We start from the raw sequence: 57,671 nt of genomic DNA on the forward strand, positions 1-57,671 counted from the left end.
CAAAAATAAATTAAGCGAATTGACTTCGCAAATGTTTTGCCTCGATCATTAAGATCAAGGACCCTACACATTTGATTCGTCGAAACTTTATTCAGTTTTCAAAGGTCTACCGAATTGCTTGGAAAGTTAATTCCTAGCGCTTAGTTATTATATCATCTGGTTTAGAAGATGTCAAGAACTTTTTTAAATCATTTTTTGAAGCTCTTGATTACTAAGCTCATCAGCAACTCTTACATGTTATCAAACTATCAACTCTTTGTCAACCACTTTTTTAATTAACTTTTGTTGATCAGCAGTGAATTTAATTAACTGCCGTGACAACGATATCTAATATACCGGGTTCTTTAAGGAATGTCAAAGGTTTTCTGTAAATTTATTTAACTATTTCTTTTATCCTTACAATTATCGAATTAGTTGGCGAAAAAGTTTCGCATTAGCGGATCGTTATCGCTTTTTAGCTCTTGCTAGTTCGTCTTTTTGTTTTGATAAATCTAATCGTAAATAAACCTTTAAAGTCCTCACATCATCTTTCTTTTTATCCATAGGACTGATAGAATTTACCGGTAACATACTATATTGAATAAAAGGAGTACTCATGTCGACACTGATTGATTTTATTCTCCACATTGATGTGCACATTGTTCAAATTGTTAATGCCTTTGGTGATTGGAGCTATTTGATCTTATTCTTGGTTATCTTTATTGAAACCGGGGCAGTAATTATGCCGTTTTTACCTGGTGACTCTCTCCTCTTTGCCGCGAGTGCGCTGGCTGCTGATCCTCGTTATGGCTTAAACATCTGGATCTTTGCAGTCGTCTTCTTGATCGCTTGCCTTAGTGGTGACTCACTAAACTTCTTGATTGGACATCGAATTGGTCGTTCTTTATCAAGCCACTCGTGGTTTGGGCGATTAATTGATAAGAAAAGTCTCGAAAGAGCTGAGCAATTCTTTGAAAAACATGGCGCCCCAGCAATCATTCTGGCGCGCTTTATGCCGATCATCCGGACCTTTGCTCCATTCGCAGCGGCTGGGTCTGGATTCCCGTACTACAAATTTTGCCGTTTTAGTATCATTGGATGCATCTCTTGGGTGCTCCTTTGTTGTGGCGGGGGGTATTTCTTTGGTAACTTACCTTTCGTCCAAAAGCACTTCTCATTAATCATCCTTGCAATTATCGTTGTTACCTTGATTCCGGCAATTGTTGGCGGGATCAAGGCGCGGTTTGGCAAGGAGACTAACTAACCACCGATTAATTAGCGATTGAGTAAGCTTAACTAAACCTAAGTTGATTAATACCCAACAAATCAAATACCGTAAAAAGAAACCTGTTGTTAGGAGCCGGATGATCGGCTCTTTTTTTGTTGTAAAAATCCAATCTTGGTTATGGAAAATCACTCGATGAAAAGTGATGAACCAATTATCAAAGTTCATTACCCCAAAGATCAAACCGGCCATCCAAAGCCAAAGTAAAAACTGCAAGCCTGGAACTAAGCGCCATAGTTGGTAATTTACCTTTAACCACTTCAAGGTCCAAGCAAACACGATCCCCGCAATTAGCGTAATCACTCCGCCCCACCAAATAAGTCCGCGGACTTCAGCGAAATGTCGCTGACCAGCAACTGCTAAGGGGAGCCATTTAAAGGTTAGCCATGGTTGCCAACTAGCAAAATAATGAATGATCCGCCAGTACTCCTGAAATTCTTGATAATAAGTAAGGCCGTAGAAATGACTTGAATAAGATAAAAGAACCGGCGAAAGTAGCAAGGTTAGCAAAAAAGCGACGCCTAACATTGTCAGTCCGCCGCTAATAACTGCTAATCCGCTAATACTAATTGCCTTAATTGACTTGCCACTCATCTAAAGTCCTCACAGTATAGGTTGGTTGTTGAGTTTGCTTTTCAACTTGTTCAGGAGTAGAAACCCCTGTGTACACTAGGAGCGTATCAATTTGACTCCGGATACCCGCTAAAATATCGGTGCGATAGTTATCCCCTACCATCACTACTTGATTTCGTTTGAGGCCACTCCGCTTAAGCGCTAATTCCATAATCAAAGTTTCTGGTTTCCCAATCATAATTGGTTTAACACCACCAACCGTGGTGGCATATTCCACCAGTTTAATTAAAGAACCCGCTCCAGGTGTTAACCCTTTTTCATTTGGTAAGTTACTGTCGGCATTGGTTCCGACAAAGGTTGCTCCCGCTAAAATATCGAGGACCGCCGTTTCTAATTTTTGGTAAGTAACTTGAGTATCCAAGCCAACTACAACATATGATGGCTTCGTCGGGGTTAAGGTAAAATCAGCCGCTTGAATTGCAATTTTCAAACCCTCTTCGCCAACGACATAAGCGGTTTTCGGACGCTCCTTAATGTTAGCCTTTAAATAATCGGCCGTTGCCAAGGCCGTGGTATAAACCTCTTCTGGATAGGCTTCAATCCCGTGGTTAGTTTGTAAATTCCTTGCTACTTCAGCCGGAGTCCTCGTGCTATTATTCGTCAAGAACATGATTTGCTTCCCAGCTTTACGTAACCGTTGAATAAAGCCGGGGGCTGCCGGAATCTTCTGCTTTCCCTTATACATGGTGCCATCAAGATCGATAAAATAACCTTGATAATTTGTCTTCATATTTGATAACTCCTAATTACATTTTTTGACTGCGGTGACCACTCTTAAGGCGACGAACCCGGGGATGGTGATTATTGCGCGAGTTAAAGCGCCGTTCATTAATGTTTGCTCCCCGGCGCTTACTTAAGTACCGCGGAATTTGGACATCTTGATTTTGGACAATAAAATAAGCACAACCAAAGTTACATGCTTCAAAAAGATAATCCTCAATCGTTTCAACACCCCGTTCTGGTGTATACAAGCGATTTTGAGGATCATAAAACCCCCGCAATCGTAATTGATCAAAACCCCAGTCACCAACAATATAATCATACTTGCTCAAAACCGTACTAAAACGATCCGCCATCGCATCCGCTTGGAAAGCGGCTTTGTGATTGACTAAGAGTTCATACGGATGATGGTTTAAGGTAAAATGCGTTTCATCTTGCCGTTCAATCATAAATACACCCGCTCGTTCATCTCGACGGCGTTCACTATATTCGGCAAACTTAGTCCGATTCATTAGCCTTGTCCTCCCTGCTTCGCTAACCAAGCTGTTTTAGCCGCAATCATTGTCTCGACTTCTTTAAATGACAGCGGGGTACCAAATGGTGGCTTTTGCGGCAAAAATGCTAATTCAGGAGCATCAACCCCGACATTTAAATTTGTCTTGTACGGAAGTTGGTAATGATGGATATGCCCGTGTAAATTAACAATCTGCGGCGCGATTCCAAGCAGCATTGGATAATGTGTCATATAGAATTGTCGGTGGTCATACTTAATTAGCTTGCCGACATCATGAAATTCAAACTTTGGTTGGCCACTCACATCGTAGTTATGAGCTGCCAGATACTTAAAGAGACTCCGCCGATCATGATTGCCCTTAATTAAAACCAATCGTCCATTTAGCGACTGTAAGAGGGTAAAGATCGCTGAATTAACCTCCTTATCTGACCGGGTGATGTCAACTGCCAGATCACCAAGGTGATAAATCGTATCAGTTTCCTTGATCCGCTCGTTCCAATGATCAATAATTGCCTGATCCATCGCCTGAACAGTTTCAAATGGTCGCGGAGCAAAATCATCAATCCCCAACATATTCGCATCTAAAAAGTGCGTATCTGAAATTACATATTGCATTTAAATTTCGCCCCCCGTATGTATTGAGAAAGCTAGCCACTTTCTCATTTATGCCGGCTTAGGTAACTAGTTTATGTAACAACAAAGAGGCTGAGTTAATTTCCAGCCTCTCGATTAATTGATCTTGGTTTATTAAGCCTTCCGCAAACGTTCGATATCCCGAACAATCATTAATTCTTCGTCAGTTGGAATTAACAAAGTCTTAACCGTTGCGTCAGCCGTTGAAATATCGCGTTCAACACCCCGGACATTGTTCTTTTCTGGATCAACCCCGAGACCAAAGCCTTGCAATTGATCAGTAACAGCTTGCCGGAATTCAATGTCGTTTTCCCCGACCCCAGCGGTAAAGACAATGGCATCCGTGTGACCTAATTCGGCCATGTAAGAACCAATGTAGCGAACAATCCGGTTCTCAAAGATGTCCAAAGCTAATTGAGCTTGGTCGTTTCCCTTTTCGGCAGCGGCTTGAACATCCCGCATATCACTAGAAATACCGGATAAACCGAGCAACCCGGACTTGTGGTTTAACATATCAACCATTTCATCGCTAGAAATGTTGAGCTTGTGCTCCAAGAAGTTAACTAAGGATGGATCAACATCCCCTGAACGAGTTGCCATGGTAATCCCGGCTAACGGCGTAAAGCCCATGGAAGTATCATAAGACTTCCCCTTCTTGATGGCCGTGATTGAAGCGCCGGCCCCGATGTGGCACGTAATCAAATTGAGTTGATCTAATGGCTTACCCAACATGTCAGCGGCCCGCATTGCAACATAACGGTGACTTGTCCCGTGAGCCCCGTACTTCCGGGCACCATACTTTTCATACCAGTCGTATGGCAAACTGTACAAGGCGTTCATCTTTGGCATAGTCGTGTGGAAGGAAGTGTCAAAGACCGCGATTGCAAAGGCATCAGGAAGAACCTCCTTGAAGGCCTTAATTCCCATTAATTCTGCTGGGTTGTGTAATGGTGCATATTCAGATAATTCGTCAATCTTTGCCATCACATCATCATCGATCACTGCAGAATCCTTGAAGAATTCGCCCCCAGCAACAACCCGGTGACCAACCGCTGTAATTTCATTGTATTCCTTAACGATCCCAAGGTTGGTTAATTGCTTCAAAAGGTATTCAACAGCAACCCCATGGTCCTTAAATGGAGTTTCTTCATCGTGAACTTGGCCATCGCCGTACTTAATCTTGGCGTGACCCATCTCAAGCCCGATCCGTTCGATTAGCCCTTCAGCGACAACCTTTTCGCTTGGCATATCAAATAACTTAAACTTAACTGTTGAACTACCGGCATTAACCGCAATTGACTTTGACATATTAACTCTCCTTTGATTTACCGTGCTAAGTTACTTACCATCCATTGGTCAACTTCAGCCATAAAGCGCTTGAAGCCTACTTGATCTTTGAAAGATGGGAAAGTCCCTAATAACACTTTTCCTGCCTGATGACTATCAGCTCCGTGGCGTTGCAATAACAAAATTGACTTTTCGGCCGCTGGGTTAGCGAATAACTCATGAGGCAAATTAATCAATCCTTGTAAATAAGCAACCGACTGAATCCACTCCACAAAACCTTTAGTTTCCTTCGTCTTAAACAAATCACTTGGAATTAAGAACAGTCCAAATCCACCCGGTTGTAAGTAATTCGTTGCCTGTTCAATCAACAAGTGGTGAACATAAGAATGGCCTTCTTTGGCCCGGGTTTTATAATTGGTCGTATTATCATCCAAGGGATAATAACCAACAGGTAAGTCACTAACCACGAGGTTGACTAAGGGAACATCTAAAGCTTGAACGGCATCTTGGTGGTAAAGTTGCACCTTTTGCTTTTGTAATTCACCACTCACACTAGCTACTGCCAAGAGTGAATCATCATTATCAATTCCATACCCTTGCAAGGTTTGTTGTTCATCCCTTTGCAATTGGTTCATTACCGTATAAAGTAAGTTTCCGGTCCCGACGGTTAAGTCAAGAATTGACTTTGGTAAATGGTGTTGTGCCAGGCGCTCAACTAAGGCCGCCATGAGTAAGCCAATCGTATCGGGCGTCATTTGATGATTTGCTTGGATCATGTCCTTGCGGATCACTTTAAGCAACGACAATTGGAGTAATTTCCGGATTGTTTCGCGATCGGCATGCTCGAGATCAAGTTTTTGATACTGAGCTGCTATCTTCTCGGTCGTGGCTTTATCCGGAATGCCATCTTCAATCCGAACTTTTCCACCATCAACCAAGTTTTCCGCATTTTCAAGAAAAGCATCCAAATACGAGCTCTTCAAGGCAGCTTGTAAGAGGGTCGTTGCTTCATCAAACGGCTCAAATAATTGTTCTGGAGTTTGTTGTACCAGTCTGGGTCGCTCCCTTCTGCATGTTTTTGCAACATCCCTAGTTTACTGATTTTTGTCCTTAAATTCAAGCGCTTTAAATTAGGATTTAAGCTTAATTATTCGTCCCTCCTGCCGGTTTTGCTTGATTTGCTTGTGCCTTGTTAAGATTTTGCCGAGTTTGGTGTTGATATTCATGCACTAGTTGCTGGTTAATCTCTCTTTGCCGAGCCAAATATGTCAAATTGAAAAGAGTTACACTCGTGACTGACGTTAGGATTAGAATCACCATCAGTAGTGCATTGGCGCGGTGCTTTAAGCTGAACAATTGCTTCGTGCCTCCTGTGATCATTTGTAGTAACCGTTAAATAGATTTCGTGGTCATTCAACTTCCGCCACTGGAAACTATCGTGTTGCACGTGAAACACTAAGGGAAGATAACCACCATCGACGCCGCGTAAAGCCAAGGGCGCTTGGCTATCTTTTTCGCGTTGCAGATAAAATCTTCGGCCCGCTTTATCAACGAAATGCACCCGATAGGTTGAAATCATCCCCAATTCAAAATCATAGCGGTCACTTTCCAACAGATTGATTGCCTGGTACCAAGTTGTTTCTGATCCCAGGCTAAGATTAGTTTGTCGGTTTAAAAGGTTAACGGCTAATTGAATTAAAAGGACCGTAACCGCTAAAACTCCGAGTCCTAAAATAGCATCTGCCAAGGTAAAAGCTGGTCGTTGCTTCATGGCCTAACCTCCAAAATTACTTTTGCCCCTTGTTTGACTTGCACACCGGCTTTAGTTCCCAGCGCAGTATAATCAGCTCGGGTGAGGATTACTTGGTTTTGACCGTCCCTAATTTCTTGACTAGCCTCTTTGGCAAGGCGATTAACAATTACCGCTTGCTCCATCTGGTAACGTTGGGTTTTAAGGGCCTGAACATTAACGGCTAAAAAGGCGAGGGCAACACTAATGATTCCTAAGGCTAATAATTGGTTAGCGGCCATCATCCCCGGTTGCCTTAATCGTTGCCGGTGGCAGATGGACCAATTTAAAGGCTCCCCCCATTTGAATCCGCATCTCATAGCGTTCCTCCGTTCGTCGGTCATAGAATGTAATCGTTCCTGGACTGGTTATCCCATCTTGGGTAATCTGCCAATCCTTTTCACCTTCATTGCCAATTCCCATGCGTAGCGAATGGGGTAATTTTAGGTTTGTATAAGCTTGACCATTGTTTTTGGTCTGAAAACTCACTACCTGCCTTGTTGGAATAAACTGAACAAATACCCGATGGTCAATTGCTCTTGCATAAGTCAAAGAACCATTCCACTCCTGCTCTAACCGCTTAAAAAACCGTTGTTGTTCCCAGTGTTCATAAGAGCGAACCATCTTGGGCGTCGTCAGCAAAAGGGTTAAGGCCAGGATCCCTAAAACTAATATCATTTCCGCCAGGGTAAAGGCCGACCGTCTCATTCTCTAACCGCCTTACCACCTTGAATTTTGATGTTTTCTTTCTGCGCTTTTTTAACTTGGGCTTCAGTTAAATAATCGTTCGTCTGTAAATCATCAAAACCGGTGACGTCCTTTCCCGTATTGTTTTCATAGAGATCAATTTGCGTTTGAACGACATTTACCATTGCATCTTGATGAACATGGTTAGCGTGCTTTCGCTGACTCGCTAAGTTTGGCAAAATAATCAAAACTAAGAGGGCAATAATAAACAAGACAATTGACATTTCAATCAAAGTAAATCCAGATCGCTTCTTCAATATTTTTTTCATTTTACTTCACCACCGTAATTGATTGATAAATTGGTAATAAAAGACTTAAATACATGCCTAAAATTCCTAGGGTAACGACTAAAAACAAAATTGGCTGCAACATCACAATCAAGCTCTCCGTTTGTCGTTGTAGGCGTTCAAACTGTAAGCGGGCAAACAGGGAAAATTCCTCACCGAGACGTTCATTCGTTAATCCCCGCCCAATAAAGGAAATTAGTTCATTGGGCAAACATGGTTGATTTTTAACGAAGATATTTAAATCCGCCCCGCTTTGTCCTTGGTGAGCTAACTGATGCCCCAACTGATATAACAGTGAGGCCGGGTCAAATTCACTAAATAAGGCACAAATTTCTTTCAGGGAAAGTCCACGGCGTACTAAAATTGCCAAGTTACTCGTGAGATAGTAACCAAAATACAGTCGGACTAGGCGCCCGACAATGGGCAAACGGCAAAGATAATTTACCTGGGCAAGTCGCGGTTGTTTTCGCCAGGCTAGGTAACGTAAGAGTCCGAGCGTTAAGCCGGCCCCACTTGCGCCTAACAAAGCGGCTTTTAAACTCGTAACCCAACCTGGTAACTGCCAAGTTTGCCAGTCATTTAACTCTGGGTAGATATATAAGCGCATCACCACTCCCAAGCCAACTAGCATCCCAAAGAGTAAGAGCGGATACTGGGCCAGCGCCCGCAACTGTTGCCGTTCCTTTTCCCGCAGTGCTAAATACTTACTCATTTCACCTAAAGCAACAGTTAGTTCGCCATGATGTTCGGCTAACTGTAGCTGGTAATAAAGATCCGCGGTTAGCCACGGGCGCATTGCATCGGCAAAACTCATCCCCCGTTCCAGTTGTTTTTCAACGTATGCAATCACCGGCTCCTGTTTGGGCATCATGGTTATCGTAAACTCCAAGGTTTGACGAATTGAAAAACCGACTTGTAACATGTCCACCATCAAACCAAACCACTGGGCTAGATGCTCCCGTTTAACCTTAACCCGCCGAATATTGCGTGGCAGTTTTGGCACTAATGGTTCCCTGCCTTTGCGCCGTTTGAAGCGTAGTTTGCCATTCATCTGACATCCCCCTTGATGGTTCTTTTCCAGTCGACTAACCAAATCAGTCCCGCTTAAAAGATCAAACAAGACGGCTTGTTGACCATCTGCTAACGGAAGCAACCGTTGATAACAAATCGTATTTAAGGTTTGTTCAAGATAGTGCTCCGCAACCCCCAATTCTTTTAACCGACTCACTACCCCCCAAGCAGAACGCGCATGAACAGTCGCCAAGACTAAGTGCCCACTTAGGGCGGCCCGGACTGCGATTTGGGCGGTTTCCGGATCCCGGATTTCCCCAATAATAAAGATATCTGGCCGGTGCCGTAAGCCAACTCGTAATAGGTCTTGGTACCCCATTTGGGCGAGTTCATTAACCTGCAGTTGAATGAAGCCGGGCTCATCAATTTCAACTGGATCTTCAATGGTCATTATGACGTGCTGATCTTTTAGTTGCCGAGCTAAGCGGTACATCGTTGTTGTCTTCCCTGAACCCATCGGCCCGGAAAACAACATCAACCCCCGTTGGAGGCAGGCTTGACTAAGCTTTTCCCATTGATCAGGTAACATCAGCTGATATTGGTCAGTTAAGCGGTAAATAAAGCGAATGACTAAAGATTCACAACCCCGGTAATCACCAACCGTTGACAAACGAAAATCAATCGGTGCTTGGCCCGGAACTGGCCATCGGAGTGCTCCCGTTTGTGGTCGCCGATGTTCACTAACCGCCATATCAGCTTGATATTTTAAATACGAAATCAACTGTTGCCCCGCTGCCAATGAATATTGGGCAGCCAACTCCAATTTACCCGCCTTTAAAAGGCATAACTGATATTCCCTATCCCGCGGTAACAAATACAAATCCGAAACCCGCTCACCAATCGCAGCGGTCAAGGTTTTGGTAAAATTTCGTTCTAAGTCCAAAAAAATTCCCCCTTTACTTATATAGATACGTAAAGGGGGGGTGAAAATTTTTATTTATTTAAAAATATTTTAAACGTTAATTTAACAAGGATTATCGGATTTTAAACCTAAAATAATTAATGGACATTAAACCAAAATGTGTACATTAAACCTAGCTTGATCCAAAATCATTCCCCTCCTTTAGCCTAAAATTTGCCATCGTTGACTTAACTACGTTTTTGGCCAACGCTCGATCACAATTTTTACAATTTCAATCGCTTGCTCATCATTTGCCTGCGATTGAGCCGCAATTCTTTTCGCTAAATAGTCACTCGCGGGGCTAGGTAAGTTTAATTACAACTCATTTCTCCACTCTGCACTGATTAGACTACCGCAAACGAACGGTCGTCCTTCATAAAGTTACTTAAAATAAAAAAGAGGCTAAGCTAAAAGCTTAACCTCTTTCACCACTAGTCCGGACTTGCCCAACTAACGTTATCATTCAATTATTCTTCGATGTATGCGGCTTCGTATACGTCAGCCACGTCATCGTTGTTTTCAAGTTCATCAATCAAGTGTTGGTATTGGCCAACCTTGTCATCAGGAACCTTAGTCTTGTTTTCCGGAATCATGGTTACTTCAGCAGTATCAAGTTCGTAACCCTTTTCTTGTAGGGCGTCCCGGACGGATGGCATTGCACTTGGATCAGTGAAGATTTGGAACTTGTCATCTGAAGCCTTCATATCATCAGCCCCAGCGTCCAAAGCATCCATCAAGACTTCATCTTCATCCTTGTCCAAACCGTCACGGAGGATTTCAATTAACCCCATCCGATTGAACATGTAGGAAACTGAACCGTTAGCCCCCAGGGAGCCCCCAGAGTGGGTGAAGGCCGAACGAATCGCAGCCGCCGTCCGGTTCTTGTTGTCAGTAAGGCAGAAGACCATTACCGCAACCCCACCTGGACCGTAACCTTCGTAAGTAATTTCTTCGAAGTTGGCACCACCAGCACCAGTCGCCTTGTCGATGGCCCGTTGGATGTTTTGCTTAGGCATGTTAGCTGCCCGCGCCTTTTCCATCACCAGCCGAAGTTGAGGATTGTTGTCGGGATCCGGGTCACCTGCTTTAGCGGCTTGGTACAAGTCACGTGAAATCTTTTGAAAAATCTTACCACGCTTAGCATCTTGGGCGTTTTTCCGCCCTTGGATGTTATGCCATTTTGAATGTCCTGACATTACTAACTCCTCTTTTCTTTTTAATTGATAACAAACATTTGAATTCTAACAGTTTCCACCGTTAATTTCAACCCTCAGACGAGCTTTCCTCCTTATGATCGCTGGCGCCGGCGAAAGATGAAGCTTAAAACCAGGAAGCCAAGGCCGATAATCACCGCAATTAAGGCAATCAATTGGCCGGTATGCGTCACTGTATTGGTGGTAGCGGTAAGGATGCTATTTGCAATCGCATTACTAAAGTTTAGCGTTTTGAGATAGCCGTTAACCCCGGCCACCAAAATAAACATTAAAATACCGCTCAGCAGGCTTACCACACTGATATATCGCCTTAAGGAATGATTTTTTAACTCACGAATTGCTAATAGCCCTAACCATAATCCAGTAAAAATCATGATCGCCCAGTCAACAATCTTTGCCACTTGAATCCCTTGCTCGAAGCTTTGCAATTGACTCGTATTTAATTGGTTGTTAATTGCCGTATTAACAGTTCCGGCAACGCCATTCGTTAACTGACTCGGAATTTGGACCCCGTAAACCGAAAGACTGGAATTAGCTTCGTTGCTAACCCGATCCGTAATTGAGGACAAGTCAAGGGATAACTTCTGATTTCCATACACCTCAGAAACTAGCTGATGCAAAATTGATTTCGTATCACTCGTCGTCACTAAATCTGATAGGCCATACTGCGTTAGGCCACTATTCAATTCACTTTGGACCGTTGATAAAATCGTCGTATTCGTAAGGGTTGCTTCGGCCTTCGATTCGTTTAAAACCGTCTGATGCGCCCACACCCCAACCATGAAGAAAAGGGCGACCAAGATCGCCACCAGGTATCTCCAAAGATGCCAAGGATGTTTTTCAACCGTTGCCGTTGTCTTTGGAGGCGTATTAGCTTCTCGTTGTCGCCTTAATTCTTCCCGGGTTAATTTTGTTTCTGCCATCTTGCTTAACGCGTGGTTTGCCGTTCGACAAAGCCATGGTTGAGGATCACACTTGAGCCTTCGATCTTCGTTGGTTGATCGCTTTCTTCTTGATCCCCATTCATCAACTTAGTCAATAACCGCATGGAAACCGCTCCAAGATCATAAAGCGGTTGAGTAATCGAGGTTAACATCGGCCGCGTGACCTCCGCCAACTTAGTATCATTCCCCGTAATGATTTGGAATTCAGCTGGTACCTTAACGCCTAAATCCGTCAGACCGTTCAATAAGCCAGCCGCAATCCCATCATCACTAGCGAAGATGGCATCAACGCCAGCATCCTTGACCTTTTCTGCCAGGGCATAACCTTCACTATAAGAATCGTGACCTTCAAAAATTAAGCTTTCATCCAAGCTTTGCCCAGCAGCTTCCAAAGCGGCTTGATATCCAGGAATCCGGAAGTCCTTGTTAACCGTAGTTTCCTTGGAGCCAATTGCCAACGCCGTCTTTTTGGCGCCGTGTTCCAAGAGGTAAGTCGTGGCTTCTTGAGTGGCCTTCCGATAGTCAATCCGCACCGTTGGTAATTCAGGATCATTAGTCATTGAGCCTGCGACAACCACTGGAATCGTTGAATTTTCAAATTCAGTTTGTAAGTCCGGGGTAATGTCATGCCCCATGAAAATAATCCCATCAACTTGCTTGGCCATCATACTCCGCACCACTTGCAGGGCTTTGCCATCATCGGCGTCGGAATTAGTTAAAATCATATTGTACTTGTACATCGAAGCGATATCGTCGATTCCAAGGGCTAGCCGCGCAAAATAATCATTGGTAATTGAAGGAATGACAACCCCGACCGTCGTGGTCTTCTTACTTGCCAAGCCACGAGCAACCGCATTGGGCCGGTAGTTCAATTCCTTAATTACTTCGAGGACCTTTTTCCGGGTTTCGGGTTTAACGTTTGGGTTCCCATTAACGACCCGGGAAACCGTCGCCATTGAAACCCGTGCTTCCCGTGCAACTGTGTAAATAGTTACTGATTGTTTCTTCATCACTAAATACTCCCCTTCCTGCTAAGTCTGGTATGCTTTCACATATGTTTTCATTGGCACTCAACAATATAGCAAAGTTCACATGAAAGCGCAAATCATTCACCCGATCGTGATATAATTGTTACCAAATGTTCATTGTTTTTTAATCAAACTAGCTAGGAGGCCTTTTTAAATGGACAAATTAAGCCAATTACGTAAATTAATTAGTCAACTGGGGCTCGATGTCGCTTACATTAGTGACCCCATGACCATTAAATACTTAACTGGGTTTTACAGTGACCCGGTTGAACGGGTGTTAGCCCTCCTGGTCTTTCCTGACCAAGACCCATTCTTGTTTGCTCCCGCCCTTGAAGTCGAAGCCATCAAGGAAACCGGTTGGGCAAACCCCGTTTATGGTTACCTAGACCACGAACATCCTTATGAAATGATTGCCCAACAAGTTAAAAAGCGGGTCCCCAACCCGACTAAGTGGGGAGCAGAGCTTGGTTTCTTAACCGTGGCCCGCTTACGTGCTTTGCAAGATAACTTCCCAAAGGCAAAATTCGAAACTGACTTAACCCCAGTCATCGAAAAGATGCGTCTCATCAAATCACCAGATGAGATTGCGAAGCTAAACGAAGCGGGAAAATGGGCTGACTTTGCCTTCGAAGTTGGTTTCAAGGCCGCTCACCCTGGCGTTAAGGAACAAGCGGTCGCGGCCGAACTTGAATACGCCTTAAAGCAAAAAGGAATTATGCAAATGAGTTTCGACACCCTCGTTCAAACTGGGGCGCACGCTGCGGAACCGCATGGTGCCACTTCTGACCGCGTAATCCAAGACCATGACATGGTTCTCTTTGACCTTGGGACCGTCTTTGATGGCTACATTAGTGACGCTTCCCGGACGATTGCCATTGGCGACATTTCTGATCGGCAACGGGAAATCTTTGATGTTTGCCTAGAAGCCCAATTAACCGCGCAAGCAGCTGCTAAACCTGGAATAACTGCCGCCAAACTAGACAAAATCGCGCGGAATATCATCACCAAGGCTGGCTACGGTGAATACTTTATTCACCGGCTTGGCCACGGGATGGGGATGAGTGAACACGAATTTCCTTCAATCATGGAAGGCAACGACCTTGTCCTTGAACCCGGCATGTGTTTCTCCATTGAACCGGGGATTTACATTCCTGGCTTTGCCGGCGTAAGAATCGAAGACTGTGTTCATATCACTGAAGATGGGTGTGAACCATTTACCCACACCTCGAAAGAGTTTATGGCAGTCAAGTAAGCAACCTGATGGATTGTCACAGTCGGTTGGGTAGCTATCTCTACTTAATAACTGCTTTGACCGTAGATTCGGAGATGAAAGAGAGAGGTTGGGAAAAAAGCTCCTTGACGGCCTGGTTGGGATAAGAAGAACGAAGGTTGATTCATTAGAATCGTCCTTTCGTTCGCACTTATCCGCTAAGGCCGTGCTTTTTGACCTTAGTTACTGAGTAACATTCGGAGATGAAAGAGAGGCTGAGAAGAAACTCGTGTTTCTTCTCAGCCTCTCTTAGCTTTGGTAGCTTAAATATTTGCTTCTCCGCCTATTTTTCACTACTTAATGATGCATCCTTGTTATCTACTGAAGCATCCCCAGCTTCTTCATTAGTTTCTTCAGCCGTCGCCGTTTGATCAATTACAATGTCATCAGCTTTTTCGACTTCCTTAGCAGCTTTTAATTCATCGCGCAGATCAGCGGTCTTTTCGTCAAACCCCTTTGGCATAACGGCCTTAGCCAACTTTTCAGATTGAGCTTGGGCTTGTTCTTTAACCGCCATGAAGCGACCACCAAACCGATCAGAGTAATCCGCAATCAAACCATCAGTAATATCTAAAACTTCTAGAACGTAATCAGTGGTTACATCTAAAGCGTTGTCGACATACTTTCGGGTTTGCGCCTTAACCGCAGCTTTCTTTTCACTATTCATGAAGTGCCAACCGGTGGCCGCTGCCGCTCCACCAAGCACTAAGGTCGTTAATAAACGTTTTGCCATTTTACTTCTCCTTCTTTCGGTTCTTCAAACGATTAAATAAACTAACCGCTACTGCTTCACCTAATTTGGTAGTCCATTTGTTGCGACGAGCCCGCCGTTGAGCAAGGTGGTCCATGAAATCCCGTGAAGCATCGTTTAAGTCACTAACGCTTTGGCCAACTTCACCGACCGCAACGAAAGCTGGATCGACTTTATCAGCTTTATCGTTAATATCTTCCAATAATTCATTTGTATTTTTCAGGATGCCATCAGCCTGGTGGCTCAGCTCAGTGGCTTCTTTGGTTAAGTCTGCAAGGTTAGCAGTTGCTTGCTGAATTGCCTTAACGACTTGAACCAAGAACCAAACCAATGCGATTACCAAGACTACGAAGGCTACGGCCGCAATCATTCCTGCTAATTGTCCAACTGTCATCATTGATGCCCCCTTTGATTTTAATTTAGCATAGCATGGAACCACTTTCGTCGCAATTAGATTTGCATTCTTTCCTTGCTTTCGCTACATTTATAGTTGTTTAAAAAAATTTCCTTTAAAGGAGTAATCAAAATGGCAGCGGCGATGACCCCGCAGGTAAAAAACCAAATCAACGAAATTAGTTCCTCCCTCGCAAAATTACGGTGGCAAAACCTGGTTAGCAATTTTATTGATAAGTTGGCCAGTTTAATCTTAGCGACCATCATTTTCTTTTTAATCTTATGGATTGGGAAAATTATCATTAATTCGCTGTTTAAACAAACTAAACGGATTGAAATCTTGGGAGGTAATCGGCGAGCCGCCACCTTCCACATGTTGACGCTAAATATTTTTCGTTATACTTGCTACCTCTTCTATCTCTACGCAGTACTTTCGATGATCGGCGTACCAGTGGGAACCTTGATTGCCGGTGCGGGGATCTTCTCCATCGCCTTAGGGCTTGGGGCACAAGGGTTTGTTTCCGATATGGTTAATGGGCTCTTCCTCTTACTAGAACAACAACTCGACGTTGGCGATGTCGTCGAAATTGGCCAAATCAAAGGTACGATCACTGCCCTAGGCTTACGGACGACCAAGATTTTAAGTGCTGACGGGACCTTAAATTTCATCCCCAATCGGAATATCACGACGGTTAAAAATTATTCTCGCCACCAATTAACCCAGACCATTGATCTTCCATTAGCCCCAGCGGCCCCCCTTGATCAAGTCAACCAAATCATCAGCCAAGAAATTACTAACCATCTTGCAAGGAAAGAATGGCAAGGGGCAAGCGCTACAATCCTTGGACCAGTAACCGTGAAGGGCCAACTTTTCTATCAGCTGAGTGTCAAAGCTAATACCGCCGTGGTGGCTACGTTAGCGAGCGAACTTTTAAATGACGCCCTAAAGGCCCTCAATACGGCAGGAATTGCCTTTGCCCCAACTTTTAATCAACCAAGCACGAATTAGGAAGTGAAAAAATGACCGTTAAAATGATTGTTACCGACATGGATGGAACCTTTTTGAATGATCAACATTCCTATAATCACCATCTCTTCAAAAAAGTCCTCCGGCAAATGCAAAAGTACGATGTCAAATTTGCCTTAGCCTCAGGGTCATCCTTTCCCCGACTTGCCCGGGAGTTTAAGGGGTTTGAAGAGCAACTCGACTTCATCTCCCAAAACGGGTCGGTCATTCATGAAGGTACTCAATTAGCTGACTACACCCCAATTGATCCGCAGGATATTAATTATATTCTCCATGAAGTCACCAAAGCTTTTCCCGCTGAACACATTAGTGAGTTAATCGTTGCCGGAATTGATACTGCCTATGTTGACCAAAGTATGAGTCCCGCTAGCCTGGCGGAAACCAAAATCTTTTACGAAAACGTCACGGTGGTCAATGATCTAACTAAGGTCACACAACTTTTTCCGGATGAGCATTTTACCAAGATTGCGATTTGTTTTGCCCCCGAAGTTTCACCAACCCAATTCAAACGGATCTTGGATGGCATCTTACCTGACAATCTCTTAATGGAAGTTTCCGGTTTTAACACCGAACTAATTGGTCAAGCCGGCGCTACCAAAGCTAATGCCCTGATCAAACTACTTGACCGGGATGGGATTAATCCTGAACACGTAGTCACCTTTGGCGATAACGAAAATGATCTAGGGATGTTAACCATGACCCGACAAAGTTATGCCATGAAAAATGCGGCCCCACTGATCCAAATGCAAGCTGCGAACATCACTGATTTTGATAATAACCACGATGGCGTGTTAAAACAAATTAACCAATTACTGAAAGAAATGCGGTAGGTTGCTAAGCGTCAAGCCGATTTTGAATAAATAAGACCCGACAGATCCACAAATCTGCGCAATTACTTTTTTAATTGCACCAGATCTCGATCGGTCGGGTCTTTGATTTTACTTATTTTTTAGGGATGGTTTCCGCCAATTGTTCCTTAGCTTTTTGCTTAGGATTGATACTCATTTTTTGCTATTTAAAAAAGGAATATTCAAATATTACATTTAGACTTTTTTTAACAGTTAGATTGTGCTACTTTGAACGTAGTAAATTATTTGGAGTAAGTTAATATGAGTATCGTTAACGTTTTCAAAATTAAAGCACACCGTTTTTGGGATAGTATTAATGTCATCCGGGCTAGTATCTTAGGAGCTAATGACGGGATTATTTCGATTTCAGGAATTGTGCTCGGAGCAACCGGGGCTAACCTTAACAGCAAAGCCCTTTTCATCAGTGGCCTCATGGGGACTATCTCTGGGGCTTGTTCAATGGCTGGTGGGGAATGGATTTCAGTCAGTGCCCAACGCGACATCCAACTCAAAACGATGGAAAGCCATCCCCAAACCCTCAAGCAATCCGACCTGTTAATGCCAATCCATGCCGCGATCAGCTCCTTTTTATCCTTCTTCGTTGGCGCTTTGATTCCCCTTTTAGCCATGACTTTAGCCGACCGATCCTTGCGGGTAATTACCACTTTAGGCGCGATGTTACTAGCATTGGCCTTAAATGCCACGATTAGTACGTATCAAGCAAATGTGTCAACTCCCAGGATGGTCATCCGGAACCTGGTGGTCGGTTTGGTAACAACGCTGATTGCTTACTTACTCGGCGCTTCAATTTAATAATTTAGCCATTTTTGAAACCGGTTACTAAGGCAAGCCGGCTAAAGGGTGATCAGATGGTAACCCCAAAGAAAAAGGTTGGGAAAAAAGCTCCTTGACGGCCTGGTTGGGATAAGAAGGACGAAGGTTGATTCATTAGAATCGGCCTTTCGTTCGCACTTATCCGCTAAGGCCGTGCTTTTTGACCTTAGTTACTGAGTAACATTCGGAGATGAAAGAAAGAATGGAAAAAACTAATATTTCTTCCCATCCTCAGCCTCTTTCGCTTTTTTTCCAGTCTCACAAGTTTTTTTTGATTGATAGCTTTTGGCTCATTTAACCAACCTTATAATTGTTCAATTGTTAACATCTGATTGATCTTAAACTGCTTAATAATCCCCTTTGCCGCAAAGGTGGTCCAAATTTGCCGCATTGGCCGCCCAGCTTCAACGACTTGAGCTTGGGTGTACCCCATCGCAACCGGCAATCCTTCAGCTTGACCAAGTCCAAAAAGCGGTGCCAGGTCCGCAATATGCATTGCGCCCAACGTCTTTTGATCGTCCAACCAGGAGAAGGCATAATGATAAACTGTTCCCCCGGCTTGGGCATACTGCTGGGCAAACTCAAGGCTTGGATCAATGAAGATCGCGTGGCTCATCTTCTTGATGAAGCGTTCGGTAATCCTTTTCGTTAAGCGCTTTTCATGGAGCCCCGCTAATTTTTCACTGGTGCCAAGCACGATGGCGGCTTCTCTGGTCGTCGCCCCAATTAATAGTTTGTGATCCGCGGCCACTGCTTTTAAACGAGTGGGAATCTCATTTTCGGCTGGTAATGGGTAAGCCCCATAGTGCGGCGCAAAAATCAGAAACTTGTCCAAACCCTTTTCAGTAATATTGTCCTGAATTTCAAGTTGAATCTTTAATAATTCGCTAGTTGGGGCATCAATTGGATACTGATTGATTAGCTCTAAGACCTGAGCGTCTAACTTTTCTCGGTTTTTCATCGAACCAATCGGGTCACTTTGCATAATTGCCCGGTGATAGAGATTGGCCGTTCCGCTCGCCAAAATGATTCCCCGCACCATATCAGCCCCGGCAGATTGTCCAAAGATCGTAACGTTATCGGGATCACCCCCAAAGGCCGCGATATTTTCCTGGAGCCACTTTAAGCTAGTAATGGCGTCGAGCAAACCATTGTTGGCATAGTTACCTTCCCGATCGCGCGAGAAACCGAGAAGCCCTAACCGATAGTTAACACCCACCACGATCACGCCATTTTCCTTAACTAGGAGTTTTCGATCATAGCTTGGCCCATCAGCCCCACCATTCCGGTATGACCCTCCATGGAACCAGACCATCACAGGAAGTTTTTCATCAATTTGCTGATTTAGGGGCCGGGTAATGGAAAGATACTGGTCGTTTTCAACTTGCGGAAAATCTTCATACCGGGTTCCTTGGAGGTCGTATTCGGCTACCGAATGGGCTTGAATCCCAAAGGGAGCATTGGCCATCATGAGGTGATTTCCAGATCCATAATGATAAAGTACTGGTCGATCATAGCGAACGGAATCAGCATAGCGAATTCCTTTAATTTGAATTGTTCCTTCGTCTTCATACCCAACAAAGGTCCCGGCAGGGGCTTTAAAAGTTAAATCTTTCCGCATTCTTTTTCCTCCTAGCTCATTAAGTAACGCTTCACTAAATCATCGATCGTTAAGGTCGCATGGCCTAAGATTTCACTTAGGGTATGGTCGTCGGTATATAGGGCGCCTGAGGCCGTAACCTTTTCCAACTGATCCATGACCGCTAAGTCATGTTTAGGAAAACCCGCTTGCTTCATCATTTGATGACTTTGCGCTAAGGTAATTGGTTGGTACGTAACTGGTGTTTTCCGGTAGGTTTGGGCAAGCTGGGCCAAATCCTTAAAGGTAAAGGCTTGATCCCCGGCTAATTCTAAGGTTTGACCGTAGTATTCAGGATGGGTAAGGACAATTGCTGCCGCCTCAGCAATATCAAAGCGACTCACCCCCGCGATCTTAGCGTCGCCGGCTGAAGAAACTAATTGACCAGTTTGTATGGCCTGCATAACATTACTAAGATACATTTCCAAATAGGCATTGTCCCGCAAAAAAACGTGCGGAATGCCCAGAGCTTCGATCTTTTCTTCGGCCGCTTTCATAATTGGCGCGAGTGGCAAATCGCTTTCTTTGGCCCGAAAAATACTGGTAAAGACTAAAACTTCCAGGTTTGCCTTAGCAGCCGCTTCGATTACTAAATCATGTTGATGCACGGGGGTATCATTTTGCGAAACGGAGATCATCATGAAGTGGGTAATTCCCTTTAAGCCAGCTTCTAATGTTGCTGGCTGGTCGTAATCAAACGGAATTACCTTAATTCCCTGTGCTTCAAGATCCCCTGCCCGATTGGTGTGCCGCGCACCGGCGACAATTTGTTCCTTTGAAACTCCACGCTCTAAAAGGTTCCGAATAATTAGATGACCTAAGTGACCGCTTGCTCCACTCACTAAAATCTTCATTATGCTTCCTCCTTTAAATGAATATTCATTCTTTTTAACTGAAAATAAAAAGCGGGTTAGGATTCCGCTCGTAATATGGCCCGTTGGACCATTTGAATTAATTCTTCCAATTGGGCCGCGTTGCCTTCGCCCGCTGGAGTTTGGGTAGCAACCGCGCGTAAGGGATAGAAAATTAAATCAAGCATGGTACCAAGGTGATAATCCCGGAGCTTCTGGTCCGCCTTCATCTGCGCCAAAATCTTTTCCACCGCAAACCCCGTTTTGGCTTCTGGGAGTTGACTCATTAACGGCGGAAAATTGGCAAACTGATCTAAAAATAAATACGTTGCCGGATACGCCTTGATGTATTCATAATAAGACGTCATCAACTGGCGAAGTTCGGTCGACCCCGTTTCCGTTTGATCAACGCGCTCGGTCAAATAGTCATTGACCTTTTGGGAATACTCCCGGTACAACTGCTTTAACATTTCATCCTTATTGGGATAGTAAATATAAACCGTTGCTGGAGAAACCCCCGCCCGCTTGGCTAGCTTTGCGATGCTCCAACCTAAAAGGCCTTCTTGACTCGTCAAATCTAAGACCGCTTGCTTAATCTTATCAACCTTAGTCTGATCACGTGTCCGCAAGTCACCACCTCCTAACGCTTTTAATAGTAAATGATCGTTCACTTTTAGTCAATAAAAATTAACTGCGAATGGGGCTTTTCCCATCCGCAGTCGCGATGCTTTTCAGTTTATTCAGGCCACCGCAAAGGGTGGCTCCCGGCCGCTTCATTAAAAATAAAACTAAGCATTAACACCAAATCCACCCATCCAGGTGATTTGTTTGCGATTAGCTAAGGTTATTTGCAAAAAGCCCATTGCTTCCAATTCACGCGCGCGCTTTAGCAGTCCGGCATCCTTTACCCGGAGTGGACTACCATCAAGGGCTTTCATGAAAGTTTGCTTGGCTTCCTCGTCATCCCCAGCGACCAAAACCGTCGTCGGGGTGGCCCCCACCTTGCCAGCAGTTAACGTTCCCGCGAAGGTCGTGTTGAAGGCCTTCAAAACCTTGGCAGCTGGCAATTCCTTTTGGAGCAAAGCAGCGGCTGATGAATTACTCGGAACTTCGAGTTCATCCCAAGTGGTAAAGTTCAACGGATTGGAAATGTCGACCACAATCTTCCCGGCCAACAAATGCTTATACTGATCTGCTAACCCGGCTTCCGCCTCAAACGGAACGGCAAAGACCACCAGCTCACCGAATTCTTTGACAACTTGGTCATGGCCGATCGTCGTGACTTCATTACCTGCTGCCTTAAAATTCTTGGCAATGGCGGTTCCCATATTACCAGTACCAATAATTGAGATTTGCATTTAATTGCCTCCATTTTATGTTAACGCTTACATTGTAGACCAATTAGCGTCCGCATGAAAATAATTTGGCTTATTTAACGCCTATCCTTGGCGATTGATCATAGATTAATGAAACCTTCTTGCCGGCTTGTAAGTGCCAAACCTTCCGGATTTGGGACTTATAAAGCCCCCAAAAACAAGCCTGAACCATTTCGCCATTCTGGTCCCTGCCTAGTCGTGGGGTAATATCAAAAATCTTTTGCCAGGAAGTTTCCTTCAGTTCTGGCCGTTCAAGCGGCGGAATTTTGGCTAACCACAAATCATCTTGGTGCAATTGTTCTTTTCCCGTCATTGCTGAGTAGTACCAATTGTTCAAGACAAAGTGCCAGCCTTCATAATCACTTAGCAAAACGGCCTTATCCGGCAACTCAAGTTCGATACAAACTTCATTGGCATAATCCCGAATCCAGCGAAAATCCGGCCGCTGATGGCGGAAATCCCGGCTCCGGTACCAGGCCCAGATTGGGTAAGCCCCAGCTTTTGGCGGCTCCCCAATCCGTTGTCGCATTTCCTTAATCATCCATTGATAGGCCTGTAAAAAGTTCTCCCCATCATCCGTTAATTTACGTGATTTCTGCGGATCACAAAAGAAAGCCCCGGCAGTCATTACCTTTTCGAAGACCGCATACGGCTGAATAGTCCAAATAATCATCTTAATCACTTACTCCCCGTTCGACGATTAAAAACTGGTATCTTCGCTTCAATTATATTCCCATTATTACTGTCAGCGTACCCTTTTGACCCAATGATAAGAAATTCATATGTACGCTTAACAGAAAAATTGTAAGTTAATTTTTTTAATAATATTTGTAAAGAGGGTGGGAAGAAACTCAAGTTTCTTCCCACCCTCTTTGTCATCTCCGAATGTTACTCAGTAACTAAGGTCAAAGCAGTAGCTGAATGGCAGTTGCTTCCCTACGGTCGCACCAACCTATTCAGCCTTGCATGGGCTCACAAACGCCAAACCAGTTGACTGGTTCGCTCCAAATCACGACCTTAGCGGATAAGTGTGAACGAAAGGTCGATTCTAATGAATCAACCTTCGTCCTTCTTATCCCAACCAGGCCGTCAAGGAGCTTTTTTCCCAACCTGTTGTTTGCTGGAGAGCTACATAGGCTATAGCTACTACACGGGGGTAATTTTGGTCCTCTGGTTTTCCGGAAATCCCCGGAGATTGGAACGAGTTGCCATTAATAATGACTTGCCGATTTTGAGCTTGGCCTGGCACTTAAGGAATTAACATTTTTGCTTGCTGTTAATCTTTTATGTCCACCTTGATCGCCAAGCTTCAATTAGCGGGGCTACTCGTTTGGCATCAACCTTCAAGTAGTTAACGTAAAAGTCCATGTGTGCACTTTGATCCTGAATTGGAATTGGTACCCGATCCCCCAATTTAATAATCCGTTGGCGGTCAAAGTGGCTTAAATTTGTGGTAAAAAAAGGAAAAATCGAATTATTCACGATCGCCAAAAAATTATCCTGGTTTTGGTAGATAAATTTGGCATCGGGGATCGCCTTTTTAATTAATTTAGCCCAGACCCCAATCTGATCAATCACGATAAAGCTGAGCCCCGCGAGTTGCTTAAAAGTCACTTGCTTTTGGCTAGCTAAGGGGGAAAACCGATTAAGATTTACTAGCAAATTTTCCGTGCCTAAAAATTCCGCTTTGACCTGGGGATTTTGGATTGGTTTTTGGGTGACCACACAGGCGACTTGTCCCTTTTGTAACGCCATTAAAGCCTGATCTTCAGTAAAAAAATCCGGCTTAATTTCAACAGGAAAAGCCGTGATTTGGCGTAAAACAATCAACGGACCTGGGGCAACCGCGCCCACGGTAATCGTCGCCTGACTTTGGGCAAAGTGCTGGATGTCAGTCACTAACGCTTGGTTGGCCGCTAACACCTTGGCAGCTTGCTTGGCCGCAAACTCCCCGGTCGGGTTTAAAGTTAGTTTATTGGGTTGCCGAATAAAGAGGGGAACCCCCAGCTCCGCTTCAATTTTATGTAGTCCCCGGGTGATTGCTGGTTGGGAAACCCCCAGGTGATCGGCAGCTTGGGCAATCGTCCCGGTATGGGCAAAGGCTACCAATTCTGCTAAGAGATAATTATCAAGCATTTTTTCACCACCTTACGCTAAGCGTATCCTAGCATGATTATGTTTGAATTTTCAACCCCCATTAAATCAACTACACTAAGATTAGGAAAACTTGTTAGGAGGCATTTTTATGACTAAGATACCAACTTTTAAACTTAACGATGGTAACGAAATCCCCGCCCTTGGCTTTGGGACCTTCCAAATTCCAGCCGATGGGTCGACTTACCAAGCCGTTAAAACCGCGCTCAAACTCGGCTACCGCCACCTCGATACGGCCCAGGCGTACTTTAACGAAGCCGAAGTCGGCCAAGCGATTAAGGATAGTGGCATTCCTCGCGATCAAATTTGGGTTACTTCTAAGCTCTGGCTCCAAGACTACGCTTACGCAACGGCTAAACAAACCATTGACGCAACCTTAGAAAAAATGGGACTTGACTACCTTGATCTCTATCTTCTCCACCAACCTTATGATCAAGTTGACGAAGCTTGGCAAGCCTTAAGCGAAGCCCAAACCGCTGGCAAGCTTCGTTCAATCGGAATCTCCAACTTCACGCCACACCTTTGGCAAAAGTGGGCATCGGCCTTTGCCAACCACGTCCCCGCCGTTAACCAGGTTGAATTCAACCCCTATTTCCAGCAACGTGAACTTCGCCAGCTCATGGCCGATCACCACATTGCCTTAGAAGCCTGGTCGCCACTGGGCCAAGGTAACGCTGACCTCTTTAATGAACCAGTCTTAAAGGCCATCGCAACTAAGTATGGGAAAGACGTTGGCCAAATTATCCTGCATTTTGAGTACCAAACTGGGATCATCGTCTTCCCGAAGTCAGTTCACGAAGCCCGGATGACCAGTAACCAGGCGATCTTTGACTTCACCCTCACCTCCGACGAAATGGATGCCATTGTGCGTCTCGACAAGGGTCATGGCAAACACAACCCCGATGCTCCGGGAGTAGCGGACACGCTACTAAACAACTTCAACGTTCACCCTGAAAAGGAGGCTAAATAATGAATACGCTTAAACTGAATGATGGCCACACCATGCCCCAACTCGGCTTTGGGGTCTTTCAAATCACCGACCTTAACCAGGCCCAACAAGCCGTTGAACAAGCCTTAGCAAACGGCTACCAGTTAATCGATACCGCCGAAGCTTATCAAAATCAAACTGCCGTTGGTAAAGCCATGCAAAATAGTAACGTTAACCGGGACGAGATTTTCTTAACCACGAAACTCTGGGTCAGTAACTTCTCCTACCAAAAGGCCGCAGCGGCCATTGACCAGGACTTAAGGGAATTAAACACTGACTATCTGGATTTAATGCTTTTGCACCAAGCTTATGGGGATGTCTACGGTGCTTGGCGGGCCTTAGAAGATGCCCAAGCCGCTGGGAAGATCAAGTCAATTGGGGTTTCCAACTTCTGGCCCGACCAAGTTAAAAACTTGGAACTTGGTAACCATATCAAACCCGCCGTTAACCAAATTGAAATCAACCCCTGGTTCCAACGGCCAGCCGAAGTAAAGTTTTACCAAGATGAAGGTATCGCGGTTGAAGCCTGGGCACCCTTTGCGGAAGGCAAAAACCATCTTTTCACTAACCCGACCCTCGTTGAAATCGGTGAAAAGTACGGGAAGTCCAGTGGCCAAGTGGTCCTCCGCTATCTCCTCCAACGGGGAATTGTAGTGGTTGCAAAATCCGTCCACGATGCCCGGCAAAAAGAAAACATCAACGTCTTTGACTTTGAGCTCAGCACCGATGACATGGCCGCCATCGCCCAGCTTGACCAAGGACACAGTCAATTCTTTGACCACCATGATCCCGCCACGATTGAACAAATCTTTGGGCCAAGCTTAAAAGAATTAAGGTAAAAATAATTTTACCCGGCGTTCAGGAAGGTAATTCCCTCCTGAGCGCTTTTTATTTCCCTTTCAAAAATAAAGTTCGGTTTTTATTTCGATTTTTTCTGTAAATTTGGTTGTCGTTCGGATAAACTTGTGTTAATTTTTAATCACCGCTTTCAATCGGCTGTTTCAATTTTTAACGTTCGTGTTTTTGGGAGAGGAGTTTTAAATCACGATGGAAAAATCAAGGAATCGGTATGGGGTCGCCCTAGCCGGAGTTGTTTTACACTTAATGATCGGTGGGGTTTACGCCTGGAGTGTTTTCACTAAGCCCATTGCCGCCCAAACTGGCTGGCAAGAAACCGCCGTCTCGTTTGCCTTTAGTTTAGCGATTTTCTTTCTGGGAATGTCGGCCGCTTTCATGGGCCGTTTAGTTGAAAAATTTGGTCCAACGGTAACCGGGACGATCTCCAGTATTTGTTACGGCTCTGGAATTGCTTTAACGGGGCTGGCAGTTCAAACCCATCAACTCTGGCTTTTGTATCTGGCTTACGGCGTGATCGGGGGCCTTGGTCTAGGGTCGGGGTATGTAACGCCCGTTTCCACGATCATCCGGTGGTTCCCCGACAAGCGCGGGTTGGCTACGGGGTTAGCAATCATGGGCTTTGGCTTTGCTGCGCTCTTGACTGGTCCCGTTGCCCAAAACTTGATGGCTAAGGTTGGTTTAGCCACCACCTTCTACATTTTGGGGGCTTTCTACTTCATCGTGATGGTTATCGCTGCTCAATTTATCAAGAAGCCCCGGCCCAATGAACTCCCAGCGGCAATTGCTGCTAAGGCGCAACGGGTTAGCTTGACTGGTCAAGAACTAACGGCTAACCAAGCGTTGAAGACCCGGACCTTCGGCTACTTATGGTTCATGTTCTTTATTAACATCACTACCGGGATTGGCCTGGTTTCCGCTGCTTCCCCTATGGCCCAAGATATGACGACAATGACCGCGGGGATGGCGGCCGTGATGGTTGGGATCATCGGGCTTTTCAACGGCTTTGGGCGGTTGGCCTGGGCCACTTTATCCGACTACATTGGGCGGCCATTAACTTACAGCTTGATCTTTGTCTTAGACATTATCATGCTGTTCATCCTCTTATTCTTCAAGGTTCCATTTATTTTCGCCATGGCGCTCTGCCTCTTGATGTCTTGCTACGGAGCTGGCTTTTCAGTTATCCCTGCTTACCTCGGCGATGTTTTTGGTACTAAGGAACTCGGGGCCATCCACGGTTACATCTTAACCGCCTGGGCAGCCGCGGGGATGGTTGGCCCAATCCTCTTATCCTACACGCACCAAGTATTACACAACTACTACGTTACCCTGATCGTCTTCGTCGTTATCGACGCCCTGGCGATGTTAATCTCCGTCCTTATCCAACGGGACTTTGTGGCCAAGCATGCAAATGAAATGGTCGATTAGCTAAAGGAGCAAGCCTCCTTGACGGCCAAAGCTTGCGACCGCAGTTACTGAAGATTATTTAAGATAAACAAAGACCACTAACGTCAAAGGTTCCACGGCATTGGCCCGACACCTTTGAATTAGTGGTCTTTTTGCTTTTCAAAACTTCATTAAGCTATTCTTCCGGTACCTGCTCATACGCCACCCGACGAATCACCGCCGCTTGCTCCGGATATTGAGGTAATAATTGGGCTTGGGTAAAAAGTTCAAAGTCATGGTAATCAAATCCGGGGGCAACCACACAACTTACCAGGCCAAAGGATTTTGGCTCTAAAACTTCGGAACCAAAGATTGTCCCGGCCGGCACCCTAAATTGCATTTGTTGTCCCTTGGCAATGGCGGGACCCAGTTGGACCGCTTGATAAGTCCCATCGGGGAAGAAGCAGTGAATCACAATCGCCGAGCCGGCATGGAAGTACCACAATTCATCATGGCGTAACCGGTGCAAATGCGACGGTGAACCCCCATCCAAGAGAAAATAGATGGAAGTATACTCATAACGTTGGTCGCCGGCTTTTAAATCATAGTGGGTTTTATCACTATGGTAGACTTGGCGATACCAACCACCTTCCGCGTGTGGACTTAAATTTAAGGCTTTGATGTAATCAGCTTTTTCCATGGGTAACCTGCTTTCGTTTGGCTTTGGTAACTAACTAGTTTTATTTTAATTCCAAGCGCGCCCACAGCTTCAGAAACGGTCTTCTGCTGCGCGATTGATCTCCGGATCCAGTGCTGGGCGAATCAAGATCTGCGCTACTCGCTCACTCGCCGGGAAGTAAAGATCGGCATCAATTTCACTTTCGTCAGTCCCTGCCTTTAAGGTGGTTTCACTTGCAAAACCGATTACTTCGCCCGCTTCGTTATAAGCGATGAGAAACAGCAACTTATTTTCCGGTCGTTTTTCGTAGATAACGTTCCCAAAGACGTTGATCCCCGCAAAACCATCCTTGAGACCGGCCACCCGGGTAAGGTGGTAGACTAAGACCTTAATTCCAAATTCTGTTTCCGCTTCTGGATCACGAACCACGAGCTTATCCGGTAAAGTAGCTCCTTCTTGGTAAGCAAAAATATCAATTGGGATTGGTAAATTATTTTGCATGCGACACCTCCACAGGAAAAACCTTTAGGCGGCTGACTTGAATCACTTCATCAAGCTCCCAAGCCGAAATTTCAAAGGGGTAACCATTAAAGAAGGTCTGGTTTGAAATAATGTTGGTCACGACCTCATTGCCATAACCATCATTTGTTTCGGTCAACACCAATTTATTTTGCTTATCATAACCTTCAACTCGCAAAACAAAGGGGTGCTTGATCGCAGTAGCTTCAATCCGACCAACAAGATCGAGCATCCCCTCTTCTTCATAAGCATTAACCTGGAGGTTTTGAATGCCAAGTTGCTTTTCTGCAACTAGGTCGCGTTCAATAATCGCCGAATTATACTTAAACATGCATGCTCCTTAATATCTAAACTCAAATAAATATATAAAGAAGAATTCCTTCATTATAATTATCCTAAGTTTAAGAATACCATACTCCTCATTAAAATAAAAAGCATCCCTAGCGTTTAAAGGGCCTTCACATCCCCCAGAATTTTTGCGGAGTTTATTAACGTTTAATCACGCCTTTTCCTTACAGTCGCCGCCAAAAGTCGGTTTGCTCTAATGTCGCTTTTTTCAGTTCAAAAGCTTCAAGATCTTCCATTCTTCCGCGTAGGGTATAATCCTCTAATTTTCCCAATAAAATTACCTTTTCAGTCGACTCACTAGCTAATTTTATCGGTAATAATTTGACGAACACCTTATAAAACTGCTTTTCCTTTTGAACAATCTTTTTAGCCCGGAACTCATCAGTACTAATCACGAGAAATTCGGCACCAAAATTAGGATTGTACATACCTGTTATTAAATATTGATGCATTGATCTCACCTCTAATCTGCTTGTTAAGCTTTGAATTTCAACTCGTTTTTCCGGTGGTCGGCTTGCCGCAGGCAATACCAGGTGGCAAGTAATAATGGTGCGAAAACAATCAATAAACTACCCCAATGAACTGTGGTTGCACCTTGATTAACACTTGGTTGAAAATCAATCAAAGTGTGTAAGCCAATGCACAAAGATAAGCGATTGGTAACAATTCGTAAATAAGCAAAGGTAAAACCCAAGATCGTCGCATAAAGCACCTGTTGAAGCGTTGCCTCAGGCGACTGAAAAGTCAGATTAGATAAATGAAGGAGCCCAAAGATAAATGCTGCCCCAAAGCCGGCTAAGGTATAGCCGAATCGCTTATTAGCCAGAATTTGCATTAATGCCGCTAAAATAAGGCCACGGACCAAATATTCTTCAAAGAATCCCGCGCAAAATGCCGTGATCGCAATATCAATTATTTTATGAAAAGGTGAATTAAAAACGTTAATAACATTCTTAACCCCTTGAAAGGTCACTAGAACGTATAGGCCAACAAAAAACACTAGAAAAAAACTGAAAATTATTTTTTGTCGTTTATCCATCAATAAGGGCTGATTCGTAATTCGTAAAGTACCTAATTCACGAATAATGGCACAAAGCGCCACAATAACTACTAGAATGTGGACTCCATTATTAATTGGTTTTGGAAAACCAATTAAGAAAAAAGCAATATATAAAGCATATAATGCCAGCGCCAAACCTAATTTATGAATCGCACTTGTTTTTAATAATTCCTTTGGTAACATACTTCCTCCGTTAAATCTATCTCGGTAACATTGATTTATTAACTACATAGTCCGCCCGCGGTTGAATAAAAACTTCTCTTAACCAGTCTAAAGCAATTTTAGAGGGCTGCTGCTGATTGATAAGTTTCGCTGAGTTAACGCTTGGCCATCCTTGATTACCTGGATTAGTTGGGTCTTTTAATTGATCACTTTTTATTAGGAGACTAATTGCAGTCAAAATCAAAACCACACATAGGAAAAACTTAAACCAAGGTGCCGTTGCTTTATTTGGTAGAATCCCAAAGCGCTCTAGCATATTTAACCTCCCCTCTTGATTAGCTAACTGAATCAGCATCAAAATTAAATAACCTGACTAATTACACTCTTAACTTTTTCAATTAGTTGATTACGAGTAAATTTTATTATTACTTACCAGCAAGTTGATAATTATTATTTCAGCGTCTAATATTCAAGGTTAAGCGTCCCATAAACTCTAGTAAGTCTGGTTTTGTTCTTAGTAGTTTCAGTAACAACAACGATAGTTTGAGAAAATACCATCCACATTTACTTATCTGTCGATTACACATTTGATAATGTATTAATTATAAAATTAAAAATTCAACCGTTATACTCCGCTATTGCTTTTGAGTTATAATTAACCGAGGTTATTTCATTTTCGATATAAAAATAACGCTAACAATGTACTAGTGACTCATTTTTATCTCAACGTCAAAAATTATCATTTAAACGTTAGAAGGAGATAATAATGGCAATAAATTTACTATTCGCATGTTCAAAATTTGTATTTAATCCGTTTTTATTTAGCATCTTTTTGTACTTAATTTTAATTCCATCCCGCAAAAAAGATATCCAGTTGCTTCCGCTTTGTGGTTCGTTGATTTTTGGTTATCAATGGGGATTACTAGTAATCATTATCGTACAAATTTTTACGCTCTTTGTTAGCGTAAAATCTCAATGGACTCATCGAATTCTTTGCCTTTACTTAGCAATGGCTTCTGCCCCACCAGTTAGTGAATTTTTAGGTATGACTTTTGCCATGATCTATCCCTTCTCCGATTTAACCTTAAATTTAATTTGTTTGGTACCGGAAGCCTTATTGTGTTTAGGGTTATATTCATTAATGAGCAACTATCAGCCAATTATCAACGGTATTCGAATTGAATTATCAAAAAATCTCCAATTTTTTCGTACCGTTTGTTGGATTCTGTGGGGACTCATGATTATTGACTATAGCTTAATTCTTGCTTCAATGAAGATTGAGGGAAAAGCGTTTATCATCTTTGTTTTTGTTTACCTATTTACCTTCGTTTTATTAATTATTAATTTCATGCTGATGATCATCCAAAACCATCAACTAACGGAAACTAAAGTTAGAAGTGCGGAAACCAAGCAAATCTTTGCTTACACTGACCAACTAGAAGCGGCAAACCTTTCGTTACGTAAGAATCGCCACGATTACCGAAATAGTCTCTTAGCTTTAGATGGTTATCTACATGATGCCGACATTGTGGGGGCTAAAAGTTATTTAAGAGAGCTCATAGACTACCATAACGATCTTCACTCCGCTACTCATGCTCTCTTCACTTCATTGGCTAATCTAAAGGTTAAGCCCCTTAAATATTTGGTACTACCAAAACTAATTCAAGCCGAACACATGGGAGTAAAAGTCACCGTCGAAATCAATAAAGAACTAACGGAAATCCCCGGTAACTTAGTTGATCTTACACGTTGCTTAGGAATTTTACTTGATAATGCGCTTCAAGCATGCATCAGCCAACCATCCCCTCAACTAAACCTAATTGTTAATCGTTATGGGAATGGAGCTTGTTCCATCACCGTGCAAAATACCATTAGTCAGCAACTTAATCTCAAGCAAATTTTCGTCCCTGGCATTACTAACAAGGCCAATCATGCCGGTCTGGGTTTAGCCAATCTCCAAGAAATTGTTGACCACAACTCCGATTTTTCTTTGAGTATTAGACAGGATTCCCAAACCATAGCGTTTGAGCTCCTATTACAGAAAGGTTGATCTACATGCTATCAATTCTGATTTTAGAAGATAATCTTGAACAACAGCGAAAAATCAGGGAAATCGTTAACAACCGCATTCTAATCAATGTAACGCCACGACAATACGATGCTGAAATTGCCTTAGCTACCGGTGACCCTAATGCAGTAATTGCCTATCTTCAGGCTCATCAAGATAAAATTTATCTAGCCTTTCTCGACATTGACTTAAAAACGACTCTTGATGGGATCGATGTAGCAGAATAAATTAAAAATCTTTCTATCTTTAACCAAATCGCTTTTATCACGGCTGATGCCGAAGCTTTGAAACTAACAATTCAGCGGCGAATCGCTCCCTTAGACTACATCACTAAGAATAATGGTATTGAAGGATTAACTACCCGATTGCAAGAAACCATTGATACTGCTTATCGAGGCTACATCAATTCCTTAGGAGATACTTCCCAACAGTTTTTAAATTATGAACGCGTCCGTGGCGTAATTGAACGCCTACCTTTGGAACAAGTGCTCTTTCTCCAAACAAACTCGCATAAAGCAAACTGGCTGTCCATTACGAGTAATGATCAAATTATTGAATGCACAGGAAAGCTAAAGGATTTTGCTCAAAAGTATCCAGAACTGGTTTATATCAGTCGCGATACCTTGGTTAACCTTAGTCAAGTCAAAAGTTACAATGCTAAAGCGGGCGTTGTAACTTTAACATCTGGTCAAGAATTTAAGGTTTCTTTTCGCCGACGCTCAGTCTTTAAAAAGCTACTGAACTAAACAACAACAGCTACAGGACATGCAGTTGCATGAATCCTGTAGCTGTTTTAATTATAGAATTATTTAAACGTTTTCCGCTCTTTAGCAACTTCCAATAATTTCTGCCGTAAGTTCTTATCAACGGCATAAATATATAGTCCGTGAACTCCTCGTGTCAAGAGAACATTCAATTCGTTTTGAATTAATTCCTTGGCAAAATTTTTCTTGGAGCCATCAGCTAAAGTCCGATTTTGAACGGCATCCTTATTGGCATGCTTTTCCGGATAGAAAACAACCTTACCATTTTCAAAACCAACACTTGGTCCAATGATCAGGCCAGCATAGTTAAGATCAGACCCCTGAACGGTATAAATTGACCCAACTTCACCGATGGTATCTACCTGTTCAGCCCAAGAGAGCTTTTTATAGTTAACAGAACGGTGCTTTGGCTTAATTTGTTCATTCCATGGAAGTTCCCAATTAAATTCTTCATCGCGGACCATCCAGTACAGATCATCTTTCGGTTTGGAAGCGGACGAAAACTTCCAGTCAAAAGTGGCAATAATCCGGGAAATCCCATTAGCATAGTGACTTTCGATATCTTCACTATTTTTAGCTTTAACCGCTGCTTCAAGTTTTTGTGGGGAATCGAAAATCTGAATTTCATATTTATCATCCACTGGCAGTGGATTAATAACGTGGCCCTTTCCAAAATCATCAATCCAATTGACCGTTGCTTGTGAAGCATCAATCCGCATTTGGTGAGTTAACTTAATTAGATTTCGTTCCCGTTTTGCCTCATCCTCAAGTTCTGCAATTTGCGAATGGGTAAGTACCTGTTGAGTCCGGACAATTTGGTTAGGATCAAAGACTAAAATGACTACTTTGGCCCGTTTTTGTAAGTCACGCAGTTGATTCTTACCTTTATAGGCTTGTTTTCCTTGCGTCCAAAGTAAATGACCTTCGTCTACTAAGATGACATCAACTTGTTTATCTTCCTCTTTTTCACTATTAATGAAAATCGTTGGCTTAGAAACTTTTGCTTCTCCTAAGCCAAGCTTTGTTGCGACATTCTTATAAACCTTGAGTTGCTGGTCATGATTAACTAACAATCGGGCATCAATCTTCGCTTCTGGATCACAAAGATCATAAAAAAGGCTACTTAACAAAACCGTCTTTCCGGCCCCGGCTTCCCCTTCAACCAAAATTAACTGGCCAAGTTGATTATGGGGTACCGCTCTGGCAACCCGATCAAGAATTAAATTTTTAGCATCCAATTGTTCTTCGGTCAATTTATGGAAGGGTGAAGCTTTGAAAATCGCTAAATCTTTCAACAGGTCCATTGCCGGAAATAACTTGGCATCCCGATAATGAAGCTTATTCCAAATTTGTTTAAAAATATGGTCAGCTTCTTCAACCGGGTAATATTGATCTTGGCTATTCGTCCGTCGATTATAGAGCGCGTTAACGTTTTCAACACTTCCCAAGTACAGCATTAGCCGATTTTCGATATCTAGGGTTAGGGACTTGTTGAAGTGCTTATTAGCAATTACATACATATTTGCTGTCCTTGAATGAGATAGTTTTTTCCAATCATCCCGCTTCTTCGGGTCGTCATGCAAATGTTGGGAAGTTCGGTGAACAATATTGTTAGTTTCCCCCACATAAACGGAATAAGAGCGCGCTTTTCCTTTATCCTTAACCACATAAACGGTTGGGTAACGCCGTACTAATTTTCCCTTACTCGTGGTTGGATCAATTTCCTGTAGTTCTTCTAAACCTTGTTCATTATAAGAAAATTCACTGATGAGGACTTCTGGTTCGTTCATATTTTTCTCCATTGCAAAATTTGATTTATTGTAATTTTAAGTTAAATCAAGGTTGATTACAATTTACTAGTGATACTGATTAATCCGCAACTCATCCACCGGGATTCGACTGTAATTAAAATCAAGGTTTTCGACATATTTCAAATCATCTAACCACTTAGTAATTGCTACATCGAATTTAGAATTATTTTGGTTTCGATTAATCAAATAAATTAGGTGGTTGCAAATCTCCCCCCGGGTTAAATCACCGTTGATGATAATTTAACGTAAGATTGACCGACGTTGAACTTTGCTCAAATTTAATTGGGCATTGACATTGTAGCCTAACATATGCAAGTGTGATTCAGGGTTTCCATAAATGCTATCGTCATTTGAATTTTCAACTTTCAAATACTTAGGTAGCCAAAAATCAGTCGTTACCACCTTACAGAGTAAGCGGCCTCGTTTTTTCAACCTTTGGTAGACCCGTTCCAAGACAAAGAACTTATCACAAGTCTGGCAGTAAACGGCCGGAAAGCGTACCTTTTGATATTTCTTTCCAATATCAATTGAAACAATTCCGGCGATGTCATATAAATTATGATCATGAGCAACGCACTTGGTAAAATTCGACCGGGTTAAGAAGCAGTTGCTATCCATTTCATATTGGTATAAGTCCTTCAATTCACCTTTCTTCCGCTGACGCCCTTGAACATGGGTCCGTGCAACTTTTTTAGGTTTTGAACTTTGCTTGACTTTCCTTTGAACTGGTTGCTTTGATCGCTTCTTTTTGGTCGACTTTACCTTTTTCGTTACGGTAACCCGTTTAACTGCGGTACCAGTTACTGGATCCTTTTGGATTACCGTGCTTTGTTTTGTTTCTGGCGTGACCTCCAGTTTGATTTCTGGCTGCGTACTTGTCTGTGATAGTCGACTAGCTACTCCGACTTCAGCTTCAATCTCAGCTTTTGGTGGTGCGACCGCGACTTTATTTACCCTGTTTTTTTCCGACCTTTCGTCATCTTGCCCAGTTTTCTTTGGTTGGTTAACCTTCAATGCCGCAACTCCCAAACAAGTCAACATTATACAAAAGCCAACAACATCTAACATCCCCATCACCTACTATTAATTATTCCCCCATATCAGCTAGCCTACTAACCGATAAATGATACATGCAAATATCAACATATATCATTTTACTAGAAATATCCTCGCTGTCCATAAACCGCTTACATAAAAATTACCTTTTTACGGATTCTTTTAATTCAATCTTATTAACTTCGCTTTTCCCCATCTGCTTTTTGAAGGATCTGCAAGCCCTAATTTTCCGCCACTTTTGACGGTTAGCTTGGTGATACGCCACAAAATTAGCGACGTCAAGCTGATTTAGATCGGAAAATTCACTGTCACGAAGGTTTCCTCCCGACTTCTTTTTACTGCGTTCAACATCATCGAACCCTGCGTTCTATACTTTCGAATGACCTCTCCACTAAAGATCATGTTAAACTTTTCACAGATACTCAAGGAGGTTATAACAATGAAGCAATTAACTGACAAAGTAACTTTTCCCAATGGTGCCACGCTTAGTTCTCGTTTAGTCCAACCACCAATGTTAACTAACAGTGGTGATCATGGCTTTGTTACCCAAGACACCCTCGACTACTATGGCGCCCGGTCAAACTCGGCTGCAATGGTAATCGTCGAATACACCAGCGTTAGTGAAAATGGGGGTCCTTCCCGGAGTTGGGCAGACGATCGGGAACAATTGGCAATTTACGATGACAAGTTCATCCCCCAAATGACCAAGCTTGCGACCACCTTAAAGCAGGACGGTAATAAAGCCCTTCTCCAAATCGTTCACTCTGGGCGGGAAGCTAATTACCTGCCAAAGTTAGGCAAAAAGGTTTACGCTCCGAGTGCTATTGACTTTAGCTTCTTAGACTACCCCGTTTATGAACTAAGTGATGCCCAAATCCGTCAAATTATTAAGGACTTCGGGGCAGCCACGCTCCGGGCCATCAAATGTGGCTTTGATGGGGTTGAAATTCACGGCGCCAACCACTACTTGATCCAAGAATTTTTCTCCAAGTGGTCCAACAAGCGGACTGATCACTGGGGTGGTTCCTTAGCCAAGCGGATGAACTTCGCTAAGGAAGTGACTGCTGAAGTCATGCGGGTCGTTAAGGCAGAAGCACCAAAGGACTTTATCGTCGGTTACCGGATCTCACCGGAAGAAATTCATGATGAAATTGGCTACACCTGGCATGAATCAACTCAATTAATCCAAGCCTTAACCACTGAATTTGACCTGGATTACATCCATCTCTCCTTGCCAGCTTACAATGAAAAGCCAGCGGATTCCGACAAGACCTTTGCCGAACTCTTCCAACCCGTCTTGAACGGAAAAAAAGAAATTATCGTCGGTAATGTAATGAATGAAGCCGATGCCAAGGATGCTTTAAACTATACTGACTTAGTAGCGGTTGGCCGGGCTTCAATTATTGATCCTCTCTTTGCTCACAAGATCGTGACTGGTCACGGCGATGACATCATCACCAAGATTTCCCCAGAACAAGTCAAGCTTGCCAAGATGACGTCTGGGCTTATTAACCTCTTCTCCGACATGAAGATGGAACCACATCTACCAGGGAGAGAATCCATCGCTATTCTCCATAAGTCTGGTTCCCTGGACGCCAGTGTTATTCATAACGGGACAAAGTCGGACTTAAAGGATATTGAAGAAGGAAAACTGTAAAAGGCATCTTTTATTCAAACTGTCAGGATTTCACCTGGCAGTTTTTATTTTGCCCAAATCCTAAAAACGACACTGCACAGATCCACCAGATCTGTACGGTGTCGAATATGGCAAAATGCTAGATTTCGCTTTCACCCTTCAATTATTTTCCGGCAATGTCATGATTGACCATCGTAATGTAATCCTGAATTGGCTTGGTGACAGCTTGTTGACGCGTGACCCAGCCAATCGCAAAGCGGTCATCAGTTAAGTTTCCAATTTGGCGAGACGGCAAGGTTTTAATTCCATCAAAAGAGGACCATTTGGCCTGCCAATCACGGGCCAGTCCGACACAGTTTAGGTCATGGACCGCCCGGTAGATCGCCCACCCATCATCAGTCTCTAAGATTTTTGGCAAAGGGCCACACAAGTACTGCAGGTGCGCAAAGATCCGATCATTATAAGGATCACTAAAAAGAGCAAATCTTTGGGACTTAAGGTCATCTAAGGTCAGTTTGCTTTTTGCGAGCAAGGGATTGTCTTTTCCCATCAATAGTTTTAGATGCCCCTGATGGACTGGCAGAAACTTGAGGCCATTAAGTTCATTCTGGTTAACCTGATTAATGGCTAGAAAGCCAAAATCGATCTGATGATCACGGATTGCTTGGATAATCCGCGGGACTGGTTTTTGAACAATTGTCATCGTTAAACGATCATGATACTGGCGCCGAAGTTTGAAATAGTTATCAATAAAAGGTTTCAGTAAGGTATTCCCATAAGCAAAAGTCAACTGTTCGACCTGGTTATTCGGGGCGAGGCTTTGGGCAACCAACTTGAGATCCGACCGGTTCGTTAACAAAGTCAGCATTTGCGGTAACAGTTCTTGCCCTTGGGGCGTTAGAAAAGAGCCCTTGGCAGTCCGGTCAAATAATTTTAAGCCTAATTCCCCTTCTAATTCAGTAACGGCATGGCTTAAAGCTGATTTACTTACGTGCAAAATCATCGCGGTTTTCTGAAGCGAATGTTGATTAGCAAGTTCAGTGACGTATAAGAGTTGTTCGAAGGTCATTGTATCTTTCCATCCTAATTTGTTATAGAGAACTTAGCTCAATCTCAATTGTAAGTAGCAAAACATTGATTGTAAACGGCATCATGAGCTTCATACTAAACCTATTTTACTAATCAAGGAGGTTGTGCGTATGCGCCAATGCCACTTTCTAGGTGACTACTTTGAAATTAAACGACAGCTAAAGCACAACCTTGTTGATTTGAAGTATCGGCATCATAAAAGAGTACCGAGAGCGACAAAAAGTTTTTCAGAACTTAGCCGACTAATTCGGGCGTTGCCAGTTACACCGATTCAAAGTAATCGTAGTTATTCAAATGTTTACTTAGCTGATCAGAATTCATGTCTCACCCCAGTCATCCATGGGAAAATTCACCAATAGAGCGTTGCTCAAGCCGCATAAATAATTTTTCTATCTGAACTGTATCCTTGACAGACAACAATGCTCACCTTTGCAATCATCTTCAGATAAATTTATACTTCAATTTTTAGTAATAAACTATACTATAATTATCGTAAATAATTTACTAATGGTGATCAAAATGAAGATAAAAATTAAAGATATTGCCAAAGCTGCGGGTTACTCTCCAGCCACGGTTTCACGGATTTTAAACGAAGATCCTACCTTGTCTGTCACATCTGAAACCAAGCAACACGTTTTACAAGTCGCCCATGAAATGGGGTATTGGCAAAATAAAGCTAACCCCAAGTTAGTGGCTCAAGTTGGCTTTTTAAATTGTATTAACTCTGAAGATCACTTAGCTGATAACTACTTTACTACCCTTAATCAAGCGATTTATGCTGCTTTTGCAGATACCGGGATCAGATTGATCTCCTTTGATAATCCGCGCGATTTAATGGACCACGCCCAAGAGCTTCAAGCCATTGTTGGGGTTGGGACTGATGGTTTATCAAATGTCGACCTGGCCATGCTTCACCGCGCTTTTCCAATCGGCGTTTACCTTGACAGTAATCCGGCACCCGAATACTTTGACTCAATTGAACCAAACTTAGCCTATACCATTCGTTCAGCCTACCAATTACTCCATCAGGCTGACAAACAAACAATCGCCTTTCTTGGTGGTGAAGGCCTGTTAGTTAATGGCAAGCTAGAACCAGATATCCGGGAAAAAACCTTCCGCCAATTAGTTGTTGACGATCAACTAATCATTGCCCAGGGACCCTTTAACGTTGAAAATGGCTATCGCTTAGGTAAGAAGTTTCTCCAACGGTTCCCCCATTACTTGCCGGATGCCATCATTGTTGCTTCTGATACCCTCAGTGTCGGGATCCTGCAAGCTTTTAACGAAGCCGGTATTCTTGTCCCCCGGGACATCGCCTTAATTAGCATTAATGATAGTGAAGTTGCCCAATACGTTTCTGCTCCCTTAACGACCTACCACATTGACCAACTTGCCATGGGTAAGCTCGCTTGCCAGCTTATCCAAACGGCCTTAACGGCTAACGAAGCTCAACCCCACATCCATGCCCTGGTCGATACCCAATTAGTAGTGCGGAAGAGTTTTATCCCTCCAAAGGAAAATAATAAATAAATTACGCAATTAATTTAATGAAATTTACTTAATTATAAAAAGCTTTACACTTGCTTGGTATCCTTCTATATTGAAAATGTAAGCGATTACAATGAATGATTGGAGGAATTAACCATGCAAGTTTCTGCTAAGCAAGCCCCAACTACCGCTCATCATGGTGGTCACTGGGTTTCAAAATTATCGTTTTGCTTTGGTAACCTTGGTCACTCGGCCTTTTATGGCGTAATGAGCACTTATTTTATTATTTTTGTTACGAGTGACATGTTTACCGGCGTTAACAAAGCTACCTCAACCAAATTAATTAGTCTAATCACCGGATTAATTGTTGGGGTCAGAATCTTAGAACTTTTAATTGATCCGATGTTAGGAAACATTATTGATAACACCAAGTCCAAATGGGGTAAGTTCAAGCCTTGGATTATTTGGGGAAATATTGTCAGTGCCATCCTACTAGTTATCCTCTTCACTGGAATCTTTGGCATCTTCAAATTAAATGCCACCCTCTTTGCAATTCTTTTTGTGATTATCTTTATTACCTTTGATGTTTTCTACTCCCTTTCCGATATTTCTTACTGGGGAATGGTTCCCGCTTTAAGTGAAGATTCTAAGGAACGGGGAGTTTACACTTCGCTTGGCGCTTTCGCCGGCACGATTGGCTGGAACGGTTTAACAATTGTCGTAGTACCAATCACCACCTACTTCACCTTCCTCGCAACTGGGAAGCACGAACAAGGCAGTCAAGGTTGGCTCGCCTTCGCAATCATCTTTTCCTTGTTGGCCCTCTTAAGTGCGATTGTTGTTGCCTTAGGGACGAAGGAAAATGATAATTCTATTCGGCAAGCTGCTCAAGACAAGACGACCTTACGGCAAGTTTTCTCAGCTATTTTTCACAATGATCAAATTCTTTGGCCAAGTTTAGCCTACCTGCTTTACTCCTTAGCCTACGTTATGACCAACGGAGTGCTTTACTACCTTTACAAGTACGTCCTTGGTAAACCTGGACAGTTCTGGATTGTTGGAGTCATTGCCACCATTATCGGTTTCTGTACCAGTCCTCTCTTCCCAATCCTAAATAAGTACATCCCCCGGAAGGTCCTCTTTTGTGCCGGCCAAGTTTCAATGTTTTTTGCCTACCTGATCTTCCTCTTCTTGCGGAATAACATCTTTATGTTGGACGTTGGATTAGTCCTCTTCAACATCAACTTTGCCCAATTAGTTACGGTTTTGACCTTAACCGATGCTATCGAATACGGACAATTAAAGAATGGGCAACGGAACGAAGCAGTTGTCCTTGCCGTCCGGCCAATGATTGACAAACTAACTGGGGCGATCTCCAACGGATTAGTTGGTTACATCGCCGTGGCCGCAAACATGACTGGCTCTGCCACGGCTGCCAGCATGACCGCCAAGGATATTCATACCTTCGATAGTTTGGCCTTCTACATCCCATTAGCCTTAGCCATTTGTTCAATCTTAGTTATGCTCTTCAAGGTTACCTTGACTGAAAAGAAGCACGATGAAGTTGTCAAAGAACTCGAAGAGCAAATTGCCGCAAAGGAGAATTAATATGTTCAAACGCAATCTACCAACCTTCTTATATGGTGGAGACTACAACCCCGACCAATGGCCTGCCGATACCTGGCACCACGATATTGAGGTTTTCAAACAAGCCGCCATTAACTCCGCCACCATCAACGTCTTTTCCTGGGCTGCACTAAATCCTGCTGAAGGAGTATATGACTTTAGCCAGCTTGACCAAATTGTCACTGAACTCAGTGCCGCCGAATTTAAGATCGTGATGGGGACTTCAACGGCTGCCATGCCCGCTTGGATGGTCAAAAAATATCCGGATATCGCTCGGGTCGACTACCAAGGACGGCGGCACAAGTTTGGTCAACGCCATAACTTCTGTCCAACTTCACCAACCTTTCGACGTTTAGCCAGTGATCTCGTTGATCACCTTGCTGCCCACTATGTTGGTAATCGCCACATCGTAGCTTGGCACATCAATAATGAATACGGGGGCACTTGTTACTGCGACCAATGCCAAGCTAGCTTTCGGAAATGGCTTAAAGATCGTTATGGCACTTTAGAAGCCTTGAATAAGGCTTGGAACAACACCGTTTGGAGTCACCAAATCTTTGACTGGAACGAAATCGTTGTGCCAAATGAGCTTGGGGATGCCTGGGGTCCTGAAGGAAGCAATACCATTGTCGCTGGCTTGTCACTAGACTACCTTCGTTTCCAATCGGAAATGATGTTGGACGAATACAAGATGGAAAAGACAATCATTGAAAAATACGATCACCAAACCCCAATCTTGACCAACTTCCACAGTACGCCAAACAAGTTGATTGACTACCAAGCTTGGGCAAAAGATCAAGATATTGTTTCCTATGATTCTTACCCAGCTTATGATATGCCAACTTCTCGGCCCGCCTTTTTATACGATTTGATGCGAAGCCTTAAGCACCAGCCATTTATGTTGATGGAATCAACGCCAAGTCAGGTCAACTGGCAACCATATAGCCCCCTCAAACGACCGGGACAAATGGCGGCAACGGAGCTCCAAGCAGTTGCCCACGGAGCGGACACCGTTCAGTTCTTTCAATTAAAACAAGCAGTCGGAGGCTCTGAAAAGTTCCATGGGGCTGTCATTAGCCACAGTGGGCGGACTGACACGCGAGCCTTCAAAGAAGTTCAAAAACTTGGCCAGACTCTCAAACAAATTGGGCCCACGGTACAGGGAAGTATGAACCATGCCAAAGTTGCTATGCTTTTTGATTGGAGTAACTACTGGGCCCTGGAATACGTTGCTGGCATCACCCAAGATCTCGACTACATGGCCTTGATGATGGATTATTACCAACAACTTTACGATCGAAACATTCCGGTTGATATTGTCGGCACCGATGATGATCTTAGCCAATATTCCCTGGTTATCGCACCATACCTCTACCTATTAAAACCAGGAGTAGCCGCCCGGCTGAAGCAATATGTTAAAGCTGGCGGTCACTTCTTGACAACGATGATGGCAGGGATGGTCGATGAAAACGACAACGTTTACCTCGGTGGCTACCCTGGTCCATTGAAGGACCTGCTAGGGATTTGGGTTGAAGAAAGTGACGCTTTCCCGCCACACCAAGGCGTTAAGGTTGATCTTGCTGGTCAAAACCTCAATGGATCCCTCTTAGCTGACATCATTCATCCCCAAGGAGCCCAGGTCATTGGTCAATACGCTAGTGAATTCTACGCTGGTACTCCAGCAATTACTAAGAATCAATTCGGTAAAGGCTTGGCTTGGTACGTCGGTACTCGCCTTGATTCAAGAAGTCTCAGTACTGTCATGGATCAAGTCTTACTGGAAGCCCAGATTCATGGATTAACTACTAAACCAACCAAGGTTGAAGTTACCCAGCGGATTACAGCGGACGGTGAAAAATTAACCTTCATCTTAAACCTCTCAAATGAAGTCCAAGCCTTACCGGTTGAATTCACCAAGGGCTACTATGACTTGATCACCAAGCAAACGCCAACAGTAGAAATGCAACCATGGGAAGTTGCTGTTCTAACCTCCAAATAAATACCGTAAATTAGAATGCAAATACCAATTAAGGACAGTAAACCTCCCATTAATAACAGGAGCTATCACCCCAAATCTATAGGTGACAGCTCCTGTTTAGTTTTTTTCGTTATTTATCAACTAGAGAGTCGTGATTTTAAATTGATAATTTTGGCAAGTAAGGTTGCAACAGAATGCCAAAAAATAAGACGCATATTTGCGATTTTGATGGTGGCCTCGTTACTTGAAGGTTCATAGTAGGTTGTGGAGCACGAGCTAAAAACGCAAGCAATTCAAAAAGGCCAATTAATATTCAATCTGTTACCGTAATTTTTAATGCCATTTGGGATGATGAAGCTTAATAACCAGCCACTTTCCCACATCGAAAATAACCAGTTTATTAACTTCTTACACCGGCTACTACGAAGTTTTTTCTATCCACTTTTGCCTTTAGCTTCCGCAAATTAATTTTATTAAATATCAGTGGTACTAAACTAGCTTAACTTCAAAACGATACTTAATTAATTTAAACTAAGAACGTAGATAATCACGACATTTTAGTTAGGTAGCCTGGTAAACTTAAACATTAGAGAAAAATTAGAATAAACTTAACTAATCCTTATTGAGCGCGTATGATAGCCCCATACTTGAATTTCACCGAAGGGGGTTAGTTACATGCAAGCAACAATTCGACAACCAAAGTTAGTGATGACCATGGAACCGATGAGTGAACGGCGCATTGCCATTAATATCATTAAGGGTTCGCTTGGAAACATGATTGAATGGTTTGACTGGTACGTTTACGCGGCCTTTGCCATTTACTTCTCGGCCGCCTTTTTCCCGGCTGGTGACCAGACCGCACAATTACTTTCAACCGCTGGTGTCTTTGCAATTGGTTTCTTAATGCGGCCCCTTGGATCATTTATCATGGGGCGCTTAGCGGATCGGCATGGCCGGCGAACAGCCCTCACCGTTTCGGTCATGATCATGGCGTTCGGCTCCTTAGTGATTGCCCTAGTTCCCACCTATGCGCAAATTGGCATCTGGTCACCAATTATCTTGGTGGTTACCCGGCTCGTCCAAGGATTATCCTTGGGTGGTGAATACGGAACTTCAGCCGCTTACATGGCGGAAATGGCAGTTCAAGGCAAACGGGGCTTTTATTCTTCTTTCCAATATGTCACCTTAATTGCCGGTCAACTTTTTGCTTTACTCGTCCAAATTGGGCTCCAACACAACCTAACTGATGCCCAAATTACCGCCTTTAGGTGGCGGATTCCCTTCGCTATTGGAGCCGTCGGGGCTCTAGTGGTCCTTTGGCTCCGGTTAACGATGGATGAATCCACCCAATTTAAGGCCAACCGCCAAAATAAACGTGCCGGGACTTTCCGCTTACTGATGCATTATCCTAAACAAGTTTTCATCGTGGTTTGTTTAACCCTCGGCGGAACAATTTCCTTTTATACCTACACCACTTATTTACAACAATATATGATTAACACGGTGGGCTTACCGAAAAACGTGGTTACCTTCATCAACTTTGGCGCGCTCCTGATTATGATTTGTCTCCAACCACTCTTTGGGGGCCTCTCGGATAAGATTGGTCGCCGACCACTCCTAATCTTCTTCGGAGTTGGCGGAACCGTCGCTACCGTTCCACTATTTACGGTCTTATCTAAGGTTACCAACGCCTGGGCCGCCTTTACTTTAATGACGCTAGGGGTGGTAATTGTCTCCGGCTATACCTCAATCAATGCCATCGTCAAGGCCGAACTCTTTCCGAGTGAAATCCGCGCTTTGGGAGTGGGCTTACCATATGGCTTAACCGTCGCCATTTTTTGGGGGAACCGTAAGCTATGTTGCTTTAGGGCTCCGCTCCATCGGCCACGAAGCCGCCTTCTACTGGTACGTTTCCGCTACCGCGTTTATTTCTTTACTCTGCTACATTTTCCTTTTACGGAAGTATTCTTCAACTCTCGATGAAGATCTTCACAAGTAACTTAAAGCGACTGAGGTTGGGAAAAAAGCTCCTTGACGGCCTGGTTGGGATAAGAAGAACGAAGGTTGATTCATTAGAATCGGCCTTTCGTTCGCACTTATCCACTAAGGCCGTGCTTTTTGACCTTAGTTACTGAGTAACATTCGGAGATGCAAAAGAGGCCGCTCGCTCCTACTTATAAATACTTACTGCCTTCCCGGATCGACAATTGACTCAAACCGGCTTGCTGATTCTCAATAAATGCTTGGACCCAGGCCGGATTGGTTTTGGAATAATCTCGCAGCGCCCAACCAATCGCTTTGTTGATAAAGAATTCATCACTCCCGAGGTTATTCTCCAGAATGGTTGCTAAAAGATCCGTTTTCGTTTTGGTTTTCCGTAATAATTGATATTCAATTGCCACCCGTCGAAGCCAAAAATCGGCAGCCGTCGACCAAGTTAGCATTAAGTTGTCCACCCGGTCATCTTGAAGGCCAACTTTCCCGTAGACCTTCACCAAAGTATCGATGGTGTCCCACCATTGTTTAGTTGTCACGAATTTTTTCATTTGCGGAAGGTCTTCATAGGTCAAAAAGCGGGCCATCCCCACCAAATAATCAGCCACAAAGTACTGCATTTCCCGGTGGGGATCATCCCAAATTTGGGCTAAACTTTGCCAGTTAATTACTTTTGCCTGCTTGGCTTGCCTAATTAATTCTTTTTCCGCGGCTTTTCGCGGTTGGGCCTTAATGCCATAAAATTTAAATTGATTCCGCATATATTTAGCCATCGGGACCGCGTGATCAGGATTCGCCAGGGCTTCAAACTTAGCTTTGATTTCTAGGTACATGGATTTTCCTCGTTAGTAAAATTTCTTTCAGCATACTAAAAAGCTGGTTAATTGGCAATCCAACTAACCAGCTTTGCTATCCATCACGTCATCACTTGGGGGTGAGTTTTTCTAAGACGCAGCCAAGATTTACCAATTCAACCTTGCTTGGTGACCTTGATTATAAATTAATCCCCTTGGCAGTGGCGCCATCCGGTTTGCTCTTGGAGGTTCACCAACGCTAAACCAGTTGGCTAGTCCGCCTAACAAGCCTAAAACTCCGGAACTGCCAAACGATTATAGTAAACCAGGTGTTGCTCGCAGTTCTGGGGATCAATCACGATTTTAGTTACGCTACAATTAGCGGGTTCGAGAATTTCTAACCCTTGGCAACCGACAACATTAGCTGCAAAGGAACGCACCGTAAAGCCGTGGGCAACAATTAAAAGTTGGGCCGTTGGAAATTCACTAACCACGTCATTGGTAAACGCTGCTACCCGCCTTTGGACGGCTGTAAAGCTTTCACCGTGGGCAACTTGAGCGTATGATGGCCGGACATCGTGGATGCGGTGATAAAAGTGCTCGGGATACTTGGCTTCCAACTCCTGGTTTAGCTGACCGTCCCAGTCGCCATAAGAAATTTCTTTTAAGCGATCATCAATTTTAATTGGTAATTGGGCAGCTTGATTCAAGATTGCGGCCGTTTCCCGAGCCCGGGTTAGGGGGGAGACAAACAGCTGCTTGGTTTGGCTAAGCTCAAGTTTTTCGGCGAGAATTTGCGCCTGTTGCTTCCCGACGGGTGATAAATAGGTTGCGGGAGTATTGATCGTCCCCTGCTTGATACCTTTGACATTTAAGCTAGTTTGCCCGTGGCGGACAATTAAAAGTTCAGTCATTTGTTTCCTCCTCTTGGTTGGTGAATTAAACGAACCCGACTAACGGCTGGAATTTGGGCAAGTTCTTGAATTAAAGCGGCTTGTTGATCCGGATTAGCAAAATCGCTGACATCGACAATCGTATAGGCAAAGTCAGCTTTCGCTCGGTTAGCTAGGTTTTCAATGTTAATTTGATGTTGGGCAATTAAACTTGAGATCTGCCCTAACATGTTTGGGATATTCCGATGAATTAAAGTAATCCGCTCTGGGCTGGCGAAGGGGGTTTGGAGGGCTGGTAAATTAACACTGTTGATCAGGTTCCCCGTTGTTAAGTAGGTCATCACCGCTTTGGCGGCCATCCGGGCGCAATTAGCTTCGGCTTCAACCGTCGATCCGCCTAAGTGAGGTAAGATCGTGACTCGAGGATGGCCGTGAATTAAAGCGTCACTAAAATCAGTCGAATACCAGCGTAGTCGCTTGGTGTTTAAAGCGTCAATCACTGCTTGGTTGTCCACAATCCCGTGACGCGCAAAATTTAACAGGACGGCGGTCGGCTTAAATTGGCTGATCAACTCCTGATCAATCATCCCCGTTGTCTCCTCATTTTTGGGAACATGGACGGTAATGAAATCAGCTTGGTCAACCACTGCGGCTAAACTTGGGGCCCGGTGGATTTCCCGCGACAATTGCCAAGCCGCATCGGCCGAAAGATAAGGGTCATAACCAATAACTTCCATTCCTAAATTAACGGCGGCATTGGCAACCAATGACCCAACATGCCCCAGGCCAATCACCGCTAACCGTTTCCCAAGTAATTCTTGCCCGTTAAATTGGCTTTTGGCAGCTTCTAAAGTAATATCGGCGCCCGGTTGAACCTGGTTAGTCCAATTGGCGGCGGCGATAACTTGGCGGTTTGCTAAGATCATCATTGCTAAAACTAACTCCTTAACGGCGTTAGCATTACCACCGGGGGTATTAAAAACGGCAATCCCCTGTTCACTTGCCCGTTCAAGTGGGATATTATTATAGCCTGCACCACAACGGCCAATCGCCTTGAGAGACCGTGGAAAATCATGCTCATGCAGGTCAACTGAGCGAATTAAATAGGCATCGGGCTGGGCATCTTTTTGGTTAATTTGGTATTCCGCCGTAAAGGTCGCTAAGCCAACTGGTGAGATGGCGTTGAAAGTTTTAATTTGGTACATATTACTTTTCCTCCGCATGATCCTTCGCAAATTGCAACATGAAGTCCCGCAGGGCAACGGCTCCTGCCAACGGCATAGCGTTATAGAGGCTGGCCCGCATTCCTCCGGTCAAACGATGACCCTTTAAATTTTTGAGGCCGGCTTGCTCAGCAGTAGTGATAAAGGTTTGATCTAGCGCTGAGTTCCCAGTGGTAAACGGAATATTCGTAAGCGAACGATCGGCTGGCCGAACCGGATTGTGATAAAAATTAGTTTGATCAATTACCTCATAGATTAACTGGGCTTTTTGCCGATTAATGGCTTCCATCGCGCTCACGCCCCCTTGGCTTACTAACCATTCCAAGACTAGCTTTGCGACGTAGATTTGGAAAACTGGTGGTGTATTGAGAGTCGAATCCTTAGCGGCTAATTTTCGATAACTCAACATTGCTGGTAAAGCAGTTGGCATTTGGGATAGTAAGGACTTTTTAACGACCACTACGGTTAAGCCGGCTGGAGCAAGGTTTTTTTGCGCTCCCGCGTAGATTAAATCAAAGTGATCAAAGGGATAATCCTGGGCTAAAAAATTGGAAGAGAGGTCGCCAACTAACGGTAAATTAGCCGCAGGAAGCTGCTTAAGACTGGTTCCAAAAATCGTATTGTTGGTTGTTAAGTGCAGATAGTCATATTGGGCTGGGCCGGTAAACTCAACGGTGGGAAAATGATTAAATTGGGGTGCACTGGTAGCAATTTCTTCAACTGCTAAGTCCGGGATTAACTTAGCTTCAGCCATTGCCCGTTCGGCCCAGTGACCTGAATTGACGAAGGCTACCCGGTGAAATTTATTGGCCAGGTTTAAGGGCACCATCGTAAATTGGAGGGTGGCCCCACCTTGTAAGAAGAGCACCTCATATTCCCTTTCCGTTAAGTTCATTAATTGGAGTAATAGTTGTTTGGCCTGGGCAAGCAAAGTGGTAAACTGCACGGAGCGATGCGAAATCTCTAAAATACTTAACCCGGTCCCCTGATAATTGGTTAGCTCAGCTTGCACTTGCGCTAAAACTTGGTCCGGTAAAGTTGCCGGCCCCGCTGCAAAGTTATAAATCGTCATCATAAATTACTCCTTTCGTCGTGGTAAGAAAAAGAAAAAGCCCCCACCGCAGTGAGGACTTGTTTTTTTGCCCCCACTTTGCTTGGAGGCCAACTCAAATGACAGCCTCCAGCTAAGCTGAAGACCGGGAAGATTGATTAAATTGTCGTTGTTGATTAGCCATCATCATTCTTCCTTTCTTTGAGTCATCTGTGAAATTCATTAATCAAATTTTAATTTATCTGTTGAGAATTGTCAATTATTTATTTGACTTACTTTTATTTAACCATTAACTTACGTTTAATCAGTATTTATCACAATAATCTCATATTCTAAGCATTTTTTCTTCAAAATTTATTGTAAGCGCTTTATTTATCTGCTATATTTTAGTAGTTGATAACTGCTAAGTTCATATTTTGGAGGTTCCTTATGACGAACGTAAAATCACGAACCATCTTACTCTATGGCTCAGCCTTAGTTGGTCTAGCGCTCTTCGCTAATCCAGCCAAGGCAGATACGCAACCGATTGCGTCAACAGCCACTAACCAGCCAACTACAGTTACCACTTCAACGGTAACTACTGCTAGTGCTCAGTCAACTGATCCCGTGACTGTAGTTACCAATCATGATCAAGCAGCTAAGCCGAGTGAAACTACTGATTGGGCCAATCCAGCGGATTATCAAGGTAAAGTCCCCATCCAAATTTTGGGAATTAATGATTTCCATGGGGGCTTAGAACTTGGAGGAAAAGCGCAAATTGATGGTAAAACTTATCAAAATACTGGGACAGCAGCGCGACTAGCAGCCTACCTAAATGCGGCTGAAAATGACTTTAAACAGGCCAACCCAACTGGGACCACGATTCGGGTTGAGGCTGGTGATATTGTCGGAGCCTCACCAGCTAACTCAGCGCTGTTGCAAGATGAATCCACCATGCACGCCCTCTCAGCAATGGGAATAGCGATTGGAACACTTGGTAACCATGAGTTTGATGAAGGGCTACCAGAATTTTTACGAATTGTTAATGGTCAAGCGCCAACCAAGGAATACAACGAAGCCGAAATGGCTTATCCTCACACCCCAAGTGGGATTTCCATTATTACGGCTAACGTGGTCGATAAAACGACCGGTGAAGTTCCTTTTGGGCTTCAACCATACTTAATTAAGGAAATTCATACGAGTGATAATCAAGTCGTAAAGGTTGGTTTTATTGGAATTGAAACTACTTCCCTTCCGATCCTCACTCTGTACGATAACCATAAAGATTATGATATTTTAGATGAAGCGGAAACGATTGTAAAATATGCAAAAATTCTCCGCAACCAAGGAGTTAACGCGATTGTAGTCTTAGCTCACACCGCCGTAGCATCTTCTAATGGTGAAACTAAGGGGGATGCGGTTGATATTTTACAAAAGGTAAACCAACTCGATCCAAATAACTCGGTCGACGTTTATTTAGCTGCTCATTCTCATCAATACGCTAATGCTACCGTTGGGCAAACGCACTTAGTTCAGGCTATTTACACTGGGAAAGCTTACGACGACATCATTGGTTATCTTGATCCGGCCACAAACGATTTTATCTCCGACAGTTTGGTTGCCCACGTTTACCCGGTACTTTCCGAAACTGATGATCCAACGACTAAAGCTGATCCAAAAGTTCAAGCAATTGTCGAAGATGCCAACTCCCGGGTGGCCACCATTATCAACAAAAAGATTGGGGAAGCCGCCACTAACCAAACTATCACTGGTCGTTTAAACAATTCCAAGACAATGGAAAACGGGGCTGGTGAGATTGTAGTTGATGGTCAATTATACGAAGCCAAGAAAGCCGGCCTTCCTGCTGACTTTGCCATGACCAATACTGGTGGGGTTCGGGCTGATATCGTGGTTAACCCAGATAAGTCGATTACCTGGGGAGCAGCCCAAGCCGTCCAACCCTTTGGTAACATTCTCCGAGTCGTTAAAATGACCGGGGCGCAAATTCGTCAGGCCTTAAACCAACAATACGATGAGAATCAAAAATTCTATCTTCAAATTGCCGGCTTAAAGTACACCTACACTGATCAAGACGATACTAACCAACCATACCGGGTAGTTAAGATGTACAAAGCAGATGGTACGCCGATTAACGATGACCAATCTTATAACGTGGTCATTAACGATTTCTTAGCTGGCGGCGGGGATGGTTTCTCAGCTTTTAAGGATACGGAATTAGTCGGGATCGTTGGTCAAGACACAGAAGCTTTCATCGACTACATTACTTCAATGACGAAAGCCGGAACTCCAATCAAGACACCGGCATTAGACCGAAAAGTTTACCTCACTAATGCCCAAGTGGCTGAACAGGCAGAAACAGACCCTTCCACTCAAGGAAATATCACTGACCAAACACAAACAACACCTGAACAACAAGAAATTATTGCTGAAAATACAGAAGGCGGTACCAAGTCACACCTTGAGCAAGCCAAGACGACTAGTCAAGTAACGATTGCTTCTAGCGTGGCTCGGACTAACAACCAAAAGGAAAGCCAGCAAAAGCAACTTCCACAAACAGGTAACCAAAGCAATCGCGGAATCCTCGCTCTCGTTGGTGTAAGCTTACTTTCAATGCTGGGATTAAGTATTAAACGGCAAGTAGGTTAATTAAGTTTAATCATTAAGCGGCTAGCCAGATCGGTTAGGCGCTTTTTTACTGTTTTCCCCGACTCTTGATCAAAATTCTTACCTTAAACCTAAATCCATTTCCGGTAAATTTACCTCCCAATAACTTCTGCTTATAATATAGATATCATTAAGGTTTAAAGAAGGGAGTTCGCAATGCAAAAGTTACCAACCAAAATTGAAGTCCGGGGAGCAAAAGTCCACAACTTAAAAAACGTTGATCTTGATATTCCCCTCCATCAATTTGTGGCAATCACCGGATTGTCAGGTTCTGGGAAAAGTTCACTGGCAATGGGAATCTTATACGAAGAGGGTTCGCGTCGGTACCTTGAAGCCCTATCAACATACACCCGCCGGCGAATTAAGTTAGGGGCTCAAGCAGACGTTACTAGCGTAAAGCATATTCCCGCTGCGCTCGCGCTAAAACAACGGCCCCAAATCCCCTCTGAACGGGCAACGGTGGGGACCATGAGTGAAATTTTCAATATGATCCGCTTGATCTTTTCGCGCTTAGGAACCCCTGTCTGTCCAAACGGGCACCGGATCAAGCCAAGTCTAGAAATTGCCCACGCAATGAGTCAAAGTGGCGCGGCCATGGGCCAAATTACCTGTCCGGAATGTGGCACTAAATTTATGGCGTTTTCTGCCGAAGATTTTGCCTTTAATGCCGATGGAGCTTGCCCAAATTGCCACGGAACGGGGAAAGTTCGGGATTTGGATGAAAGTAAATTAATTTTAAATGAAAACCTAACCTTGGCCGAAGGGGCGGTGGCTTCTTGGCACCTCCCGGGGCGAAACTTTATGCCGACAGTCGCCGAAGCGGCTGGCGTTCGGATTAACGTCCCCTACCGCGAATTAACGTCCAAGGAAAAAGATTTTGTCTTAAATGGACCGGAAAAGAAGTATCAACTTGATTTTCGCTCTAGTACCGGGCGGGTTTTCCACGATTTCAACGCTTTGTACGAAAATGCCCACCAAGCGGTTTTGGCTTCCGCTAAGTCCAGTAAAAGTGAACGGGCCCAAAAGCGGATTAGCGAATTCTTCCACTATTCCACCTGTCCAGTTTGTCATGGGACCCGTCTGCGCCCCGAATTACTCACCCAACTGGCTGGGGGCTTGAACATTGCGGAAGTTAGTGACCTCACCTTAGGCGCCCTCCCCCAGTGGCAAAAGCAAGTTTTAGCTAGTTTACCGGCCAATATGGTGACCCTAGCAAATAACCTCTTCAAAGAATTTAACGATGACTTACGGCCACTATTAGAGTTAGGACTCGACTACCTTACCTTGTCGCGCAATGGGAATACCCTCTCTACTGGGGAACTTCAACGGATCCAATTAGCGCGGACACTGCGGACAGCGACGACCGGGGTGCTTTACATTTTGGATGAACCTTCGATTGGTCTTCATCCGGATAACATAACGGGACTGCTCAGTGTCTTTCACGAATTAGTAGCCCAAGGAAACTCCCTGGTGGTCGTTGATCACAATGTTGATATCATTAAGGCCGCTGACTGGATTATTGAAATTGGCCCGGGATCGGGGGAAGCGGGCGGCCAGGTAATTGCCCAAGGAACCCCTCAAACCATCATCGGCCAAGCCAATTCCCGCATTGCGCCCTACCTCAATGGCCAAGCCAAGCTCCTGGCCCGGTCAACGACTCGCCAACCAGCTGACAAGACGATCGACTTCACCGTTCAAAATTACTATAACCTTAAAGCCGTTCACGCCCACCTCCCAGTCAATCAACTAACGGCAGTGACTGGCTTCTCGGGGGCCGGTAAAACTAGTTTGATCTTGGATAATCTGGTCGCTGGGATTCAAGCCCAAGGTCACCACCAAGCTTTACCTGCCAGTTTAACGCACTTGCAATCGCCCTTAAAACACGTCGTGAGTGTTGATGCGGCCCCAATTGGAAAGACGCTTCGCTCAACCGTGGCCACTTATACTAGCATCATGGATCATCTGCGGAAATTATTTGCTAAGCAAGCTTTAGCAAAAGAAAAGCACTATACGGCCAGTTACTTTTCTTACAATAATAAACAAGGCGCGTGTCCGACCTGTGGCGGGGCGGGGATGGTCACTTTAGATATCCAATTCTTACCGGATATGCAACAAGTTTGCCCAACCTGCCACGGTGATCGGTATAACCAAGCCATCCAAGCTGTTAAATGGCATGGTTATTCAATTGTTGACCTCCTAAAGCTAGACGTTAAAGCAGCCTTAGACGTCTTTAAAGCCGTTCCTCAGATTGAAGCAGAATTAACCCTGCTCCAAGAAGTCGGCCTGGATTATCTTCACCTAGGTGAAAGCACCCCAAGCCTTTCGGGTGGGGAAGCTCAACGGTTAAAACTGGTTAAGCACCTTAATCATAATCAAGCCACGACCCTCTTTGTCTTTGATGAACCAACGATTGGCCTGCACCCCGAAGACGTTAAAACCTTAGTCCATGTGATGCAAGAACTCTTGGACCGGGGAGCAACAATCATCACCATTACCCACGACCTAAATTTGATTGCTAACGCCGACTACCTACTCGACCTCGGGCCCCGTGGTGGAAGTAAGGGTGGTAAGATCGTTGCCTCCGGCCGTCCAAGCGAGCTAATTCAACAGCCAACAACTTTAACGACTAAGTACCTTGCGGAATACTGGGCGCGGTACGGAAATGAATAAAACCATTCACGGCAGGTAAACACGGTAATTCTGGCTCCAAAAGGTGATCTCCAAGCCACGATTAGTGATCCACCCAGCAAAAGTTAATGGCCCAAGCCTTAGTTTGGTGGGTGAAAACGATAAAGTAAAAAGGTCGCCCTTATCCTCTTGACTAAAATCTCTGGGGAGTCGACTTAAGTAACCTGCCCTTTCTTGGCCAGCAAGCGTGGTTTTAGAAATCGCGGACTTAGTTACGACCACCCCATCTTTTGCCGCTAAGTAGTCAACAAAAGATACTCCACGGGAGACAAAGCCATAAGTTACCGAGGACCAAGAAAAGCAATCTTCTTTCCAGCTAAGGGCGAAGTTGGATCAAATTGAAGGTTTACCGGACTAAACTGCGCCCGGTTTCCCGCTTTATAAGCCTGAGTATTTTCAATTTTACCGAGCACATTTTGTAATACTTCTCCTGAAACTGTTTCTTCTTGCATTTAAAAAAAAGCTTTGTTTGTATTTAAGGTTAAATTAACACGTGAACTACTCGGTCATTTATGGCCGAGTAGTTCACACCCCAATGCTTCGCAATAAATCGCTTTTACAGGAGTTCTATGATGAAACTTACTTCTTACCGCTCGCCCCTCGGTGAAATGACAATTTTGGCTGATGATCAAACGCTTTATGGCCTTTGGTTTAACGACCAAAAATATTTTGGCGGTCACTATGACTTGTCCTCAATTGCAACCGGGATGACCAAACAAGGCGCCTTAACAATTACTTGGCTCAAAGCCTACTTTGCCAGGGAAAAGCCATCCCCTAAACAACTAAACATCGCCAAACCGCTAACTACCTTTCGTCAGCAAGTTTACCAGGCGCTCATGCAAATTCCAGCTGGGGAGACCGTTACTTACCAAGAACTATCAACGATAATTCAAAATGGACATGCAAACAAGAAACTCGCCCGGGCAATCGGTAACGCCGTTGGCCATAATGAGATTCTACTGGTGATTCCTTGTCACCGGGTAATTGGAAGTGATGGGAGCTTAACCGGCTACGCTGGGGGACTAGGGCCCTCTTAAAATTAGAAGGCACGCTTTAGTGCATCGTGATCAGCACGTTTACTTTTCCTCAAACTTAAATAAGTCCGTGGAAAGGTAGCGATCCCCGCCATCAGGAGCTAAAGTAATGACTTTTTTGCCTGCGCCAAATTGCTTCGCCAGCTCAATCGCCCCGTGGATATTTGCCCCAGCCGAAATCCCGGGTAAAAAGCCCTCTAAGCGAGCAACTTTTTGGGCAGTTGCAATCGCATCATCACTGGATACTTCCACAATCCCGTCATAAACATTTTGATCTAACGTAGCGGGAATAAAGCCAGCCGAAATCCCTTGAATCTTGTGCTTGCCAGATTTTCCTTCCTTTAGAAGGGGCGATTCGGCTGGTTCCAAAGCGTAAACCTTAACCTGACTGTTAGCCGCCTTTAAGGCCTTACCAACCCCAGTTAAGGTTCCACCAGTCCCGACCCCAGCAACAAAGGCTGCTGGTAAGTTGTCCTGACCAAAAGCCGTGATGATCTCTTGACCAGTAGTTGTGGCATGAATTGCTGGATTAGCTGGATTCTCAAATTGCATTGGCATGAAGTAACCCTTAGTTTTAACTAATTCTTCAGCCTTAGCAATCGAACCTTGCATTCCATCGGCCCCCGGGGTGAGGATTAATTCAGCGCCATAGCCTTGCATTAACTTCCGCCGTTCAACACTCATAGTTTCAGGCATTACAATTACAAGGTGATAGCCCTTGGCAGCGGCTACCATTGCTAACCCAATCCCCGTATTTCCCGAAGTTGGTTCAACAATTGTCCCTCCTGGCTGTAATTGACCAGTTTGTTCTGCCTGCTCAATCATCGCTAAAGCGATACGATCCTTAACAGAACCAGCAGGATTAAAAAATTCTAGTTTTACATAAACATCCGCTGCTCCTGCAGGAACAACGTGGTTTAACTTTAAAATGGGAGTTTGACCAATTAATTCAGTTACTGAGTTAACGATTTGTTTCATAGTTATTCCTCCACTTCAGTTTGATGACGGTAAGCATCTAGTTGGTGCAGCCAGTTTAAAAAGAAAACATGTTGCGTGATTTGCCACTTAAATTGCGGTCCCCGCATTAAAGCAGGATGACGGAAATAATTAAGTGGTTGGCGGTAGTGGTTTTCTGGATGCGCCGCCACTTCACGTTGGTATTCCACTAGTAAAGCCTCTCGTTCATACTCTAAATGAGCGAAAAGAAAAGCTTGTCGGCGTTGTTGATTGGTCAGTAACAGTAACAAGCCATCCGCCGAACTAGCATTGATCTTGATGGTCGAAACTGTTTGCAGCTGATGCCAATCCATCTCCGCATAGCGAGCGTGTGGGGCCCAAAAAGGGGACGGCAAGCCCGTTAACAATGGGGTTGGGTTAATAATTTGATTAGCAAACACGCCGAAATACTTTACCGGTAATGGTCGTTTTTCAATCCCATAAAAGTGGTTTAAAGCTGCCATTGCGCCCCAGCATACATAGAGTTGGGGAATTGCTAACCGGTCTAACTCATCCATCAGCGCTTGCACCTCTTGCCAATACTGGACCGCCGAAAAAGCCAATTTTTCAATCGGTGCCCCGGTAATAATAAAACCGTCGAAGCGAGCTAAGTTTGTCAAGGTCAAAGGTTGCGAAATCGAACGA

General features: G+C 44.1%; 56 protein-coding genes and 2 pseudogenes (1 of these 58 running past the window's edge). 20 read left to right on the top strand and 38 right to left on the bottom strand.

Features of this window, described 5'->3' with window-relative positions; all coding sequences use genetic code 11:
- The first annotated feature begins 595 nt into the window (after positions 1–595).
- The gene (locus H5993_RS02255) at positions 596–1,243 is read left to right on the top strand and encodes a VTT domain-containing protein (RefSeq protein WP_180870119.1); all 648 of its coding nucleotides are present in this window, start codon (positions 596–598) and stop codon (positions 1,241–1,243) included.
- On the opposite strand, the gene H5993_RS02260 is transcribed toward H5993_RS02255, so the two are convergent.
- From H5993_RS02260 to ccpA, 14 genes are all read right to left on the bottom strand, one after another.
- On the bottom strand, positions 1,157–1,858 hold the full coding sequence (locus tag H5993_RS02260) for a lipoprotein intramolecular transacylase Lit (protein ID WP_180870120.1): 702 nt from the start codon (positions 1,856–1,858) through the stop codon (positions 1,157–1,159). The genes H5993_RS02255 and H5993_RS02260 overlap by 87 nt on opposite strands.
- Positions 1,839–2,627 carry a TIGR01457 family HAD-type hydrolase gene (locus tag H5993_RS02265; protein WP_180870122.1) on the bottom strand — a complete coding sequence of 263 codons (789 nt, stop codon included), beginning with the start codon at positions 2,625–2,627 and terminating at the stop codon, positions 1,839–1,841. Before H5993_RS02265 ends, H5993_RS02260 begins: the two co-directional genes overlap by 20 nt.
- A 16-nt stretch (positions 2,628–2,643) precedes the next feature.
- Positions 2,644–3,129: a YutD family protein gene (locus H5993_RS02270; RefSeq protein ID WP_180870123.1), complete on the bottom strand. Its 486-nt coding sequence runs from the start codon at positions 3,127–3,129 to the stop codon at positions 2,644–2,646.
- Positions 3,129–3,746, bottom strand: a complete 618-nt coding sequence (locus H5993_RS02275; RefSeq protein ID WP_180870125.1) for a metallophosphoesterase — start codon at positions 3,744–3,746, stop codon at positions 3,129–3,131. The genes H5993_RS02270 and H5993_RS02275 overlap by 1 nt, the downstream gene beginning before the upstream one ends.
- Positions 3,747–3,878: 132 nt before the next feature.
- A complete protein-coding gene (locus H5993_RS02280) occupies positions 3,879–5,072 on the bottom strand; it encodes an acetate/propionate family kinase (RefSeq protein ID WP_180870127.1) in 1,194 nt (397 codons plus the stop codon).
- A gap of 17 nt (positions 5,073–5,089) precedes the next feature.
- Positions 5,090–6,103, bottom strand: a complete 1,014-nt coding sequence (locus tag H5993_RS02285) for a class I SAM-dependent methyltransferase (protein ID WP_338033121.1) — start codon at positions 6,101–6,103, stop codon at positions 5,090–5,092.
- A 188-nt stretch (positions 6,104–6,291) separates the two neighbouring features.
- Complete coding sequence (locus H5993_RS02290) at positions 6,292–6,822, bottom strand: hypothetical protein (protein ID WP_180870128.1); 531 nt, start codon at positions 6,820–6,822, stop codon at positions 6,292–6,294.
- The gene (locus tag H5993_RS02295) at positions 6,819–7,085 is read right to left on the bottom strand and encodes a hypothetical protein (RefSeq protein ID WP_204776051.1); all 267 of its coding nucleotides are present in this window, start codon (positions 7,083–7,085) and stop codon (positions 6,819–6,821) included. Before H5993_RS02295 ends, H5993_RS02290 begins: the two co-directional genes overlap by 4 nt.
- On the bottom strand, positions 7,072–7,548 hold the full coding sequence (locus H5993_RS02300) for a hypothetical protein (RefSeq protein ID WP_180870132.1): 477 nt from the start codon (positions 7,546–7,548) through the stop codon (positions 7,072–7,074). The genes H5993_RS02295 and H5993_RS02300 overlap by 14 nt, the downstream gene beginning before the upstream one ends.
- Positions 7,545–7,856: a competence type IV pilus major pilin ComGC gene (comGC, locus tag H5993_RS02305; protein WP_204776052.1), complete on the bottom strand. Its 312-nt coding sequence runs from the start codon at positions 7,854–7,856 to the stop codon at positions 7,545–7,547. The genes H5993_RS02300 and comGC overlap by 4 nt, the downstream gene beginning before the upstream one ends.
- A 1-nt stretch (position 7,857) precedes the next feature.
- On the bottom strand, positions 7,858–9,828 hold the full coding sequence (comGA, locus tag H5993_RS09455) for a competence type IV pilus ATPase ComGA (protein WP_239457946.1): 1,971 nt from the start codon (positions 9,826–9,828) through the stop codon (positions 7,858–7,860).
- A 485-nt stretch (positions 9,829–10,313) separates the two neighbouring features.
- Positions 10,314–11,042 (bottom strand): YebC/PmpR family DNA-binding transcriptional regulator, encoded by a 729-nt coding sequence (locus tag H5993_RS02320; RefSeq protein ID WP_204776054.1) that lies wholly within the window; start codon positions 11,040–11,042, stop codon positions 10,314–10,316.
- 92 nt (positions 11,043–11,134) lie between these two features.
- Entirely contained in the window at positions 11,135–11,983 is an 849-nt protein-coding gene (locus H5993_RS02325; RefSeq protein ID WP_204776055.1) for a hypothetical protein, read from the bottom strand.
- Positions 11,984–11,988: 5 nt separating this feature from the next.
- A complete protein-coding gene (ccpA, locus tag H5993_RS02330; protein ID WP_180870138.1) occupies positions 11,989–13,014 on the bottom strand; it encodes a catabolite control protein A in 1,026 nt (341 codons plus the stop codon).
- Positions 13,015–13,186: 172 nt separating this feature from the next.
- Here ccpA and H5993_RS02335 point away from each other — a divergent pair, with 172 nt between their 5' ends.
- Positions 13,187–14,284 carry a M24 family metallopeptidase gene (locus tag H5993_RS02335; RefSeq protein WP_204776056.1) on the top strand — a complete coding sequence of 366 codons (1,098 nt, stop codon included), beginning with the start codon at positions 13,187–13,189 and terminating at the stop codon, positions 14,282–14,284.
- Between the two features lie 301 nt (positions 14,285–14,585).
- Here the strand turns inward: H5993_RS02335 and H5993_RS02340 are convergent, their stop codons facing one another.
- Both H5993_RS02340 and H5993_RS02345 read right to left on the bottom strand, forming a co-directional pair.
- A complete protein-coding gene (locus H5993_RS02340; RefSeq protein ID WP_204776057.1) occupies positions 14,586–15,035 on the bottom strand; it encodes a hypothetical protein in 450 nt (149 codons plus the stop codon).
- 1 nt (position 15,036) lies between these two features.
- Entirely contained in the window at positions 15,037–15,450 is a 414-nt protein-coding gene (locus H5993_RS02345; RefSeq protein WP_239457947.1) for a DUF948 domain-containing protein, read from the bottom strand.
- Positions 15,451–15,579: 129 nt separating this feature from the next.
- Between H5993_RS02345 and H5993_RS02350 the strand changes: the two genes are divergently transcribed.
- The 3 genes from H5993_RS02350 to H5993_RS02360 all read left to right on the top strand — a co-directional run bounded on the left by H5993_RS02350 (position 15,580) and on the right by H5993_RS02360 (position 18,134).
- The gene (locus H5993_RS02350; protein ID WP_275086993.1) at positions 15,580–16,455 is read left to right on the top strand and encodes a mechanosensitive ion channel family protein; all 876 of its coding nucleotides are present in this window, start codon (positions 15,580–15,582) and stop codon (positions 16,453–16,455) included.
- 11 nt (positions 16,456–16,466) lie between these two features.
- Positions 16,467–17,303 (top strand): HAD-IIB family hydrolase, encoded by an 837-nt coding sequence (locus H5993_RS02355; protein ID WP_204776058.1) that lies wholly within the window; start codon positions 16,467–16,469, stop codon positions 17,301–17,303.
- A gap of 279 nt (positions 17,304–17,582) precedes the next feature.
- Positions 17,583–18,134, top strand: coding sequence for a VIT1/CCC1 transporter family protein (locus H5993_RS02360; RefSeq protein WP_180870145.1), 552 nt, complete (start codon positions 17,583–17,585; stop codon positions 18,132–18,134).
- Between the two features lie 325 nt (positions 18,135–18,459).
- Here the strand turns inward: H5993_RS02360 and H5993_RS02365 are convergent, their stop codons facing one another.
- The 6 genes from H5993_RS02365 to H5993_RS02390 all read right to left on the bottom strand — a co-directional run bounded on the left by H5993_RS02365 (position 18,460) and on the right by H5993_RS02390 (position 24,157).
- Positions 18,460–19,776: a carboxylesterase family protein gene (locus tag H5993_RS02365; protein ID WP_204776059.1), complete on the bottom strand. Its 1,317-nt coding sequence runs from the start codon at positions 19,774–19,776 to the stop codon at positions 18,460–18,462.
- An 11-nt stretch (positions 19,777–19,787) separates the two neighbouring features.
- Positions 19,788–20,648, bottom strand: a complete 861-nt coding sequence (locus H5993_RS02370) for an NmrA family NAD(P)-binding protein (RefSeq protein ID WP_204776060.1) — start codon at positions 20,646–20,648, stop codon at positions 19,788–19,790.
- Between the two features lie 56 nt (positions 20,649–20,704).
- Positions 20,705–21,274 (bottom strand): TetR/AcrR family transcriptional regulator, encoded by a 570-nt coding sequence (locus H5993_RS02375; protein ID WP_204776061.1) that lies wholly within the window; start codon positions 21,272–21,274, stop codon positions 20,705–20,707.
- A 159-nt stretch (positions 21,275–21,433) separates the two neighbouring features.
- Entirely contained in the window at positions 21,434–22,003 is a 570-nt protein-coding gene (locus H5993_RS02380) for an NADPH-dependent F420 reductase (protein ID WP_204776062.1), read from the bottom strand.
- A 70-nt stretch (positions 22,004–22,073) separates the two neighbouring features.
- Positions 22,074–22,694 (bottom strand): DUF3841 domain-containing protein, encoded by a 621-nt coding sequence (locus tag H5993_RS02385; RefSeq protein ID WP_204776097.1) that lies wholly within the window; start codon positions 22,692–22,694, stop codon positions 22,074–22,076.
- 611 nt (positions 22,695–23,305) lie between these two features.
- Positions 23,306–24,157 carry a LysR family transcriptional regulator gene (locus H5993_RS02390; RefSeq protein WP_204776063.1) on the bottom strand — a complete coding sequence of 284 codons (852 nt, stop codon included), beginning with the start codon at positions 24,155–24,157 and terminating at the stop codon, positions 23,306–23,308.
- A gap of 109 nt (positions 24,158–24,266) precedes the next feature.
- Here H5993_RS02390 and H5993_RS02395 point away from each other — a divergent pair, with 109 nt between their 5' ends.
- The 3 genes from H5993_RS02395 (at position 24,267) to H5993_RS02405 (ending at position 27,446) form a co-directional block, all read left to right on the top strand.
- Positions 24,267–25,145 (top strand): aldo/keto reductase, encoded by an 879-nt coding sequence (locus tag H5993_RS02395; RefSeq protein WP_204776064.1) that lies wholly within the window; start codon positions 24,267–24,269, stop codon positions 25,143–25,145.
- Positions 25,145–26,002, top strand: a complete 858-nt coding sequence (locus H5993_RS02400) for an aldo/keto reductase (RefSeq protein ID WP_204776065.1) — start codon at positions 25,145–25,147, stop codon at positions 26,000–26,002. Before H5993_RS02395 ends, H5993_RS02400 begins: the two co-directional genes overlap by 1 nt.
- Before the next feature lie 208 nt (positions 26,003–26,210).
- Entirely contained in the window at positions 26,211–27,446 is a 1,236-nt protein-coding gene (locus H5993_RS02405; RefSeq protein ID WP_204776066.1) for an L-lactate MFS transporter, read from the top strand.
- A gap of 154 nt (positions 27,447–27,600) precedes the next feature.
- Here H5993_RS02405 and H5993_RS02410 read toward each other — a convergent pair whose 3' ends face one another.
- From H5993_RS02410 to H5993_RS02435, 6 genes are all read right to left on the bottom strand, one after another.
- Positions 27,601–28,104, bottom strand: a complete 504-nt coding sequence (locus H5993_RS02410) for a cupin domain-containing protein (RefSeq protein ID WP_204776067.1) — start codon at positions 28,102–28,104, stop codon at positions 27,601–27,603.
- A gap of 69 nt (positions 28,105–28,173) precedes the next feature.
- Positions 28,174–28,584: a hypothetical protein gene (locus tag H5993_RS02415; RefSeq protein ID WP_204776068.1), complete on the bottom strand. Its 411-nt coding sequence runs from the start codon at positions 28,582–28,584 to the stop codon at positions 28,174–28,176.
- On the bottom strand, positions 28,574–28,933 hold the full coding sequence (locus tag H5993_RS02420; protein ID WP_204776069.1) for a hypothetical protein: 360 nt from the start codon (positions 28,931–28,933) through the stop codon (positions 28,574–28,576). The genes H5993_RS02415 and H5993_RS02420 overlap by 11 nt, the downstream gene beginning before the upstream one ends.
- 181 nt (positions 28,934–29,114) lie before the next feature.
- Entirely contained in the window at positions 29,115–29,402 is a 288-nt protein-coding gene (locus H5993_RS02425; protein ID WP_204776070.1) for a hypothetical protein, read from the bottom strand.
- Between the two features lie 23 nt (positions 29,403–29,425).
- Positions 29,426–30,193 carry a CPBP family intramembrane glutamic endopeptidase gene (locus H5993_RS02430; RefSeq protein WP_204776071.1) on the bottom strand — a complete coding sequence of 256 codons (768 nt, stop codon included), beginning with the start codon at positions 30,191–30,193 and terminating at the stop codon, positions 29,426–29,428.
- 16 nt (positions 30,194–30,209) lie between these two features.
- Positions 30,210–30,527 carry a hypothetical protein gene (locus H5993_RS02435; protein WP_204776072.1) on the bottom strand — a complete coding sequence of 106 codons (318 nt, stop codon included), beginning with the start codon at positions 30,525–30,527 and terminating at the stop codon, positions 30,210–30,212.
- 411 nt (positions 30,528–30,938) lie between these two features.
- Here H5993_RS02435 and H5993_RS02440 point away from each other — a divergent pair, with 411 nt between their 5' ends.
- The 3 genes from H5993_RS02440 to H5993_RS02450 are packed head-to-tail and all read left to right on the top strand — an operon-like array spanning position 30,939 to position 32,986.
- Complete coding sequence (locus H5993_RS02440; RefSeq protein ID WP_204776073.1) at positions 30,939–32,222, top strand: sensor histidine kinase; 1,284 nt, start codon at positions 30,939–30,941, stop codon at positions 32,220–32,222.
- A 5-nt stretch (positions 32,223–32,227) separates the two neighbouring features.
- Complete coding sequence (locus H5993_RS02445; protein WP_204776074.1) at positions 32,228–32,467, top strand: response regulator; 240 nt, start codon at positions 32,228–32,230, stop codon at positions 32,465–32,467.
- A 57-nt stretch (positions 32,468–32,524) separates the two neighbouring features.
- Positions 32,525–32,986 (top strand): LytTR family transcriptional regulator DNA-binding domain-containing protein, encoded by a 462-nt coding sequence (locus H5993_RS02450; protein ID WP_204776075.1) that lies wholly within the window; start codon positions 32,525–32,527, stop codon positions 32,984–32,986.
- 59 nt (positions 32,987–33,045) lie between these two features.
- Here H5993_RS02450 and H5993_RS02455 read toward each other — a convergent pair whose 3' ends face one another.
- On the bottom strand, positions 33,046–34,794 hold the full coding sequence (locus H5993_RS02455) for a DUF2075 domain-containing protein (RefSeq protein WP_204776076.1): 1,749 nt from the start codon (positions 34,792–34,794) through the stop codon (positions 33,046–33,048).
- A gap of 261 nt (positions 34,795–35,055) precedes the next feature.
- Positions 35,056–35,883 (bottom strand): hypothetical protein, encoded by an 828-nt coding sequence (locus tag H5993_RS02460; RefSeq protein ID WP_204776077.1) that lies wholly within the window; start codon positions 35,881–35,883, stop codon positions 35,056–35,058.
- Between the two features lie 427 nt (positions 35,884–36,310).
- On the opposite strand from H5993_RS02460, the gene H5993_RS02465 reads away from it, so the two are divergent.
- On the top strand, positions 36,311–37,528 hold the full coding sequence (locus tag H5993_RS02465) for an oxidoreductase (RefSeq protein ID WP_204776078.1): 1,218 nt from the start codon (positions 36,311–36,313) through the stop codon (positions 37,526–37,528).
- 142 nt (positions 37,529–37,670) lie between these two features.
- Here the strand turns inward: H5993_RS02465 and H5993_RS02470 are convergent, their stop codons facing one another.
- Positions 37,671–38,576, bottom strand: coding sequence for a LysR family transcriptional regulator (locus H5993_RS02470; protein WP_204776079.1), 906 nt, complete (start codon positions 38,574–38,576; stop codon positions 37,671–37,673).
- Between the two features lie 130 nt (positions 38,577–38,706).
- Between H5993_RS02470 and H5993_RS02475 the strand changes: the two genes are divergently transcribed.
- From H5993_RS02475 to H5993_RS02495, 5 genes and pseudogenes are all read left to right on the top strand, one after another.
- Complete coding sequence (locus H5993_RS02475) at positions 38,707–38,955, top strand: hypothetical protein (RefSeq protein WP_204776080.1); 249 nt, start codon at positions 38,707–38,709, stop codon at positions 38,953–38,955.
- Between the two features lie 160 nt (positions 38,956–39,115).
- Complete coding sequence (locus H5993_RS02480) at positions 39,116–40,126, top strand: LacI family DNA-binding transcriptional regulator (RefSeq protein ID WP_204776081.1); 1,011 nt, start codon at positions 39,116–39,118, stop codon at positions 40,124–40,126.
- A gap of 114 nt (positions 40,127–40,240) precedes the next feature.
- Positions 40,241–41,686 (top strand): annotated as a pseudogene (locus tag H5993_RS02485) (glycoside-pentoside-hexuronide (GPH):cation symporter); the annotation flags it as partial.
- Positions 41,687–41,693: 7 nt separating this feature from the next.
- Positions 41,694–43,709, top strand: a complete 2,016-nt coding sequence (locus H5993_RS02490; protein WP_204776082.1) for a beta-galactosidase — start codon at positions 41,694–41,696, stop codon at positions 43,707–43,709.
- Between the two features lie 693 nt (positions 43,710–44,402).
- A pseudogene (locus tag H5993_RS02495) lies at positions 44,403–45,687 on the top strand (MFS transporter).
- A 175-nt stretch (positions 45,688–45,862) separates the two neighbouring features.
- Here the strand turns inward: H5993_RS02495 and H5993_RS02500 are convergent.
- The 4 genes from H5993_RS02500 to serC form a co-directional block, all read right to left on the bottom strand.
- A complete protein-coding gene (locus tag H5993_RS02500) occupies positions 45,863–46,516 on the bottom strand; it encodes a DNA alkylation repair protein (protein ID WP_204776083.1) in 654 nt (217 codons plus the stop codon).
- Between the two features lie 251 nt (positions 46,517–46,767).
- Positions 46,768–47,391 (bottom strand): histidine phosphatase family protein, encoded by a 624-nt coding sequence (locus H5993_RS02505; protein WP_204776084.1) that lies wholly within the window; start codon positions 47,389–47,391, stop codon positions 46,768–46,770.
- Complete coding sequence (locus H5993_RS02510; protein ID WP_180870192.1) at positions 47,388–48,575, bottom strand: phosphoglycerate dehydrogenase; 1,188 nt, start codon at positions 48,573–48,575, stop codon at positions 47,388–47,390. The genes H5993_RS02505 and H5993_RS02510 overlap by 4 nt, the downstream gene beginning before the upstream one ends.
- A gap of 1 nt (position 48,576) precedes the next feature.
- A complete protein-coding gene (serC, locus tag H5993_RS02515) occupies positions 48,577–49,665 on the bottom strand; it encodes a 3-phosphoserine/phosphohydroxythreonine transaminase (RefSeq protein ID WP_204776098.1) in 1,089 nt (362 codons plus the stop codon).
- A gap of 408 nt (positions 49,666–50,073) precedes the next feature.
- On the opposite strand from serC, the gene H5993_RS02520 reads away from it, so the two are divergent.
- Together H5993_RS02520 and H5993_RS02525 are read left to right on the top strand one after the other, a co-directional pair.
- Entirely contained in the window at positions 50,074–52,290 is a 2,217-nt protein-coding gene (locus H5993_RS02520; RefSeq protein WP_204776085.1) for a 5'-nucleotidase C-terminal domain-containing protein, read from the top strand.
- A gap of 174 nt (positions 52,291–52,464) precedes the next feature.
- Positions 52,465–54,978: an ATP-binding cassette domain-containing protein gene (locus H5993_RS02525; RefSeq protein ID WP_204776086.1), complete on the top strand. Its 2,514-nt coding sequence runs from the start codon at positions 52,465–52,467 to the stop codon at positions 54,976–54,978.
- Positions 54,979–55,277: 299 nt separating this feature from the next.
- Here the strand turns inward: H5993_RS02525 and H5993_RS02530 are convergent, their stop codons facing one another.
- Positions 55,278–55,448, bottom strand: coding sequence for a hypothetical protein (locus H5993_RS02530; protein WP_180870197.1), 171 nt, complete (start codon positions 55,446–55,448; stop codon positions 55,278–55,280).
- Positions 55,449–55,568: 120 nt separating this feature from the next.
- Between H5993_RS02530 and H5993_RS02535 the strand changes: the two genes are divergently transcribed.
- Positions 55,569–56,033, top strand: a complete 465-nt coding sequence (locus H5993_RS02535; protein WP_239457948.1) for a methylated-DNA--[protein]-cysteine S-methyltransferase — start codon at positions 55,569–55,571, stop codon at positions 56,031–56,033.
- 39 nt (positions 56,034–56,072) lie between these two features.
- Here the strand turns inward: H5993_RS02535 and cysK are convergent, their stop codons facing one another.
- Entirely contained in the window at positions 56,073–57,008 is a 936-nt protein-coding gene (gene cysK / locus H5993_RS02540) for a cysteine synthase A (RefSeq protein ID WP_204776087.1), read from the bottom strand.
- Between the two features lie 2 nt (positions 57,009–57,010).
- A protein-coding gene (locus H5993_RS02545; protein WP_204776088.1) for a homoserine O-acetyltransferase/O-succinyltransferase family protein crosses the window boundary here: on the bottom strand, positions 57,011–57,671 show its 3' portion. 164 nt of this gene lie beyond the right edge of the window; only the last 661 of its 825 coding nucleotides appear in the window; its start codon lies beyond the right edge, outside the window — the gene reads right to left on this strand; the stop codon is at positions 57,011–57,013.

It is taken from the genome of Limosilactobacillus alvi (assembly GCF_016900115.1).
Lineage (GTDB): Bacteria > Bacillota > Bacilli > Lactobacillales > Lactobacillaceae > Limosilactobacillus > Limosilactobacillus alvi.

Coding starts and splice junctions, on each gene's coding strand:
- serC (WP_204776098.1), bottom strand. CDS start 49,665: ATGACGATTTATAACTTTGCAGCGGGGCCGGCAACTTTACCGGACCAA.
- H5993_RS02265 (WP_180870122.1), bottom strand. CDS start 2,627: ATGAAGACAAATTATCAAGGTTATTTTATCGATCTTGATGGCACCATG.
- H5993_RS02300 (WP_180870132.1), bottom strand. CDS start 7,548: ATGAGACGGTCGGCCTTTACCCTGGCGGAAATGATATTAGTTTTAGGG.
- H5993_RS02425 (WP_204776070.1), bottom strand. CDS start 29,402: ATGCATCAATATTTAATAACAGGTATGTACAATCCTAATTTTGGTGCC.
- H5993_RS02355 (WP_204776058.1), top strand. CDS start 16,467: ATGACCGTTAAAATGATTGTTACCGACATGGATGGAACCTTTTTGAAT.
- H5993_RS02510 (WP_180870192.1), bottom strand. CDS start 48,575: ATGTACCAAATTAAAACTTTCAACGCCATCTCACCAGTTGGCTTAGCG.
- H5993_RS02415 (WP_204776068.1), bottom strand. CDS start 28,584: ATGCAAAATAATTTACCAATCCCAATTGATATTTTTGCTTACCAAGAA.
- H5993_RS02345 (WP_239457947.1), bottom strand. CDS start 15,450: ATGATGACAGTTGGACAATTAGCAGGAATGATTGCGGCCGTAGCCTTC.
- H5993_RS02500 (WP_204776083.1), bottom strand. CDS start 46,516: ATGTACCTAGAAATCAAAGCTAAGTTTGAAGCCCTGGCGAATCCTGAT.
- H5993_RS02280 (WP_180870127.1), bottom strand. CDS start 5,072: ATGTCAAAGTCAATTGCGGTTAATGCCGGTAGTTCAACAGTTAAGTTT.
- H5993_RS02405 (WP_204776066.1), top strand. CDS start 26,211: ATGGAAAAATCAAGGAATCGGTATGGGGTCGCCCTAGCCGGAGTTGTT.
- H5993_RS02325 (WP_204776055.1), bottom strand. CDS start 11,983: ATGGCAGAAACAAAATTAACCCGGGAAGAATTAAGGCGACAACGAGAA.
- H5993_RS02535 (WP_239457948.1), top strand. CDS start 55,569: ATGAAACTTACTTCTTACCGCTCGCCCCTCGGTGAAATGACAATTTTG.
- cysK (WP_204776087.1), bottom strand. CDS start 57,008: ATGAAACAAATCGTTAACTCAGTAACTGAATTAATTGGTCAAACTCCC.
- H5993_RS02295 (WP_204776051.1), bottom strand. CDS start 7,085: ATGATGGCCGCTAACCAATTATTAGCCTTAGGAATCATTAGTGTTGCC.
- comGC (WP_204776052.1), bottom strand. CDS start 7,856: ATGAAAAAAATATTGAAGAAGCGATCTGGATTTACTTTGATTGAAATG.
- H5993_RS02470 (WP_204776079.1), bottom strand. CDS start 38,576: ATGACCTTCGAACAACTCTTATACGTCACTGAACTTGCTAATCAACAT.
- H5993_RS02475 (WP_204776080.1), top strand. CDS start 38,707: ATGCGCCAATGCCACTTTCTAGGTGACTACTTTGAAATTAAACGACAG.
- H5993_RS02445 (WP_204776074.1), top strand. CDS start 32,228: ATGCTATCAATTCTGATTTTAGAAGATAATCTTGAACAACAGCGAAAA.
- H5993_RS02530 (WP_180870197.1), bottom strand. CDS start 55,448: ATGCAAGAAGAAACAGTTTCAGGAGAAGTATTACAAAATGTGCTCGGT.
- H5993_RS02380 (WP_204776062.1), bottom strand. CDS start 22,003: ATGCAAATCTCAATTATTGGTACTGGTAATATGGGAACCGCCATTGCC.
- H5993_RS02430 (WP_204776071.1), bottom strand. CDS start 30,193: ATGTTACCAAAGGAATTATTAAAAACAAGTGCGATTCATAAATTAGGT.
- H5993_RS02490 (WP_204776082.1), top strand. CDS start 41,694: ATGTTCAAACGCAATCTACCAACCTTCTTATATGGTGGAGACTACAAC.
- H5993_RS02385 (WP_204776097.1), bottom strand. CDS start 22,694: ATGATTATTTGGACTATTCAGCCGTATGCGGTCTTCGAAAAGGTAATG.
- H5993_RS02260 (WP_180870120.1), bottom strand. CDS start 1,858: ATGAGTGGCAAGTCAATTAAGGCAATTAGTATTAGCGGATTAGCAGTT.
- H5993_RS02340 (WP_204776057.1), bottom strand. CDS start 15,035: ATGGCAAAACGTTTATTAACGACCTTAGTGCTTGGTGGAGCGGCAGCG.
- H5993_RS02365 (WP_204776059.1), bottom strand. CDS start 19,776: ATGCGGAAAGATTTAACTTTTAAAGCCCCTGCCGGGACCTTTGTTGGG.
- H5993_RS02400 (WP_204776065.1), top strand. CDS start 25,145: ATGAATACGCTTAAACTGAATGATGGCCACACCATGCCCCAACTCGGC.
- H5993_RS02390 (WP_204776063.1), bottom strand. CDS start 24,157: ATGCTTGATAATTATCTCTTAGCAGAATTGGTAGCCTTTGCCCATACC.
- H5993_RS02455 (WP_204776076.1), bottom strand. CDS start 34,794: ATGAACGAACCAGAAGTCCTCATCAGTGAATTTTCTTATAATGAACAA.
- H5993_RS02395 (WP_204776064.1), top strand. CDS start 24,267: ATGACTAAGATACCAACTTTTAAACTTAACGATGGTAACGAAATCCCC.
- H5993_RS02420 (WP_204776069.1), bottom strand. CDS start 28,933: ATGTTTAAGTATAATTCGGCGATTATTGAACGCGACCTAGTTGCAGAA.
- H5993_RS02255 (WP_180870119.1), top strand. CDS start 596: ATGTCGACACTGATTGATTTTATTCTCCACATTGATGTGCACATTGTT.
- H5993_RS02350 (WP_275086993.1), top strand. CDS start 15,580: ATGGCAGCGGCGATGACCCCGCAGGTAAAAAACCAAATCAACGAAATT.
- H5993_RS02440 (WP_204776073.1), top strand. CDS start 30,939: ATGGCAATAAATTTACTATTCGCATGTTCAAAATTTGTATTTAATCCG.
- H5993_RS02270 (WP_180870123.1), bottom strand. CDS start 3,129: ATGAATCGGACTAAGTTTGCCGAATATAGTGAACGCCGTCGAGATGAA.
- H5993_RS02370 (WP_204776060.1), bottom strand. CDS start 20,648: ATGAAGATTTTAGTGAGTGGAGCAAGCGGTCACTTAGGTCATCTAATT.
- H5993_RS02360 (WP_180870145.1), top strand. CDS start 17,583: ATGAGTATCGTTAACGTTTTCAAAATTAAAGCACACCGTTTTTGGGAT.
- H5993_RS02335 (WP_204776056.1), top strand. CDS start 13,187: ATGGACAAATTAAGCCAATTACGTAAATTAATTAGTCAACTGGGGCTC.
- H5993_RS02410 (WP_204776067.1), bottom strand. CDS start 28,104: ATGGAAAAAGCTGATTACATCAAAGCCTTAAATTTAAGTCCACACGCG.
- H5993_RS02520 (WP_204776085.1), top strand. CDS start 50,074: ATGACGAACGTAAAATCACGAACCATCTTACTCTATGGCTCAGCCTTA.
- H5993_RS02480 (WP_204776081.1), top strand. CDS start 39,116: ATGAAGATAAAAATTAAAGATATTGCCAAAGCTGCGGGTTACTCTCCA.
- H5993_RS02320 (WP_204776054.1), bottom strand. CDS start 11,042: ATGTCAGGACATTCAAAATGGCATAACATCCAAGGGCGGAAAAACGCC.
- ccpA (WP_180870138.1), bottom strand. CDS start 13,014: ATGAAGAAACAATCAGTAACTATTTACACAGTTGCACGGGAAGCACGG.
- H5993_RS02525 (WP_204776086.1), top strand. CDS start 52,465: ATGCAAAAGTTACCAACCAAAATTGAAGTCCGGGGAGCAAAAGTCCAC.
- H5993_RS02290 (WP_180870128.1), bottom strand. CDS start 6,822: ATGAAGCAACGACCAGCTTTTACCTTGGCAGATGCTATTTTAGGACTC.
- H5993_RS02460 (WP_204776077.1), bottom strand. CDS start 35,883: ATGTTAGATGTTGTTGGCTTTTGTATAATGTTGACTTGTTTGGGAGTT.
- H5993_RS02435 (WP_204776072.1), bottom strand. CDS start 30,527: ATGCTGATTCAGTTAGCTAATCAAGAGGGGAGGTTAAATATGCTAGAG.
- H5993_RS02505 (WP_204776084.1), bottom strand. CDS start 47,391: ATGACTGAACTTTTAATTGTCCGCCACGGGCAAACTAGCTTAAATGTC.
- H5993_RS02465 (WP_204776078.1), top strand. CDS start 36,311: ATGAAGCAATTAACTGACAAAGTAACTTTTCCCAATGGTGCCACGCTT.
- H5993_RS02275 (WP_180870125.1), bottom strand. CDS start 3,746: ATGCAATATGTAATTTCAGATACGCACTTTTTAGATGCGAATATGTTG.